At 55.7% G+C, this 45,682-nt stretch carries 40 protein-coding genes, 1 tRNA gene and 2 pseudogenes (1 of these 43 running past the window's edge); 23 read left to right on the top strand and 20 right to left on the bottom strand.

From position 1 onward, the window contains the following. The 3 genes from HV355_RS21040 to HV355_RS24040 all read right to left on the bottom strand — a co-directional run. Positions 1-231: the 5' portion of a hypothetical protein gene (locus tag HV355_RS21040; RefSeq protein ID WP_017383896.1), read on the bottom strand. 132 nt of this gene lie to the left of the window's left edge; the window shows 231 of its 363 coding nt (coding positions 1-231); the start codon lies at positions 229-231; the stop codon falls past the left edge of the window. Between the two features lie 278 nt (positions 232-509). Then, on the bottom strand, positions 510-1,514 hold the full coding sequence (gene argF, locus HV355_RS21045) for an ornithine carbamoyltransferase (protein WP_182403286.1): 1,005 nt from the start codon (positions 1,512-1,514) through the stop codon (positions 510-512). After that, positions 1,484-1,579 (bottom strand): hypothetical protein, encoded by a 96-nt coding sequence (locus HV355_RS24040; protein WP_220470778.1) that lies wholly within the window; start codon positions 1,577-1,579, stop codon positions 1,484-1,486. Before HV355_RS24040 ends, argF begins: the two co-directional genes overlap by 31 nt. A 99-nt stretch (positions 1,580-1,678) precedes the next feature. Between HV355_RS24040 and rraB the strand changes: the two genes are divergently transcribed. The 5 genes and pseudogenes from rraB to HV355_RS21070 form a co-directional block, all read left to right on the top strand. Then, the gene (rraB, locus tag HV355_RS21050) at positions 1,679-2,104 is read left to right on the top strand and encodes a ribonuclease E inhibitor RraB (protein ID WP_029739283.1); all 426 of its coding nucleotides are present in this window, start codon (positions 1,679-1,681) and stop codon (positions 2,102-2,104) included. Positions 2,105-2,150: 46 nt separating this feature from the next. Further along, the gene (gene miaE, locus HV355_RS21055; RefSeq protein ID WP_182403288.1) at positions 2,151-2,909 is read left to right on the top strand and encodes a tRNA isopentenyl-2-thiomethyl-A-37 hydroxylase MiaE; all 759 of its coding nucleotides are present in this window, start codon (positions 2,151-2,153) and stop codon (positions 2,907-2,909) included. A 30-nt stretch (positions 2,910-2,939) separates the two neighbouring features. After that, positions 2,940-3,662 carry a topoisomerase II gene (locus tag HV355_RS21060; RefSeq protein ID WP_182403290.1) on the top strand — a complete coding sequence of 241 codons (723 nt, stop codon included), beginning with the start codon at positions 2,940-2,942 and terminating at the stop codon, positions 3,660-3,662. Between the two features lie 106 nt (positions 3,663-3,768). Then, a tRNA-Leu gene (locus tag HV355_RS21065) sits at positions 3,769-3,853 on the top strand. A 188-nt stretch (positions 3,854-4,041) separates the two neighbouring features. Further along, a pseudogene (locus HV355_RS21070) lies at positions 4,042-4,116 on the top strand (DUF4102 domain-containing protein); the annotation flags it as partial. A 306-nt stretch (positions 4,117-4,422) separates the two neighbouring features. Here the strand turns inward: HV355_RS21070 and dcm are convergent. The 7 genes from dcm to HV355_RS21105 all read right to left on the bottom strand — a co-directional run bounded on the left by dcm (position 4,423) and on the right by HV355_RS21105 (position 14,865). Next, the gene (gene dcm, locus HV355_RS21075; protein ID WP_182403292.1) at positions 4,423-5,739 is read right to left on the bottom strand and encodes a DNA (cytosine-5-)-methyltransferase; all 1,317 of its coding nucleotides are present in this window, start codon (positions 5,737-5,739) and stop codon (positions 4,423-4,425) included. A 112-nt stretch (positions 5,740-5,851) separates the two neighbouring features. After that, entirely contained in the window at positions 5,852-7,126 is a 1,275-nt protein-coding gene (locus tag HV355_RS21080; protein ID WP_182403295.1) for an LlaJI family restriction endonuclease, read from the bottom strand. Next, the gene (locus HV355_RS21085; RefSeq protein ID WP_182403297.1) at positions 7,113-9,053 is read right to left on the bottom strand and encodes an AAA family ATPase; all 1,941 of its coding nucleotides are present in this window, start codon (positions 9,051-9,053) and stop codon (positions 7,113-7,115) included. Before HV355_RS21085 ends, HV355_RS21080 begins: the two co-directional genes overlap by 14 nt. A 27-nt stretch (positions 9,054-9,080) precedes the next feature. Next, positions 9,081-10,004, bottom strand: coding sequence for a hypothetical protein (locus HV355_RS21090; RefSeq protein WP_182403299.1), 924 nt, complete (start codon positions 10,002-10,004; stop codon positions 9,081-9,083). Further along, on the bottom strand, positions 10,001-11,599 hold the full coding sequence (locus HV355_RS21095) for an ATP-binding protein (protein WP_182403302.1): 1,599 nt from the start codon (positions 11,597-11,599) through the stop codon (positions 10,001-10,003). The genes HV355_RS21090 and HV355_RS21095 overlap by 4 nt, the downstream gene beginning before the upstream one ends. Beyond that, a complete protein-coding gene (locus tag HV355_RS21100) occupies positions 11,596-13,446 on the bottom strand; it encodes a DEAD/DEAH box helicase (RefSeq protein WP_182403303.1) in 1,851 nt (616 codons plus the stop codon). Before HV355_RS21100 ends, HV355_RS21095 begins: the two co-directional genes overlap by 4 nt. A 549-nt stretch (positions 13,447-13,995) precedes the next feature. Continuing rightward, positions 13,996-14,865, bottom strand: coding sequence for a phosphorothioated DNA-binding restriction endonuclease (locus tag HV355_RS21105; protein ID WP_182403306.1), 870 nt, complete (start codon positions 14,863-14,865; stop codon positions 13,996-13,998). A gap of 301 nt (positions 14,866-15,166) precedes the next feature. On the opposite strand from HV355_RS21105, the gene HV355_RS21110 reads away from it, so the two are divergent. Then, entirely contained in the window at positions 15,167-15,634 is a 468-nt protein-coding gene (locus HV355_RS21110) for a SymE family type I addiction module toxin (protein ID WP_182403308.1), read from the top strand. A 58-nt stretch (positions 15,635-15,692) separates the two neighbouring features. Here HV355_RS21110 and HV355_RS21115 read toward each other — a convergent pair whose 3' ends face one another. Both HV355_RS21115 and trpS read right to left on the bottom strand, forming a co-directional pair. Next, on the bottom strand, positions 15,693-16,064 hold the full coding sequence (locus HV355_RS21115; protein WP_182403311.1) for a hypothetical protein: 372 nt from the start codon (positions 16,062-16,064) through the stop codon (positions 15,693-15,695). A 574-nt stretch (positions 16,065-16,638) separates the two neighbouring features. Then, positions 16,639-17,643, bottom strand: a complete 1,005-nt coding sequence (trpS, locus tag HV355_RS21120; protein ID WP_182403313.1) for a tryptophan--tRNA ligase — start codon at positions 17,641-17,643, stop codon at positions 16,639-16,641. Between the two features lie 198 nt (positions 17,644-17,841). Between trpS and fosA the strand changes: the two genes are divergently transcribed. Then, positions 17,842-18,267, top strand: a complete 426-nt coding sequence (gene fosA, locus HV355_RS21125) for a FosA/FosA2 family fosfomycin resistance glutathione transferase (protein ID WP_182403315.1) — start codon at positions 17,842-17,844, stop codon at positions 18,265-18,267. On the opposite strand, the gene HV355_RS21130 is transcribed toward fosA, so the two are convergent. Then, positions 18,253-19,260 (bottom strand): LacI family DNA-binding transcriptional regulator, encoded by a 1,008-nt coding sequence (locus HV355_RS21130; RefSeq protein ID WP_182403317.1) that lies wholly within the window; start codon positions 19,258-19,260, stop codon positions 18,253-18,255. The genes fosA and HV355_RS21130 overlap by 15 nt on opposite strands. Before the next feature lie 185 nt (positions 19,261-19,445). Between HV355_RS21130 and HV355_RS21135 the strand changes: the two genes are divergently transcribed. Further along, positions 19,446-20,534 (top strand): cellulase family glycosylhydrolase, encoded by a 1,089-nt coding sequence (locus tag HV355_RS21135; RefSeq protein ID WP_182403319.1) that lies wholly within the window; start codon positions 19,446-19,448, stop codon positions 20,532-20,534. Between the two features lie 50 nt (positions 20,535-20,584). After that, entirely contained in the window at positions 20,585-21,979 is a 1,395-nt protein-coding gene (locus HV355_RS21140; RefSeq protein WP_182403321.1) for an MFS transporter, read from the top strand. Between the two features lie 41 nt (positions 21,980-22,020). Here HV355_RS21140 and HV355_RS21145 read toward each other — a convergent pair whose 3' ends face one another. The 4 genes from HV355_RS21145 to HV355_RS21160 are packed head-to-tail and all read right to left on the bottom strand — an operon-like array spanning position 22,021 to position 26,767. Further along, positions 22,021-22,842: an alpha/beta hydrolase gene (locus HV355_RS21145; RefSeq protein WP_023293378.1), complete on the bottom strand. Its 822-nt coding sequence runs from the start codon at positions 22,840-22,842 to the stop codon at positions 22,021-22,023. Positions 22,843-22,872: 30 nt separating this feature from the next. Further along, positions 22,873-24,492: an MFS transporter gene (locus tag HV355_RS21150; RefSeq protein ID WP_182403323.1), complete on the bottom strand. Its 1,620-nt coding sequence runs from the start codon at positions 24,490-24,492 to the stop codon at positions 22,873-22,875. Further along, on the bottom strand, positions 24,489-24,896 hold the full coding sequence (locus HV355_RS21155) for a DoxX family protein (RefSeq protein WP_059312690.1): 408 nt from the start codon (positions 24,894-24,896) through the stop codon (positions 24,489-24,491). Before HV355_RS21155 ends, HV355_RS21150 begins: the two co-directional genes overlap by 4 nt. Then, positions 24,896-26,767, bottom strand: a complete 1,872-nt coding sequence (locus HV355_RS21160; protein WP_108417198.1) for an amidohydrolase — start codon at positions 26,765-26,767, stop codon at positions 24,896-24,898. The genes HV355_RS21155 and HV355_RS21160 overlap by 1 nt, the downstream gene beginning before the upstream one ends. A gap of 218 nt (positions 26,768-26,985) precedes the next feature. Between HV355_RS21160 and HV355_RS21165 the strand changes: the two genes are divergently transcribed. The 5 genes from HV355_RS21165 to HV355_RS21185 all read left to right on the top strand — a co-directional run bounded on the left by HV355_RS21165 (position 26,986) and on the right by HV355_RS21185 (position 34,205). Then, on the top strand, positions 26,986-27,672 hold the full coding sequence (locus HV355_RS21165; protein ID WP_008501349.1) for a hydrolase: 687 nt from the start codon (positions 26,986-26,988) through the stop codon (positions 27,670-27,672). Between the two features lie 61 nt (positions 27,673-27,733). Then, on the top strand, positions 27,734-27,952 hold the full coding sequence (locus HV355_RS21170; protein ID WP_023334357.1) for a DUF1427 family protein: 219 nt from the start codon (positions 27,734-27,736) through the stop codon (positions 27,950-27,952). Continuing rightward, a complete protein-coding gene (locus HV355_RS21175; protein ID WP_023334358.1) occupies positions 27,949-28,209 on the top strand; it encodes a XapX domain-containing protein in 261 nt (86 codons plus the stop codon). The genes HV355_RS21170 and HV355_RS21175 overlap by 4 nt, the downstream gene beginning before the upstream one ends. 23 nt (positions 28,210-28,232) lie before the next feature. Further along, the gene (locus HV355_RS21180; protein WP_108417197.1) at positions 28,233-28,613 is read left to right on the top strand and encodes a response regulator; all 381 of its coding nucleotides are present in this window, start codon (positions 28,233-28,235) and stop codon (positions 28,611-28,613) included. Positions 28,614-28,622: 9 nt separating this feature from the next. After that, positions 28,623-34,205, top strand: coding sequence for an ATP-binding protein (locus HV355_RS21185; protein WP_182403325.1), 5,583 nt, complete (start codon positions 28,623-28,625; stop codon positions 34,203-34,205). 3 nt (positions 34,206-34,208) lie between these two features. Here HV355_RS21185 and HV355_RS21190 read toward each other — a convergent pair whose 3' ends face one another. Together HV355_RS21190 and HV355_RS21195 are read right to left on the bottom strand one after the other, a co-directional pair. After that, entirely contained in the window at positions 34,209-34,826 is a 618-nt protein-coding gene (locus HV355_RS21190) for a response regulator (protein WP_108417195.1), read from the bottom strand. Between the two features lie 179 nt (positions 34,827-35,005). Beyond that, positions 35,006-35,392, bottom strand: coding sequence for a VOC family protein (locus tag HV355_RS21195; RefSeq protein WP_108417194.1), 387 nt, complete (start codon positions 35,390-35,392; stop codon positions 35,006-35,008). Between the two features lie 82 nt (positions 35,393-35,474). Here HV355_RS21195 and HV355_RS21200 point away from each other — a divergent pair. The 8 genes and pseudogenes from HV355_RS21200 to HV355_RS21235 all read left to right on the top strand — a co-directional run. Continuing rightward, positions 35,475-36,083: pseudogene (locus tag HV355_RS21200) on the top strand (ATP-dependent Clp protease proteolytic subunit); the annotation flags it as partial. Between the two features lie 136 nt (positions 36,084-36,219). Then, positions 36,220-37,341 (top strand): cupin domain-containing protein, encoded by a 1,122-nt coding sequence (locus HV355_RS21205; protein WP_182403327.1) that lies wholly within the window; start codon positions 36,220-36,222, stop codon positions 37,339-37,341. A gap of 219 nt (positions 37,342-37,560) precedes the next feature. Beyond that, positions 37,561-38,298 (top strand): DUF3944 domain-containing protein, encoded by a 738-nt coding sequence (locus HV355_RS21210; RefSeq protein WP_108417192.1) that lies wholly within the window; start codon positions 37,561-37,563, stop codon positions 38,296-38,298. Further along, a complete protein-coding gene (locus HV355_RS21215; protein WP_182403329.1) occupies positions 38,298-39,182 on the top strand; it encodes a hypothetical protein in 885 nt (294 codons plus the stop codon). The genes HV355_RS21210 and HV355_RS21215 overlap by 1 nt, the downstream gene beginning before the upstream one ends. A gap of 230 nt (positions 39,183-39,412) precedes the next feature. After that, positions 39,413-40,342 (top strand): ATP-binding protein, encoded by a 930-nt coding sequence (locus tag HV355_RS21220; RefSeq protein WP_182403331.1) that lies wholly within the window; start codon positions 39,413-39,415, stop codon positions 40,340-40,342. 10 nt (positions 40,343-40,352) lie between these two features. Next, the gene (locus tag HV355_RS21225) at positions 40,353-41,606 is read left to right on the top strand and encodes a hypothetical protein (RefSeq protein WP_182403333.1); all 1,254 of its coding nucleotides are present in this window, start codon (positions 40,353-40,355) and stop codon (positions 41,604-41,606) included. Then, positions 41,603-43,141 (top strand): hypothetical protein, encoded by a 1,539-nt coding sequence (locus HV355_RS21230; protein WP_182403335.1) that lies wholly within the window; start codon positions 41,603-41,605, stop codon positions 43,139-43,141. Before HV355_RS21225 ends, HV355_RS21230 begins: the two co-directional genes overlap by 4 nt. A gap of 8 nt (positions 43,142-43,149) precedes the next feature. After that, the gene (locus tag HV355_RS21235) at positions 43,150-43,818 is read left to right on the top strand and encodes an OmpA family protein (protein ID WP_182403337.1); all 669 of its coding nucleotides are present in this window, start codon (positions 43,150-43,152) and stop codon (positions 43,816-43,818) included. 94 nt (positions 43,819-43,912) lie between these two features. Here HV355_RS21235 and HV355_RS21240 read toward each other — a convergent pair whose 3' ends face one another. Beyond that, positions 43,913-45,328, bottom strand: a complete 1,416-nt coding sequence (locus tag HV355_RS21240; protein ID WP_089598044.1) for a PLP-dependent aminotransferase family protein — start codon at positions 45,326-45,328, stop codon at positions 43,913-43,915. A gap of 176 nt (positions 45,329-45,504) precedes the next feature. Here HV355_RS21240 and HV355_RS21245 point away from each other — a divergent pair, with 176 nt between their 5' ends. Beyond that, complete coding sequence (locus HV355_RS21245; protein ID WP_097536293.1) at positions 45,505-45,666, top strand: DUF1127 domain-containing protein; 162 nt, start codon at positions 45,505-45,507, stop codon at positions 45,664-45,666. Positions 45,667-45,682: the final 16 nt, after the last annotated feature.

Below are 45,682 nucleotides of genomic sequence, written 5' to 3' on the forward strand. Positions count from 1 at the left end.
CGGGCCGGGCAAGGCATCAATCACCGCGATATCCCCCTCTATGGGGGTGCCATAGACTTTTGAGAACCCTGCTTTTTCAAGAGAACGCCAGAAATCCTTAGCGTTTGCCCCTTCGATTTTAAGCCCTCCGGCTCGAATGGCGGCGGCGATTGCTCGAGCGCAATAGTGTCCAGTATGGGTTAGTGCGTGGCTACGGGCGTATGACACAGCTTCATGCTTATTCCATGACATAAATAATCCTTATTAACGAAATGCAGCAATAAGGAAATATTACGCCGATAATATCCGGTGTTTTGTAATTGATAATGACCTGATATTAACCATTATCTACTCAATAAATAATGGTTAATAAAAACATAAATTCTTATTATGGTTAATGTCTATCTGAGAAAGCGTCAATAAAATGAATTTTTCTGCCTGACGATAACGCTGTTGTCGTTTTTTAGTGTTTGCTCCCTCTCCCTGTGGGAGAGGGCCGGGGTGAGGGCACCAGACCGCAGAGGAGTCAATCACTCCCCAAGCGTCGCCACCATCACCGCCTTAATCGTATGCATCCGGTTTTCCGCCTGGTCAAACACGATGCTCGCCGGCGACTCGAACACCTCGTCCGTCACCTCCATCCCGCCGTGCAGGTCGAACTCTTTCGCCATCTGCTTACCGAGCGTGGTCTGGTCGTCATGGAACGCCGGCAGACAGTGCAGGAACTTCACGTCCGGATTGCCGGTCAGGGCCATCATCTGCGCGTTCACCTGATACCCGCGCAGCAGCGCAATCCGCTCCGCCCACTTCTCTTTGGCTTCGCCCATCGACACCCACACGTCGGTATAGATAAAGTCCGCGCCCTTCACGCCCGCCGCCACGTCTTCCGTCAGGGTAATTTTCCCGCCGTGCTTCTCCGCCAGCGCGCTGCACTCCGCCACCAGGCTCTCTTCCGGCCAGCAGGCCTTCGGGGCCACCAGACGCAGATCCAGCCCGTTCAGCGCCGCCGCTTCCAGCATCGAGTTGCCCATGTTGTTGCGTGCATCGCCCGCGTAAACCAGCGTCATCTCGTTAAACGCCTTGCCCGGCAGGTGCTCCTGCATGGTCAACAGGTCCGCCAGCAGCTGCGTCGGGTGGAACTCGTTGGTCAGCCCGTTCCACACCGGCACGCCCGCATACTGCGCCAGCGTTTCGACGACTTCCTGGCCGTGGCCGCGATACTGAATGCCGTCGTACATCCGCCCGAGCACCCGTGCGGTGTCCTTAATTGACTCTTTATGCCCAATCTGGCTGCCGCTCGGCCCTAAATACGTGACGCGCGCGCCCTGGTCAAATGCGGCAACTTCGAAAGAGCATCGTGTACGGGTTGAGTCTTTTTCGAAGATGAGCGCGATGTTTTTACCGGTAAGCTTTTGTACTTCCTTGCCATTTTTTTTATCGGCTTTGAGCTGTGCGGCAAGGGTCAGCAGAGAAGTGAACTGTGCAGGGGTAAAGTCGAGCAATTTCAGAAAGTGTTTCTTGTACAGATCAGACATTTTATCCTCACATGGCGAACGCTACTTATTGAATTAAAATTCACTTTATATGTGTAATTATTCATTTGCAACCCCGTTTCACAATTCTTTCCAACAAAGGTGGAGGCAAACCCGTCCGTGTGTGAAAATAGAAGTATCTGCCGCACTTTAAAGAGGATTGAGCCATGGCAAACCCGGAACACCTGGAAGAGCAACGCGAAGAGACGCGTCTGATTATTGAAGAACTGCTGGAAGACGGTAGCGATCCGGACGCGCTGTACACCATCGAGCACCATTTCTCTGCGGATGATTTCGACGCGCTGGAAAAACTGGCCGTGGAAGCCTTCAAGCTGGGTTACGAAGTGACCGAGCCGGAAGAGCTGGAAGTGGAAGAGGGCGACACCGTCATCTGCTGCGACATCCTGAGCGAAGGCGCGCTGAAGGCGGAGCTGATCGACGCGCAGGTAGAACAGCTGATGAACCTGGCCGAGAAGTTTGAAGTGGAATACGACGGCTGGGGAACCTATTTCGAAGATCCGAACGGTGAAGACGGCGAAGAAGGCGACGACGAAGATTACGTCGACGAAGACGACGACGGCGTGCGTCACTAAGCGTTTCAGGCGGTGGCGCGCGCCACCGCTTTTTCAAGGCAGAACCATGGATTACCCGCAGATACTCGCCCCCGTACTCAACTTCCTCCAGTGCCCGACCCCGCAAGCATGGATTGATAAAGCCCGCGACCCGGCGAACCTGCCGCTGCTGCTCACCGACCACATGGTGTGCGAGCTCAAGGCCGCCCAGACCGCGCTGCTGCTGGTGCGTAAATACGTCGCCGACGAAAGCGGTGCCGACGCGCTGCTCGACTGGCTCAAACCCTACGAACAGTTCACCTTCCGCGACGGCCCGGAACCGGACTTCATCGCCCTGCACAGGCAGATTGGCAAAAGCGTGATGCCCAAAACCGACGACCCGTGGGGCCAGGCGCTCATCGACAGCATGGTGCTGCTGATTAAAGAGGAGCTGCACCACTTCTGGCAGGTGCGCGAGGCGATGCAGGCCCGCGACATTCCGTACGTCAAAATCACCGCCAGCCGCTACGCCAAAGGGATGCTGAAGGAAGTGCGCACCCACGAACCGCTGACGCTGATCGACAAGCTCATCTGCGGCGCCTACATCGAAGCCCGCTCCTGCGAACGCTTCGCCGCGCTGGCCCCGTTCCTCGACGACGACCTGCAGAAGTTCTATCTCTCGCTGCTGCGCTCGGAAGCGCGCCACTATCAGGACTACCTGACGCTGGCCCAGCAGGTGAGCGACGACGATATCTCACCGCGCATACAGCTTTTTGGCGAAATTGAAGCCACACTTATCTCGACACCGGACCACGAGTTTCGCTTCCACAGCGGCGTGCCGGTGTAAACCGGCACAACTCAAGGATAAGGATGCGAGATGAATAAAACGTGGACCCGTACCGTGATGGTTGTTGTGGTGGCCGCCGCCGTGGCGTTCTGGGTGTTCTTTGACAGGCAACGCGCTCCGGAAGCGCAGATTGATACCACCCTTAACGCGATGCCCGCCTGGCAGGTGATTAAGGAGCAGGAGCCCGCGCTGCATCAGCGCATCCTCGACCAGATGGCCGCCCTGCAAAAAGCGGGCGAGCCGGAGCAGCAGATTATCGACACCATCCAGCCGCAGATCCTGCATCTGCAGATGTCGCGCCTGCAAAACGCCCCGGACGCCAACGTGGTGAACTACATGACCATCAACATGGAGCAGACCGCCGCCATCCAGAAGGTGAGCGACGACGCCTGCTTCCGCTTCCTCTACCCGACGGTGAAGGGTGGCGTGAACCCGATGCGCATGCTGGATAAAGACCTGATGGCGCGGCGCATGCAGGCCGACGCCGACATGATGCGCGCGGCCTATGGCAAAAACCGCCACACCGTGACCCCCGCCGAGCGCGAGGCGGCTGTCGAGGATGTGCGACCCATTATGAAGGCACTTGCCGATAAGTACGGCGAGGACATCCAGCTGCTGCAGATGCCGGAGAAGGCGGCGGGCAAAGAGAAGCTCTCCTGCGATATGGTGCAGGAGATGTGGGCCAAGGTGCTGGCGCTGCCGGAGCAGAAGGCGGCGAGGGTGATTCGACTGGCGGTGTCTGAGCTGGACTGACGAAGGGCGCTGGTTTTTTGGGCACTTAGCGCGGGTTTCGCGCGTCGTCGCTTGCATGGCGGCGCGCGACAGGTATAATCCACAACGTTTCCGCATCCCCTTCAGTGCCGAAGTGGCGAAATCGGTAGACGCAGTTGATTCAAAATCAACCGTAGAAATACGTGCCGGTTCGAGTCCGGCCTTCGGCACCAAAAGATGTGAATTAAAGTCGCTTAAGGGCGGCTTTTTTTGTGTCTGAAATCCAGTATTTACCCATCATTCCCGCTATATTAACTCTCTCAAGGTCAACCGACTTCAACGTACATCTACCAACAGATGTTGGTATAGATGATGGTATTTCCGGTTCGATAATGCTTGTAGCAACTGGGAGGAGATAAGCATGGCGTTAACAGATATTAAGGTCAGAACAGCCAAGCCAACGGATAAGCAATACAAACTGACCGGCAGCAGCGGCCATCGTTAATGTAAGCTACAAAAGCTGTCCGGAGATAGCGGGTCAAGATCAGTCGGAAGATCTCTAAAAGTGAATGGTTCATTTTGCTGGGATGCTTAGATTGGTAAAAAAGTGGTGAAGCAATCAGATCGGAAGTGGATGGCGCAGCATGCAGTCTAACACTGAGGAATATTGTGATAATGAAAAGGGTACATATGTAGTGATGTGATTTACTCCCATTGCAAACGCAAACCGTGGCAGTATTACATTGACTGCTTCAGGAAAGGGGGGCATCACATCACGACATTTTCTTCCACAGCAGGGTCATTAGCCTGTTGTTCGCTCCAGACTCTGGTTCTTACCAGCCAGTATTTCGGCTTTTTTCATAGTTTCGACCAACTGTTCCGAGACCGCACGAATGACATTCATGCAGACAGAGTTGCCAAATTGCTTGTAGATCTGGCCCTGTGAAACAGCATCGACGATGTAGTCGTCAGGGAATCCCTGTAGGCGTGCACATTCGCGCGGAGTCAGCTTGCGCGGGTTCCTACCCAAATGTGACTGGTCAATCAGGATTTCGGAGCCGTCTTTGTAATAACGGGCACTGATGGTATTAGTGTATTCGCTGTCCTTGTTGAAAAGAGAATAGCCGAAACCATTACCTTTCTTTTCGTGTTCCTGTTTCCGTTTCTGGTGACCTATCCACAGTCTATCCGAGATGGTATATCTGTCTTGTGACAGAGGCAGATGATCGAGGTCTTCCAGAATGTCACCAACACGGGTCGGAGTCATAGGAGGTACCGGCCATCTGAACACACTGTCGAAATCCACGCCCCTATAATAGTCACGGTCAAAACCAACGATGAAAATACGTTCACGGTTCTGGGGGGCACCGAAGTCACCTGCACGCAGTACACGGTAATCAACCCAGTAATTGAGTTTTTCGGACAGAGCATTGCGGGCATCCTCACTAATCGGGATATCATCCGGAACGGAATGGGTCCCGTTGCCCCGCAGGATATCGAGAATGGTTTTCAGGGTACGACCCTTATCATGTCCCTGCAGTTGCTTGACATTTTCCAACATGAATGCCTTTGGACGCTTGGCTGTCATGATTCGCTGGATTTCGAAGAACATGGTTCCACGGGTATCGCTGAAACCTTTTTTCAATCCGGCCTGTGAAAAAGCCTGGCATGGAAATCCACCAAGCAGTACATCATGATCAGGAATGTCGGATGCCGGAATTTTAGTGATGTCACCTTGGGGCATTTCGCCGAAATTCGTTAGATAGGTCTTCTGGGAGAACTTGTCCCATTCGGATGAGAATACACAGTGCCCTCCCTGCTGCTGATAAGGAAGACGAATACCGCCGATACCTGCAAACAGATCGATGAAGGTGAAATTGCATTCATTTTCAGGTTGCTGGCGGAAAGGTGCGTTTTCCAGATATTCAGTCATCTTCTTTTCCACATCGAGAATGGCCTGCCATTTGGCGGAAGACGGTTCATGTTCTTCTTCTTCCCATCCTCGGACCGTGCGTTCTCCGGTGGCACCGAGTCCAAGAAGATTGGCAAATTCGGTGCGACCTATGCCTAATTTTTTTCTCATATTTTTGATATATTGGAATTTATTCTTACTGTCCATCCCATGCTCACCTTATCCGGTTTTATTCCCGGCGATACTATCACTGTACGTATGATCAATCAATGAGGGGATCTCATGTCTATCGACATTTCTGGGCACAGTCCGAATCTTTTCAGACTGTAAAAATTTCGCGGGTCAGTTCTACCAGCTTTTCTCCTGTTGAATACAGACGAAGTAGTTCTAGGGGATCCTGGTAATGGCAATGAATCGGCGGATATTCGGATAGACAGTCAGCTTCCGTAACCAGAACCTTTCCCCTTTCCGCAACATGGACAGCACTGAGCGGCTTTTCTGTTCCAGGAAAAATGAAATGGTTTGTGATGTGGGTACCGTCCGGCACCAGGTAAGAAAGCGCCTTCTGGTAGAAAAACTGTTTTACCAGATCCGGCCAACCAGGAGCACTATCCGGTGTCTTCGCATCATAGTATTTGGCATCTATGATCGCGACGTGTGTTTTTTCTGCATTGTAGAGAACCGTATCTGTTCTCTGGCTCTTGTTGGCAACGGGAACAAACCTGTCACTGCCGGCCCGATACACGGGAATAGGCAATTTATTGTTAACTCGGTATTTACCCACCAAGCATTCATCAAGCATAGCTTCCCACAGGCTGTGAAACTTCCTGACACCGATAAGAACCCCGCTATTCCCCGTTCCTCTCCCTGTTTCAAGATACATGATCAGTCGGCGCAAAAGGAAAATATCCCTTTCGGAATAGCTGAACTGCAGTTCTCTTCTTAGGTGTACAACCCATGAGAAAACATTTCCCTCAGGACGCGGAATATTCTGCAGTCGTTCAGGAGTGCCCTTACTGCCTGTCCAGAGCATTCCGTATACCGGATAGAGCTCCCTCATTACAGAGGCATGAATCTTTGCTGTCTCGCTATCGGTGAGGTAGCGCGAACGTGTGGTTACAGGATCGATATATACAGGCCCAGATGGGCTAGGATAGGCAGTCCTTCGGGAAATAGTCTCCGGCCATACAACTTTTCCGGAGTTGGTTGTATCGACTCTCATCCGGCGGACATAGAGACCATTCGTCTGATAGTCGTCAATCAGTGCAGTTGCCAACGATAGGGATTCACCACCGATAAGTCTGGTTCCTGCATCCCCATCAAAAACACCGGTGTCTCTATCTCGGTAGAATTTCAGGAGTGAGCGGAGCAGATAATGTGCTGAAAGAGCCTGCGATTCACGAGAAGAACTGTTATTTCGTGGCAGAAATACAGCCAGGCCTCTATTGAAAGACATGACTCCACAGAAATGGATTTTCTGCATGTCGGGGGCTAGCAGCCCCCTGTTTCTCAGCTCATCGAGAACGGTTGTAGGAATACTGCGATCGGTGACAGGTGTTCTGTCTGAAAGATACAGAATATCAGCTGGCAACATCTTGCGGATCCCTGTTCATGTCAACAGGAGTGCCCACCCCTTCAAGTCTGTTCTCTACGGCAGTGGAGAAAACAGCCATGCCATTGCGAAATGCTGAAGATAGGTTGCCGAAAGTCCTGAAGGTTGACGCAAATATTTTCTGGTGTCCGACATGTCTCAGCACATCATCCCACAGATAGATGAACAGTTTGCCGCCAAGGGCAGCTTTCGCTGCTTCCCCATTTTCCAATTCTTTAGAATCTAGGAAAAACGGGCCGATTAGACGATCCTCTGCTATCTCACATTCGACAAGGGTGTCATTAATAATTTGAGCAAAATCGCTCCAGAGTACCGAATATTTTCCTGAATTAGTGGAGAAAACGATTTCGGTTTGTGGGAGCTCCGGTTTTGAAAAATCGATTGGGAGATATTCGAAATTCCAGCGCCGTTTGAATGCAGTATCCAGCGGCATAACTGCCTGATCACTGCTGTTCATGGTAGCCAGTAGAGACATGTTGGACGGGATCCGTAGGCTATCGACAGGAGTACATCCCATAGTATCTAGTTCCGTATTTATATACTCGATCATATCCGGATCAGCGGCATTGATACTGTAGGTACTCGTTCCATCAGGCTCCCTATCTAGAAGCTGGAAAAGCTCGCCGAAGACAGCTGCAGCAGAAGCACGGTTGATTTCTTCGATAATGAGACAGACCTTTTTGTCTGGACGAGCAATGGCCAGTATGAGTGCGCAGGTAAAGGGGCCAGGTCTGAAACTGTAGGTTATGCTGCTTTCGCCCTGTTCATCCTTTTCCATTTTAGGCTTCAGGGCACCGACAAAATCGTTATGCTGAGTATCAGGATGGAAAACTGTAACAATCTTTTCTGCACCGTCACTCATTTCACCATGGACCCTGTAACTTTTTCCCGTGCCGGGTGCCCCATAGAAGATTCTGTTCGTTCCACCGGTCACTCTGGGTCCGGATACGGAGGCTCTGGCCGATGACTCGAAAAAGAACTTGCCCTCTCTGTTCCGGATAGTCATCCTCGGCCATAAACCGGAAACCAGAACCGATATTTTTTCAAGTGAATCGGGAGTATCCAAGAGCCCCTTTCTGATGAAAATATATTTCTCAAGCGGAACAGAAAAATGGACGGGATTTTGGACATACAGCGCATTGCCGGGTTCCCTAGATGGGCGAAGAAGAAATGCCCTGTCTATATCATTCCATGAAACGAATTCGGCATCGGGGTCAGTCCCCAGTAAAGGATCAAACTGACCGGACCAGCCAATGGTTGTCATTATTCTGAACAGCAGTTCATCCCCATCATGAACACAGAACATATAAGGAAGACTGGGCATATATCTCCTTTGAAGGTAATCATATTTTTCTTGTGAACGCACCAGATCAAGAATTAGGGTACCGAGTGTTTCCGAGCTTACATTCGGGACCGGCAATGATGCCAGCAAGACCGATTTGACAAAATCATCGGATTGCCTATAACTCTTTTTCCCAGTTTTTGAGCTCGTGTTTATTAGATTTTTTGCCTCAAGTCTTGTTCTGGGATCTTTGAAAGCCCAGAAAAAGTTACTGCGGCTGTATATGTCCAGCGAAACGAGCGCTTGCTCGTTTGACGTTCCGCTTTCGATCATTGCTTCGAATTCTGCCGGAAGCATATTTTTCTTGATTTCTTCGAATACAGAGATGTAGTTGTCCAGTAGTCTTACAAATGGCCCAATCTTTAGCATATACATCAGATACTGGCATGGTATATAACAGTGATACCCGCTTCCAGTTTCCATCCGTGCTGTATGGTCCAGCAATGTCAGTCCGGTTGTAGATAGAACCGTTCTTGTTTCATCATCGAATTCGATCTCATCGAATTGCCATGCCGATTCTGGTTCATTTTTGAACCAGTTCATCACCATATCCAGTTCTGAAAGCATACTTGTCCCGTCCTTGCATGAGAAAAACTAGTCATACTTGATCCAGAGATTTCTGGATATTGTCTGTCGCATGTTTTCAATAAATTTCTTGTTCTGGTCCGAAAACTGAGAGTTTTCATACTGCCCCATAAAAAACAGCAATTCGGCCAGTGCACAGCCTTGGTCTTTTGCCTGATTTTTCATCACGGGATGTTCAGTATTAATTGTTATGAAATGATCGTCCCCGTAACCTGGTTCCCACAATGAACCGTCGGCTGTTTTACCGAAACGAATATCGATGTCGTCAGGAGCAGTTATCATTACCCTAAATCTAGGCAGATTGCCGCTTTTTCCAGAAAACAGGAGCCTAAATTCGAGTAGGGCATTGAATATGATAGCCAAGGCATCACTGAAACCTGAACGGTAAATGTTATAACGGTCGGCAATGATATTACCGAACATGTCAGTATTGTCCTGCCCGATGGTGTCACATCCCTGAATGTTGTTCACTAGATCCTTTACCGGACTCGGCATGAATAGACGGGCATACTTTTTCCCTTGGTGAGCAAGCGATTTTGCGATCCTATCACCGGAAAACCTGAACTCTGAAAGGCCCAGAAGCTCCGCGATTTCATATATCATACGGACAATTCTGCAATTTTCAGGCAGATGTTCATCCACCCACGTGGACAGTGCTGGTATTTCCGCTTTAAGCTTGTCGGTTGGAAGATTTGTTACTTCCAGCCCGAAGGTACTCTCGAATGACTCTTTTTTGCTGAAAACGGCAGCGCTTGCTGCTACCTGATAGACAAAATCTGCAATTATCAGATCTGATTCATCGAATATTCGATTGAACAGGTCAATCGGCAGCGGAATCCTGTTCTGCCAGAAAATCAGTCCATCTACCCTGTAACTGTGGTTTTTGTCGTAAAGGTAACGTTTGAAATCGGCCAGATCGTATTCATAACTCATTCTGAATCCTCTTCCGGATCCGGCAGTTCAAGGCTGAGATAACGAAGACTCTCACTGACCTTCTGACGGAATCCTTTCATGGTGTGTTTGTTCGCTTCTGAGTATTCACCATGCTCGGCATTTGCAAGGCTCCAAAGAAGCATGTCGAGTGCTTTCATAGCTTCTACATTGCCCTTGCAGACATCATACATTTTCAGGAAATATGGATGCGACTTCCCAAGTGTTACGCAGGTATTTCCATCAATGTCACATGACGGTTCCCAGAGATTGTCACCCATCAGGGAGTTTTCTTCGTGAACCCTGACAGTCTTGTCTTCATAGACGCGTATATCGTTGATTACTGCAGGTTTGGGCTGGTTCTGGTTTCTGATGGTAACTGTTTCGCCATCAACCTTTATATCGGAGTTTTTTGTACGGTTTTTCTGCTTATCTATTGCATTATCAGCAGGACCATGTGCACGTGTCGAACCGGACTGTTCAGATTGGTTTTTTGACGAAACGGAAAGTAGTGCTTGACGCCATGGAGCAATCAGCGACTGTAGTTTCCTACGGATTTCAACAGGGATTATCACTCGGCTTTTGCGGAAATCGATACTGAATACATCATCAAGTTCATGGGAGAAAACAAGCTCGACACGCAGACGGGTGATCTTACCTTCCTTTTTATACATTCGGTGAGGCCAGCCGTCATTCCATATCAACCGGTCTTCTCGATAAATATAGAACCCTTGATTATCCAATCCGTATCTCACAGCCCCCTGCTCTTCCGCAGTCAGCTCATTCTGCGATGGAATCAGGCTTCCTCTGATTGTGAAAGAATAGCTGTTTCCGTTGAACTCGACGTGGATTTTCTTTTCTTTCAAGAGCTGGGGACGGGCCCCGCCACTGGTAACAAGTTCAGTAGACAGGGGATCCCATCCTTGGAGAAAAATTTCGGGTTCATCCGCAATTTTGAGTGAAATTTCTACGTTTCCGGAGGCAAGATATTTGAAAAAGACGGCACTCAGTTCGTCAACAAGTTCCTTGCCGAGGGTCCGGATCTGATCAAGCATCTGTCTATCGCTGCCTGGCTTGATCAGACGATCAATTTTTTCCCACACAATCATGGTGCCTGAATTTCCGGAGAAATCCTCAAGAACTTCGAAATCGTCGTAATAGTCGTTTTCATCTGGGGTCTCGAGTTCCCAGCGATCTTTTTCACTTATGGTATCGAGATCCCAGATACGGCCTACTGCAGTTCCTTCTTTTTGTGAAAGTACCACCAGTCTACGGCAGAATGCCGTAGACGCAGTTTTCAGCCCCATTCCAAATTTGCCCAGTGACTTCGGATTCGGCCGTTTTTCGGAACCGTACCGCATCGCATTCTTCAGCTCGGACTCAGTCATTCCATCACCGTTATCAGTAATGACTACTCGGAACTCTCCCATCAGATATTGGAGCTCGATGGCAATTTTCGTAGCATTAGCTGCTATTGAATTGTCTACAATGTCAGCAAATGCCGCTTTTTCACTGTAACCCGTATCACGGAGGCTTTCGACCAGCCTCGCAGCAGAAGGTCGGAAATCATTTTCCTGTAATTCAATTTTATCTGTCATTTTTTTATCGATTCCAAATATTCCAGCATCAGCTGTTTGTCTGTTTCTTTATAGTCGGCCACTGCAACAACCTGCTCGCTAAGCTTCTGTTTCATTCGTATCCGTTCATCGATCATTTCTTCGACAGTATCCGCGTAATACATGTAATAAACACTAACCACAGATTTCTGTCCATTTCTCCATGCTCTTGCCGTAGCCTGTGCCTCAAGGGCCGGATTCCACTGTCGGCAATAGTGGATTACATTGGTGGCAGCGGTGATATTTAGCCCCATGCCGGCTGTTTTAGGGTGCAAAAGCAGCAGATCGAATCCGGACGATTTGGAAAATCTGTCAATCAGAGGCTGCCGTTGTTCATTTGGAGTCCGTCCGTCAATCACTCCTGGGGTGATGCCATAACGTTCTCTAACTGCAGCACCTAGCAGATCGATTGCCTTCTGGAATGTGGCAAAGATGATGACTTTTTCTCCGGATTGTTCTATGCCGTCCAGTTCCATCATCAGTAGTTCGAATTTGGCGCTGTGGAGGCATAGGGATTTGACATCATGGGGTATGCTCGGATCTAGAAGAGCTGGATGTGCCGTAAACTGCTGTAGTTTGTTGATCAGGGGTAGCATACCTCCTCCTCCGTTTGCCGCATCCAGCTGCATCTCCTCAATGATGGATTCATAGGTATTTCGTTCCTTCTCTCCTGCGGTAACAGCTCTGTGAATATCCATTTTTTCAGGCAGCTGTGTCAGGACATCTTTTTTCATCCGTCGCAGGGTTATCTGCCGGAGACTGTTTTCAAGCCCGTGAAGGTCCATATTGAGCGTTTTGGACAGTTCGCGATGAACATAACGAGATCTAAAATCCTGCTCGTTTCCGAGAAAACCGGGGAAAACCAGGTCACAGAGAGCCCAGACGTCAAGAAGGCAGTTCTCGACAGGAGTGCCCGACATTGCAACGGAAGCAACAGAATCAAGACGTCTTGCTGCAAGAGATCTTCCCGACCGAGGATTTTTCAGCATACTGGCTTCATCATAAAGTACAAGGTCAAACGAGATTTCTTCCAGCATCGAAATATCGGAACTCAATATGGTATAGGGAGTAACGATTATATTGTGCTGGGAAAGATCTGAACTGAGACCGCTCCTGTTCTGCCCATAATGGAGAAAAGGTCTGAGTGTAGGAGCAAAAAAAGAAAATTCTCTGATCCAGTTGGCCAGCAGAGGATTGGGAACAACAATAAGGATCCTACCTTCAGGATTATGTTCGAGAACATCGCAGCACAGGGCAATCACTTGAGCAGTCTTACCAAGACCCATATCATCGGCAAGGATGGTACCCACACCGTTGGCTGCACAGAAGGTCAGCCATGCCACTCCTTCATTCTGGTAGGGGTAGAGTTCCCTGACAAAGAGTTTATCGTGGAGTGATATTTTCTGCTGCTGTGCCCTGAGCTTCTCTACAAGGGATGATGGAAGATCGTCAATAAGTCCATCATTGTATAGTTTGCGAAGTAGTTTGAGCAATCCGGGAAGTGACAGCTTGTTGCAGGCAGATACAGAGAAATCCTTAAGTCTGTCACTGACAAAATACACCCGTTTGCCATCAGCAATAAAATAACCGTATTCCACCAAAGAATTTACCTGATCAGGAGTAAGCTCTGCCTTCCTGAAAAACAAACTGAATGAAGGTGATGGTTCATGGCTGAACCGGAATTTCAGTTCAGCTGGGCGTTTTGATATGACCAAAGTAGTTTCGCTGTCTCTATCCTCAGCTACAAATTTGCCAAGTCTAAAAAGCAATTCGGGAGCGATTGGACACCCGTCCTGTTCGACAATGCCGTGTTTTATCGAATAAACCATTCCATTTCCTGTAGTCAGCTCAGGTTCTAAACTGGTCTACCTTTTTCAGAACCAACTTTCAATTTTGCAATCTAGTTTACGAAATCAGATATATTTGTAAATGCACTAAATATAGAGAAATTTTTGCTCAGATAATCGGAGTTTGGGATTGAAGAAAGACCTGATGCCCTCAGGGTCAGGATTGTTACTGATGTGGCCCCCTGAAACACCAGACAGTAGCTGTATCTTCAGATAAGAGATAGGCTTGAATATATGTCTAACACTAACGCCAATTTTGAGATGACTGGGATCCAGTTAGGGCAAGAAGTCCGTAAGTTGCTTTTATCGGTATTGGTTCTATTGCTATGGTCCGAATAGCTAAAGTATGTCGAGGAAAATGATGAGTAGCAGGGGTCGGCATCTGAACCCAGTCAACCATGTTTGTTCGGGTTCGATGCCGAAAATCAATGAAATTATGTGTTGGTGTCTGCGTTGGTACAAAAGTATTTGCTTTTTTTAATTATTTAAAATCATGAACTTAAGTTATATATGGGAGTCCGGCCTTCGCACTCATCCTCTAAACACCTCCCTACGATGCCACTCCACAAACCCCTCCTCTGGATAATTCCCCTTCACCATAGGCAATGCAATCTGCTTCCCAGCAAAATCCCAGAACAGCCGCCCGACAATCCCGCTCCCGTTCACCGCCTCGGACACCAGCATCCGCATACTCTCATCTAGTCCAATCGATCCCTTATCAAACGCCTTATGATGAATTGCGCACAGCGCCAATCCGTTCGGGATCTCACACGGCCCGCCAAACTGCTTCCATTTAATATGCGCGGCTTCAAGTCCTACAGAGGCGTTATCATGTCGCATGTTAAACCCGCAGATTGCGCACTCATAGTTATAAGCACGTAGCACCTGCTGGCGGAACAGCGGATCTCGAACCTTACGGATCTGCTGGATATCAAAACCCATCTCATCCGCGATCTCTTCCTGAATGCTTTCAGGAAAGTGCGCTTCAAGGATCTGCTGCGCCAGCGAGCCGATCAGGTTTTTGTTCCTACTCAGCAGCGCAAAGTGTTCTTCATCAAACCCGCCTGCGACGTTATTTTCTACAAGTTCTTTAACAGGCGGTTGCTTACTGCCAGTGGTCGAACAGAACTCAGTATTTTTCAGATCCCAAAATCCATCCCCTTTGAGCCGCCAGAAAGGCATATTCGGATAATGCATCTTCCTCTGTGGGCCAAAGCGTTCTAGCAGGCTAAGCAACTGTTCGTGGACTTCGGTTCCATAATCAAACAGTCGCGCATGCCCCTGCTGATACTTCGCCAGCACGTACAGAAGCAATAAAGGCTTATGCGGCGCACGCTGTTCGCCTTTGCGCCAGATGGTGATGTCGGCAATTGCCTGTTCGAGAGTTTTGCTGGAAGCCATCGCGTTACGGAAGAAGGTAAATAATTGCGATGATGCTCGCAAAACCCAGACCAATCAACCCGCAACTAACAAAAACATGACCTTACCGTGCATAACATTATTTCCTGAATCCCCCTCGCAAATTCCAAATTTACCCCACCCAAAACCGCTGTATTTATATTCAGCCCTGTATAATGGTCACCAGAAATTACGCCAACCGGCGAAAGGAAGTATCAAAGAATATTTAAAGAAGAATTCGCGATATGAAGGTGCTGCAACACCCCCATACCGCTAACCACAACCAACTAATATGGAGTTGTATATGGCTGCGACGAATTTTAAGCCAGAGTTTACTGTTTGCAAAACAGAATCAGACGCTTTCACCGGCATGATTGAAAACCGCGAGCTGGTACGCAAAAACAGCGCCCGCCGTCTTCACGGCAACCAGCCCAACGCGGCACCCATTCATCCCCGCGCGGAAACGCCGCAGGACAGCGCCGCCTGCTGCGAACTGTATGCACGCATAGACATGAAATACCTTCTCCTGGGTGGCGACTGGTTAACCCGTGCGGGCTTTATCAACGGTATGCCTGTAAAAATCCGCGCCATGAAAGACTGCATTGTGATTACGCCGCAGCATACAAGAGAATTATGGGGATGTCTGGAAGGTATGAGCGTGGTGAATATAAATAAACAGAAAGTCGCGCAGTGGCTGAAGACCTTTCCGGGAGCGCTGAATGATACAGGTGATGTTCCGGTGATTAAGCGTGGGAGTGGGCAGGCTGTTTAAACTTCAAGCCAGTATGCGCGGGCATGTGAGCACATGCCCGCACTACGCTAAAAGTAATTCAATCATGATGTATTTGCTCTTTCACAGCCTTAACCAGCACAGCATGGAGTTCGCCAACGGTTAAATCGCGTATCACAGGTTCGGGAATGCCTCGTAGCCTGCGAATCAAACGGCAGATACCAAAGTAATCTATGCACTCGGTACTAAAAAGAAACTCGTTGTCAGTGAGAGAAAAACTTTTCTCATAGCCATCTTCTTCAGTGACGAGCGTAACGCCAAACGCTTCCTCGCAGTCTTCAATCAGGGCATCGCCATCCATGCCGCATATATCGAGGTCGGCTTCGATTAGGGTGTTCTCATCAATGCGCTTGCGATGATGTCCCGAGGACTGACGTACAACCTCAATGACCTGCGAAAGAGTGGGGCACATTATGTTGGATTCCGTGGGTGAAGAAATGACGTAGACATTGATTAATAGACCGAGTTAACGCCTGGGACTTATTATTGAAGGTACAAAGAAAATCAAAACAATCCAAGCAAACATCCCAATGATTTTTAGCGGCCAGGGTTCGAATACATCAAAGCACACAATTGCGCCTATAACCAATAGCGGTCCTCCTACTAATTCTACTATCCCATCGAAAATATTTAACTTATGAGGCAATACACGATTCAGTAAAACGGCCATGAAATGTGCGCATCCTAAAGTGATGATTATAGCTATAGTGCATTCTTTCCAGTTATCAGTGACGCCCACGCATATGAGGCATAACACAATCACAAAAACACAAAGTAACGTATTCAGCATGGAAATAATAAACTTACTCATAATAGTTGCCGCGACGTTTAAAATATTAAGAGTCTATGAATATAGCGCTCTCAACAGAATGACAAACGACATTGGCTAATAATGCATTTCAGAATTTATCGCGCCTCGCTGATTTCCGTAATAATCAAGTTAGCGGTTTCATGCCTATCCCACGCACTCCACCGCTAAACCTACTTTAACTAAACACCGGCACCCCCAACCCAACCTTCACCTCCCTCAGCGTCGCCTGCGTCACCCCCTGTGCCCGTTCGGTCCCGCGCTTCAGCATCGCCATCAGCTCCCCTTTATCCCGCATATACATCGCCCTCCGCTCCCGCATCGGCGCAATCAGCTCCTGCAAACACCCCTCCAGCTCGTTCTTGCACACCCGGTCACCCAGCCCACCCGCCTGATAGTGCGACTTCATCGCCGCCACTTTGGCTTTGTCCTGATGAAACGCGTCGAGATACGTAAACACCACGTTCCCCTCAATCTGCCCCGGGTCGCTCACCTTCAGGTGGTTCGGGTCGGTGTACATGGCGCTGACCGCACGGTGAATGGTCTCTTCGCTGGCAGAAAGGTGCAGCGTGTTGCCCAGCGATTTCGACATCTTGGCGCCGCCGTCGATGCCGGGCAGGCGGCTGGTGTCACTCAGCATCGCCGTGCAGTGGCGCAGCACCGGGGCGGGCAGCAGGCTGTTCATCTTGTGCACAATCTCGTTGGTCTGCTCAATCATCGGCAGCTGGTCGTCGCCGACGGGCACGCACTCGGCCTTAAACGCGGTGATGTCCGCCGCCTGGCTGATGGGGTAGGCCATAAACCCGACCGGCAGCGAGCGGGCGAAACCCTTCTGTGCAATCTCGTTTTTCACCGTCGGGTTACGCTCCACGCGGGCGACGGTGACGATATTCATATACAGCATCGTCAGCTCGGCGAGGGCGGGCAGGGCGGACTGCAGGCAGATCGTGGTCAGGTTCGGGTCGATGCCGGCGGCGAGGTAGTCGGCCAGCACTTCGGGGATGTTGTCGCGGATCTTCTGCGGGTTGCTGCCGTTGTCGGTCAGCCCCTGAAGGTCAGCAATCAGCACAAACTGGTTGTGGGTGTGCTGGAGCGCCACGCGCTGGCGCAGCGATCCGACGAAATGACCGAGGTGCAGCGGGCCGGTTGGGCGATCGCCGGTGAGGATGGTTGGTGCGTTCATAAAGACTCCTTAATGTGCAGTAGCCGAAAGGGTCTTAGAAAAGTGAAAGCCGCCTTTCGGCGGCTATCTGAAAATGAGGAAAACTACTCCGTGCCGCCTTTAAGAAGGCAGCCACCAGCGGTTTACGGTGAGGACGGCGTGGTTTATGTTCATCTCTTTACCGTACCATGTCCGGCGCGAAAAACAAAAGGGCACGTCATGCTGCAATCACTCAACCATCTGACCCTCGCGGTCAGCGACCTGCAAAAAAGCATCACCTTCTGGCACGAGCTGCTGGGGCTGACGCTGCACGCCCGCTGGAATACCGGGGCCTATCTCACCTGCGGCGAACTGTGGGTCTGCCTGTCGTACGACGAGGCGCGCCAGTACGTGCCGCCGCAGGAGAGCGACTACACCCACTATGCGTTTACCGTGGCTGAGGCGGATTTTGAACCGTTTTCGCACAGGCTGGAGCAGGCGGGCGTCACCGTCTGGAAGCAGAACAAAAGCGAGGGGGCATCGTTCTATTTTCTCGACCCGGACGGGCACAAGCTGGAGCTGCACGTGGGCAGCCTCGCCGCGCGGCTGGCGGCGTGTCGCGGGAAGCCCTATGCGGGCATGGTGTTTACCTCAGACGAGGCTTGAGGCGCGCACCTTCAGCCTGCCCGCCAGCGTCACGTGCGTGGCGGCATCTTCCTGATTGCACAGGTACTCCACCGCCAGCCGTCCCAGCTCGCTGTAGGGCAGCTGGATACTGGTCAGCGGCGGGGTGAGCTGCTCGGAGATCTTCTGGTCGTCGTAGCCCGCCAGCAGGATATCCTGCGGGATGCGCACGCCGTTCACCGCCAGCGCCTGATAGCAGCCAATCGCCAGCCAGTCGCTGGCGCAGAAGATGGCGTCCGGGCGCTCGGCCAGTGCCAGCAGGGACGCTGTCGCGGTAAAGGACTCGCTGAACTGCCAGTTGGTCTGGCGCACCAGGCCGTCGTCGCACGCGAGTCCGGCCTGCTGCAGCGCGGCCTGGTAGCCCGCCAGGCGCTGACGGGAGGCCTCCATCCAGCTCTCCCCGGTGATGTGGGCGATGCGCGTGGCCCCGCAGGCGATGAGGTGTTTAGTCACCTGGAAGGCGTTGGCGTAGTCGTCCGGGATAAACGACGGCAGCAGCGGCGAGCCGGGGTCGCGCTGGTTGAGCAGCACCAGCGGGGTGCGGGTGCAGTCCTGGAAGGCCGTCATGTCCACCAGCGTGGTGACCGGGGACGCGAGGACAATCCCGATGCAGTTGCGCTTCTCCAGCTGGCGGATGATGTTCAGCGCCAGCTCGATGTCGTCGCCGTAGTCGTAGACGGTGAGCAGGGTCTCGTTGCGCCACGCCGCTTCCCGCGCCTGGCTGATGGCATCGATAAACGGGTCGAAGCTCTGCATGGAGCTGACCAGCAGGGCGATCTCCTCCTGGTTGCGCGGGGCGTGAACGGCGGGGAGGCGGTCGTAGCCGAGCTCGGTGGCGACGCTAATCACCCGCTGGCGGGTGTCATCGCTGAGCTTGATGTTGCGGGACTGGTTAAGCACCAGCGATACCGTCGCCTGCGACACGCCCGCCGCCCGCGCAATATCGTTCATCGTCACTTTCGTTTTTCGCTTCATCCGTCCTCTCCCTTTCGCGACTTCGCATCATACCCTAACCGCGCGCTTTAGCGCCGTCGATCACGTTTCTCATTCATCGAAGCGTGAACTTTGTGAGGGGCATCGCTTTTCTAAACGCCGTGATTTGCGCATTTATCCTGCAACTAATATTTATTAGCTAAATATTATCAGTAAGAGGATGCGTAATGAAAGAGCAGTGGAGCAGGGAGCAGGCCCAGGCGTGGTATGAGCAGAAAGGCTGGCTGTGCGGGTTTAACTATCTGCCGTCAACGGCGGTGAACTGGACCGATATCTGGCAGGAGGAGACCTTCGATGCCGAAACTATCGAGCGCGAGCTGGGCTGGGCGGCGGACGCGGGCTATAACACCCTGCGCATCAACCTGCCGTTTATCGTCTGGGAGCACGATCGCGACGGGCTGATGGCGCGCATCGACCGCTTTTTGACGATTGCCGACGGCCACGGATTCAGCACCATGCTGACCCTGATGGACGACTGCGGCTTCTCCGGCGACGAGCCGTACCTCGGCCCGCAAAAGCCGCCCGTGCCGGGCAAGCACAACAGCCAGGCGGCGGCGAGCCCGGGGCGCGAAAAGGTGTGCGATCCCGAAAGCTGGCCGCACATTGAACGCTATATCCGCGACGTTGTCCGCCAGTTCCGCGAGGATAAGCGTGTCCTGCTGTGGGATCTCTATAACGAGCCGGGCAACCGCGGCATTTTCGCGACCGGCACGCAGGAGGTGCAGTACGACGCGAAGCTGGAGACCTGCGCCCACGAATTGATGAAGCTGGCGTTCCAGTGGGTGCGTGAAGAAGACCCTACCCAGCCGCTCACCGTCTGCGCGTGGCGTCTGCCGCCGGAAGAGGAGGGCGAGACGTTCTTCCGGCATCCGCTGGATCAGACCGCGCTGGCGCTCTCGGACGTGGTGAGCTTCCACGCCTACACCCACACGGGGCGCATGACGGCGATTATCCAGCAGCTGCAACAGCTCGGCCGCCCGCTGTTCTGCACCGAATGGCTGGCGCGCCACGTGGGCAGCACCATTGAAGAGCAGCTCCCGCTGATGTACGCGGCGAAGGTCGCGCCGTACCAGTGGGGGCTGGTGCGCGGCAAAACCCAGACGTGGCTGCCGTGGCCGGTGGTGATGAAGGAGTCCACGGACTACTGCCGCCTCTGGTTCCACGACGTGTTCGAGGAGAACGGCATTCCGTTCTCGCGCCGTGAAATCGCATTAATGCAGCAGCTGCGCAAGATCGCCCCGAAAGTTCAGGGCTAATAATATCGACCCGGCGGACCACCGCCGGGCAACCAGGCAGGCATATAACAATGGCAACGACAATGAAAATACCGTCTCGCGAGCTGTGGTCTTATTTTGGCTATGGTTTAGGTCAGTGTTTTAGCTTTGGTTTAGTGGGTTCGTTTATTAACTATTTTTACACCGACGTGCTGGGGATCTCGGCGCTGGCGGCGAGCACCATCTTCCTGATTGCCCGCGCGTGGGACGCGGTTCACGATCCGCTGTTTGCCAGCATTATGGACACCATTAACAGCCGGTTCGGCAAGTTTCGCCACTTTTTGCTGATCGCCCCGCTGCTGATCACCGGCGTCACGCTGCTGTCGTTTTATAAAATCGAAGCGGACATGACTACCAAAATCCTCTACGCCGGGGTGACATATATCCTGTGGGGGACGCTGTACGCCATCTCCGATATCCCGTTCTGGTCGATGTCGTCGGTGATGACTAACGACTCCGCCCAGCGTACCCGCGCGGTCACGGCGGCGATGCTCGGGGTGAACGCCGGGATTGCCTGCGCCAACATCTTCTTCCCGAAGCTGGCGGCGTTCTTCGCCCAGTACAGCAACGATAAAGGCTACTTTATGGCGGCGCTGGTGATGATGCTGGTGGGCCTGCCGCTGATGCTCAACGGCTTTATGCAGATCAAAGAGCGCGTGCCGCCGAGCCCGGAAAAGGTGACGATGCGCGATACCTTCCACAACCTGCGCCAGAACAAGCCGCTGTTTATCGTCCTGCTGTCGTTCTTTTTCTGCGTGTTCCACAACGTGGCGGGCGGGCTGTATATCTACTTCTTTATCAATAACCTGGGCGACGGCAGCCTGCAGATGGCGATTGGCGTAATGGGGATTGTGGCGGCGGTGCTGTGCCTGGTCGCGCCGATGCTGACGCGGCGGATGCAGAAGCGGAAGCTGTTTATGATCCTCTGCGGGCTGGACGTGGCGGTGCGCGTGGTGATGTGGTTTGTCGGGTATCAGCAGGTGACGATGCTGTTTATTCTACTCGGCCTGAGCACGCTGTTCGTGATGATGACCAACATCCTCACCTCGTCGATGATTGCCGACACCATCGAGTACGCGGAGTATCACACCCACAAGCGCTGCGCGGCGATCACCTTCTCCGGGCAGACCTTTACCGGCAAGATGTCGGTGGCGGTGGGCGGCGGGTTAATCGGCGTGTTCCTGACGATGATCGGCTACGTGCCGCAGGCGCAAGTTCAGAGCGAAGGCGTGCTGTCGGGGCTGTTCTTCGGGATCTGCCTGCTGCCGGCGATTGGGTCGCTGATCCGCATCGTGTTTATGTCGCGCTTTACCTTTACCGAGGAGAAGCACGCGGAGATTTGTCGGCTGCTGGCGGAGCGGAACGCGTCTGCGAAAGCGCCGGGTGGCGGCTGCGCCTTACCCGGCCTACAGGACCAGCCCTTGTAGGCCTGATAAGCGAAGCGCCATCAGGCTTCGTATTTAAAGAGTTACAGCGACTTCACAAACGCCAGCAGATCTTCGTTGAGCTGGTCCTGGTGGGTCAGCGCGAAGCCGTGCGGCGCGTTGTCGTACACCTTCAGCGTAGCGTTTTTGATCATCTCTGCCGCCAGCTTGCCGGTGCTTTCAAACGGCACGATCTGGTCGTTGCTGCCGTGGATCACCAGCGTCGGCACGTCGATTTTCGCCATATCCGGGCGGAAGTCGGTTTCGCCGAACGCGGTCACGCAGTCGATGGTGCCTTTTAGCGACGCCAGCAGGGCGATGTTCAGGGTCTGGGTCAGGGCACCGGCAGAGACGGTCTGCCCGGCGTTGATGCCGTAGAACGGCGTCGCGAAGTCGCTGATGAACTGGGCGCGATCTTTACGCAGCCCGTCGCGAATACCGTCAAACACGCTCTGATCCACACCCTGCGGGAAGGAGTCGGATTTGCCGAAGATCGGCGTCACCGCGCCCAGCAGCGCCAGACCGGCCACGCGCGCGCTGCCGTAGTTGTTAATGTAGCGCGTCACGTCGCCGCCGCCCATGGAGAAGCCCACCAGCGTCACGTCCTGCAGGTCCAGGGTAGTAATCAGGTCGTTAATGTCGGACGCGAAGGTGTCGTAGTCGTAGCCGTTCCACGGCTGATCCGAGCGGCCAAAGCCGCGGCGGTCAAAGGCGATGGCGCGGAAGCCGCGCTCCGCCAGGTAGTTCAGCTGGCTGTCCCACATGTCGCCGTCCAGCGGCCAGCCGTGGCTGAAGAGAACCGGTTTGCCCGCGCCGCAATCTTTGTAGTAAATCTGCGTGCCGTCTTTTGCCTTAAACGTTGCCATAGTGTGTTCCTGTGCAGGTGATGATGATGGTTATACCGGCGCGACCAGGTAGCGAATTGCCGGTGATGTTGTGCCCTGATGAAAAGCCAGAACGCGGCTCTGCAGCAGGAGGTCATTCATGGTGTGGCGCTCCTGCTGGCGCAGATGCTCAATCCACGAGCCCATCAGGAAGGTCTCGATAAACAGGCCGGGACGCTCGATATCTTCGTATACCGCCCAGCTCATCGCCCCGGCGCGGCGGCGCACCCGGCGCAGCTCGTGGACCGCCTCGAGGAAGGCCCTGGTGTTATTCGGGTCGATGATGTACTCGTGCGACACCAGCACCGGACCGCGCTCGTTCGGCAGGTCAATCTCCACGCCGTCCAGCGGCTGGCCGCTCAGGTCGAGGTTCAGGTCCGGATCTTTGCCCAGCTTCCAGCGGAACACGGTGGCGCTTGCCAGAACCATCCCCAGCGTGGCGACCACCAGCGAGGTCGGGGTGCCGAACCGGGAGGCGATCTGCCCCCAGATGGCGCTGCCCGTGGTCATCGAGCCGAAGAACACCGTCAGGTAAACCGCCAGCGCGCGGGCCTTCACCCAGCGGGCGGCGCTGCGCTGCGCGCCGAGGTTCAGCGTTGAAAGCACCGCAATCCACGCGAAGCCGGTGAAAAACTCAAACAGATTCAGCAGCCAGAAGTGGCGCACGAACGCCAGCGCCAGCATGGTGAGAGCAAACGTCAGGCTGGCGGCCACCATCAGGCGGTCGGCGTTCAGCCGCTGGCGCAGACGCGGCAGCAGGATGGCCCCGGCAATCGCCCCCAGGCCAATGCAGGCCAGCATCACGCCGTAGCCCGCCGGGCCTAAGCCCAGCTCGCGGCGCGCCACCAGCGGCAGCAGGGCCCAGCCCGCGCTGCCGAAAACGAAGAAGGCCACGGTGCGCACCAGCACGTTGCGCAGCACCGGCGCGGCGTGCACGTAGCGAATCCCGGAGCGCACCGCAGAGAAGAAGTGCTCCGGCGGCAGGCGCTGTATGGACGGGGCCGGACGCCAGCGCCACAGCACCCACGCCACGCCGACCACGGAGAGCGCGTTCAGGGCAAACACCATCCACGGCCCGGCGAGCGAGAGCAGAAAACCGCCCAGCGCCGGGCCAATCGCCCGGCTGATGTTCACCCCGAGCGAGTTTAGCGCCACGGCGGCCCCCAGCTCCGGCTTGCTCACCAGATCGGGCACCACGGCCTGGAACGGCGGCGAGCTCATCGCCGCGCCCACGCTCAGCAGGAACGTCGCCACCAGCAGAACGGTGGGGGTGACGTGTCCGGTGAAGGAGAGCACCGTCAGCCCGGCGGCGGCAATGAACACCCACAGCTGGGAGAAGAGCAGGTATTTACGTCGGTCGACGATGTCCGCCATCACCCCGGACGGCAGGGCGAAGAGGAACATCGGCAGGCTGCTGGCCGCCTGTACCAGCGCGATATCCAGCGGGTCGGCGCTCAGGGTCAGCATGCTCCAGTTGATGCCGACGTCGCTCATCCATGAGCCGACGTTAGAGACCACCGTGGCGATCCACAGCATGCGGAACACCGGCTGGCTCAGCGGCTGCCAGGGCGAAACCGTCGGTGCGGGCGTCGTCTCGACGTGGGCGTCGCGAACGTCGTTAACCTGGGTCATGCAAACCTCTCCGTTGCCTTACGCTGCAGCCGCCACTGGCCCGGCCCGGTGAGGGCAAGGGTGGTGAAGATAATCAGCAGCAGCCAGCCAAACTGCCCTTCGGCAATCGACCAGTTCGGGTGGACCGCCAGCATCGCCACCAGCAGCACGGCGATAATCGGCAGGCACGCCAGGCGGGTGTAAACCCCCGCAATGATAAACAGCGGGCAGATCACCTCGGCGACAATCGCCGGGATCAGGCTGGCGTAAGGCCCGAAGCCGAACGGATCTTCAATGCGCGTCAGCTCTTCGCTGAAGTGCAGCACCTTCGGCAGACCGTGCACGTACAGCAGCAGCAGGCTGCCGGTCAGGCGCAGGAAGAACAGCCCCAGGTCGACCCGGGGCGGAGCAAAGGTGTTTTTCATCAGAATGCAAAGCAGCTGCAGCCCAGCGCCCCCCAGAAAGCGTTATCGTCGGACACCGGCATCTCTGACGTGCGGGCGAAATCATGCTGGTGGCTGTGAACCCCGCATGGCCCGCTGCAGTGGTGGACGGCGCTCAAGCCGACGCGTGCGGCCTGCGGTGGCGCGCTGCGGTAGTGGCCCGGCACCTTCACCACCGGGGACCACTCGGGCAGGACCGGAATGGCCGGCGGCGCGAGCGGGCCAAAGCTGCCTGCGGCGTAAACGATGTCGCCGTTCACCACCGTCAGGACGGACTCGATGCCCTTGATCTCCTCTTCCGGCACGCGGAAGTAGTCTTTGCTGAGCACGGCCAGATCGGCAAGCTGGCCGACCTTGATCTGCCCCTTCTGGTTCTGCTCGCTGGAGAACCACGCGCTGCCCTGGGTCCAGAGCATCAGGGCGGTATCGCGATCCAGACGGGCGCTGTGGTCGTACATCTGCATCCCGCCGACGGTGCGGCCGGAGACCAGCCAGTAGAGCGCGGTCCACGGGTTGTAGCTCGCCACGCGGGTGGCGTCCGTCCCTAAGCCCACCGGCACGCCGGTCTCGAGCATTTTTGCCACCGGCGGCGTGTGGCGGGTAGCTTCGATGCCGTAGCGCTCGGCAAAGTATTCGCCCTGGAAGGCCATGCGGTGCTGCACGGCAATGCCGCCGCCCAGTTCTTTGATGCGGTCGATGTTGGCCTGGGTAACGGTTTCCGCATGGTCGAAGAACCAGTGCAGGCCGTTGAACGGAATGTCGCGGTTCACCTTCTCGAAGACGTCCAGCATGCGGCTGATGGATTCGTTATAGGTGGCGTGCAGGCGGAACGGCCAGCGGTGCTCCACCAGATGGCGCACCACGCGCTCCAGCTCGTCCTCCATGCCCGGCGCGAGGTCCGGGCGCGGCTCGAGGAAGTCTTCAAAGTCGGCGGCCGAGAAGACCAGCATCTCGCCCGCGCCGTTGTGGCGGAAGAAGTCGCTGCCCTGGCCCGGCGTGAGCATGTCGGTCCATTTTTCAAAGTCTTCCAGCTCGTGGCCCGGACGCTGGGTAAACAGGTTGTAGGCGATGCGGATGGTCATCTGCTTTTTCTCGTGCAGCTCGGCAATCACCTCGTAATCTTCCGGGTAGTTCTGGAAGCCGCCGCCCGCGTCGATGGCGCTGGTCAGCCCCAGGCGGTTGAGCTCGCGCATGAACTGGCGCGTGGAGTTGACCTGCTGCTCCAGCGGCAGCTTCGGCCCTTTTGCGAGCGTGGCGTAGAGGATCATGGCGTTCGGACGGGCAATCAGCATCCCGGTCGGGTTACCGTTGGCGTCGCGCTGGATCTCGCCGCCCGGCGGGTTTGGCGTGTCTTTGGTGTAGCCGACCACCTTCAGCGCGGCGCGGTTGAGCAGGGCGCGGTCGTACAGGTGCAGGATAAAGACCGGGGTGTCCGGCGCGGCGTCGTTAATTTCGTCCAGGGTCGGCATGCGGCGCTCGGCGAACTGGAACTCGGTCCAGCCGCCCACCACGCGCACCCACTGGGGCGACGGCGTGCGCAGGGCCTGCTCTTTCAGCATCCGCAGGGCGTCGGCCAGGGACGGCACGCCTTCCCAGCGCAGCTCAAGGTTGTAGTTCAGCCCGCCGCGGATCAGGTGCAGGTGTGAGTCGTTCAGGCCGGGGATGGCGGTGTGGCCTTTTAAGTCCACCACCTTAGTGCCGTCGCAGTGGTGTTGCATCACCTCGGCGACGGTACCCACTTCCAGAAATTTTCCGTCGCGCACGGCAACGGCTTCCGCGACGGGGTTCTCGCGATCGACGGTGTGAAACTGGCCGTTAACCAGAATGAGATCGGCTTTACCGAGGGTAACCATAAACTGCTCCTGACTGAGAGGGGAATGGTCAGGATTATGGGAACCGGTTTCGGCAAAGATCCAGTTATACAATAGGATAGGTATACCAAAGTATAACTATACCTAAGGTTAACTATACGAAGAGATAATTACGCGCAGGGACGGAAAACCGCAGGATGAGGGTGACTTTATCGTCGCGGCGCTCGCGGCGATTTCACCCTTAACCACTGGAAAATGCTATGACCTCTTCAAAGCTCGAAGTGTTAACCCCTGCGAACTGTCAGATCATCTTTATCGATCACCAGCCTCAGATGGCGTTTGGCGTGCAGTCTATTGACCGCCAGGTGCTGAAAAACAACACCGTGGCGCTGGCGAAAGCGGCCAAAGTGTTCAACATCCCGACCATCATCACCACCGTTGAGACCGAAAGCTTCTCCGGTAACACCTATCCTGAGCTGCTGGACGTGTTCCCGGGCCAGGACATCCTGGAGCGTACCTCCATGAACTCCTGGGACGACCAGAAGGTGCGCGACGCGCTGAAGGCTAACGGCAAGAAGAAGGTGGTGGTGGCCGGCCTGTGGACCGAAGTGTGCAACAACAGCTTTGCCCTGTGCGCGATGCTGGAAGGCGACTACGAAATTTATATGGTGGCGGACGCGTCCGGCGGCACCTCCAAAGAAGCCCACGACTACGCGATGCAGCGCATGATCCAGGCGGGCGTGATCCCGGTGACCTGGCAGCAGGTGATGCTGGAGTGGCAGCGCGACTGGGCGCGTAAAGAGACCTACACCGCGGTGATGGATATCGTGCGCGAGCACTCCGGCGCGTACGGCATGGGCGTGGATTACGCCTACACCATGGTGCACAAAGCGCCGTCTCGCCAGAAGAGCGAGCACCGCACCTTAGCGCCGGTTCCGGCTCGCTAAGCCCCGCTGGCGGGCTGGTCCCTCATCCGGCTCGCCGTTGCCTCTTTCTCTGGAGTTCACAATGAGTACTGGGCTGATATCCCTTGCGGCAGGCGTGTTGATTGGCCTGATGTATGCCGTGCTGAAGGTGCGCTCCCCCGCGCCGCCCGCGCTGGCGCTGATTGGCCTGCTGGGGATGCTGGCGGGTGAACAGGCGACGCGCCATCTGTTATCCCGCGACGCCGCGCCGCCTCAGGTGACCGTTCCGCAGGCGACATCGCAGACGGGAGCGTCATCATGAAAGCGTGGATAATTTCGCTGGTGTGCGGCGTGGCTGCTGGGGTAATTTACGCCCTGCTCGACGTGCATTCCCCGGCACCGCCAGTTGTCGCCCTGCTTGGCCTGTTTGGCATGCTGGTGGGCGAACAGCTCATCCCGGTGGGACGGCGTTTACTGAGTCGCGAACCGCTTACCCTCGCCTGGTTTCGTCACGAATGCGTGCCGAAAATCAGCGGCACGGCGCCCCCTGCGCCCGCGAAGGACGATCGCGACGTTTAATGATTTGTGAGAGGAAAGAGAGCATGACGCTGCCGTGGCGCATTGCCATCATTGATGACGAACGTTCCGTCCGCAGCGGGCTGAGTAATCTCCTGGAGTCGGAAGGGTATTCGACCGATACGTTTGATTCGGCAGAAGTATTTCTGAGCCATCCGTTCGCCCTGTCCGGCGCGGCGCTGGTCATCACCGATATCAAGCTGCGGGGCATGAGCGGCCTGGAGCTGTTTGACAAGCTGCGGCTGTTGGCCGTACCGCCGCCGCCCGTGCTCTTTATCTCCGGTCATGCTGATGAAAATATGCAGCGGTACGCTCTTGATCTGGGCGCCGCTGCATTTTTGCGTAAGCCTATTAACATCGATATTCTGCTGGATCATATTCAGCGGGAGCTGGCCCGCCGACAATAAGGATCGCGGATGAACGAACACGAGCAGCCTGCATTCTGGCCCGCCCAGGGGAATCTTCACCAGGGGCGGGTTTTTGTCCTTAAAGAGGATGTGATTTTTACCGTGCTGGCGCAGGAGGGCGGTATCGCCTGGATGCACGCGCGGCATCCTCATTCCGGCGGCTCGTTCATTATCGCCACCGCGGTGAGCGACGAAGAGGAAGAGCGGGCCACGCGGCTGCTGAAAAACGAGTTTGCGCTGCGCGACGCGCTGCAGGACAGCTGGGCCATCCGCGCCGTCGCGTCCACCCAGTACCGGGGGCGCTTCGCGCTGGTGTATGCCCCGTTTGCGTTTGAGCTGCTGGCGCGGCGCGCGGGCAGGGCGATCTCGGGCATCACGCGCTTTATCGAGATAGCGATCCAGATCTGCGCTCCCCTGCGCCAGATGCATTTGCAAAACCTGATCCACGGCGACATCAAACCCGGCAGTATTTTTGTTCATCACGATGCCACCTGCCGTCTGGGGAGCTTTGGCCTTTCCAGCAGCCTCTCCGATGCCATCACCCAGACCCGGCTTCCCGTTTCAGGCGGTACGCCCGCCTATATGTCGCCGGAGCACACCACCCGCACCCAGCGCCCGGTCGATGGCCGCAGCGATCTCTACAGCCTCGGCATGGTGCTGTATGAGCTCCTGACCGGACGCCTGCCGTTTGAGCTGGGGGAGGACGATCGGGACAACTGGGCGCACTACCATATTGCCTCGGCGCCGCTGGCCCCGGACGCGATCCGCCCGGACGTGCCGGAAATGCTGTCGACCATCATCCTGAAGCTGCTGGAAAAGAATCCTGATAATCGCTACCAGACGGTCGACGGGCTGATTGCCGACCTCCGCCGCTGCCAGGCGACGCTGACCTGCGAGGGCGAGATCGTCGCCTTTACGCCCGGCCAGCAGGACCGCACCCCGGCGATCCACCTAGCGGACTCCCTGTTCGCGACGCATCCGCAGGCGAACGACGTCATTGCCGCGTTTGAGCGGGTGGGGCAGAACCTGGTGCCGGAGCTGGTGACGATCGGCGGGCCGTCGGGGATCGGCAAATCCTCGATCATCGCGACGGCGCTCAAAACGCTGCAGCAGCGTACGGTGCTGCTGGCGGTGGGCAAAGTCGATCAGTTTTCGCCGTCGCTGCCCTACGGCGTATTAAGCTCCGCGTTCCGCACCCTGACGCTGCACCTGCTGGGGCTGCCCGCAGACGACGTGGCGAAGTGGAAAATCCGCCTGTCTCGCGCCCTGGAGGGGCACGAGGCGCTGGCCGTCAGCCTGGTGCCCGAGCTGGGCCTGCTGCTGGAGAGCCAGCCGCGCTTCTCGGCAGATACGTTTTCCATTGATGCCCGAGCGCGCTTCAGCCATATGGTGCTGGCGCTGGTAAAAACCTTTGCCTCGCAGGGCTGCCCGCTGGTGCTGGTGCTCGACGATCTCCAGTGGAGCGACGCCGCCAGCCTGCAGACGCTCAAATATCTGCTGATGAACTGCGGCGCTGTTCCGCTGCTGGTGGTCGCGGCCCACCGGGATATCAGTTCCGTGTCCGACGACTCCCTGCAGGCGCTGCTGGCGAGCCTGCCGGAAGCGGCGCAAAACGTGAGCGAGATTGTCCCGCAGGCGCTGTCCGTGAAAGCGGTGGCGCGCTGGCTGGCGACGGTATTTCGTACCCGCAGTGCGGCGACGACCGACCTCGCCACGCTGATCCACGAGAAGACGGGCGGCAACCCGCTCTTTGTGCACGAGTTTTTCCGCCGCATCGTTGATGACGGCCTAGTGGTGCACAACAAATATCAGGACAAGTGGCACTACGATCTGCAGGCGATCCGCGCCAGGCATTACACCGAAAACCTCGTCACCCTGGTGCTGGAGCAGCTTGAAGATCTGCCCGACGAGATGCGCCGCCTGCTGGGCAGCATCGCCTGCCTCGGCGGCACGGGCGAGATGGAGATGATCTGCCGCGTGGTCGGCATGTCGATGGCGGAAATGCGCTATGCGCTGCACCCGGCGGTAATGGCCCAGCTCATCGTGCTGACGGAAAAAAAATACGCCTTCACCCACGACCGGGTGCAGGAGGCGGCCTTTGCGCTGCTGGAACGGCATGAGAAAAGCCATATTCACCTGACGACCGCCAGCCTGCTGGCCGACGCCGCGCGTCAGGCAGCGGGGAACGAGCTGCTGTTCCGCGCCGTTCACCACGTCACGGCCGCGCTGGACAGCATCCAGCCCGCGCCGCAGCGCCAGATGTTCCGCGAGCTGAGTCTGCTGGCCGCGCGACGCGCGAAGCGTTCGGGAGATTACCTTTCGGCGCTCGGCTATATCCAGACCGCCAGAGCGCTGGGCAACGCCGGGACGGTATCGGACTTCATGCTCGATATCGAAGAGGCGGGCTGCGAGTTTGCGCTGGGGCATCTGGAGCGGACCCGCGAGCTGTGTGACGCCATTCTCGGCTGCCCCGGCGGGCTGACCGAAAAGGCGCTGGCGGCCAACCTGCTGGTGGAGGTGTACATTCGCCAGTCGGACAGCCGTCTGGCGCTGGAGGCGGCGCTCTGCTGGCTGGGGATTTTTGGGATCCAGATTAGCCGCTATCCGGAAGATGCCGACTGCGACGAGGCCTGGGCGCTGTTTTGCAACTGCACGGCCGACGCGCCGCAAAACCTGTTTGCCCAGCTGTCGCGGATGGATAACCCGGAAACTGAAGCGGTGATGAACCTGCTGTACAGCGCCAGCATTTGCGCCAGCTTCATCTGCCCGCGCCTGCACTTTTTGCTGCTCTGCCGCATGATGCACCTGACCCTCGATCACGGCATTACCGGCGCGTCCACCACGGCGATGGCCTGGTTTGGCGTGCTGATTGGCCACCGCTACGCCGAGTACCGCCTCGGGTTCCAGTACGGCACCCTGGCCCGCGAGCTGGTCAATCGCCACGGCTACGACGCGTTTGAAGCCAAAACCCTGCTGCCGCTCGACCAGCTCAGCGTCTGGACCCAGCCTTTATCGTTTACCATCGAGTGCGCGAAGGCCTGCTTCACCTCGGCGGTGACCCACGGGGATATGACCATGGCCTGCTTTGCGGCCTGCCATCAGGTGATTAACTTCCTCTCGCGGGGCGATCACCTGGACGGGGTGCTGACCAGCATCGATCGGGGCCTGGCGTTCGTGCGTAAAACCCACTTCCAGGACGTGGAAACCATTCTGATGGTTCAGCGCGGCTACGTTGAGTTTCTGCGCACGCCGGTCATCGGCACCTGGACCGCGTCGCAGGTGCTGCCGGAGGCGCTGCTTCCCGCGTCGCCGGAGCAGGCGCCGGAGAAGAACGCCACCATGCTGTTCTGGTACTGGCTGTATCGCGGCATGGCGCACTTTACCTGCGGCGAATATGCCGACGCCCAGGCGGATCTCGAGATGGCGGGCTGGTACGCGTGGTCTGCGCCGGGGCACATCCATCTGCTGGATTACCATCTCTACAGCGCGCTGGCGCTCTCCCGTCAGCTGACGCCGGAGACCTTCTCGGCAAATCACCGCCGCAGCATTCACGCCCACTACGACAAAATTGCCCTCTGGGCGCGCATTAATCTGGGCACCTTTGCGGATAAAGAGGCGCTGATCTACGCCGAAATCGTGCGTCTGGACGGGATGAACAGCATTGCGCTCGAGCAGTATGAGAAGGCGGTCCGGCTCTCCCGCGAGGGCGGCTTTAACCCGATCAACGCCCTGGCCCACGAACTGGCGGGGCGCTTTTCGCTGGCCTGCGGCTACCCGACCGCCTCGGACGCGCACTTCCGCGGCTCGATTGCCGCCTGGGGACGCGCGGGCGCGCAGGCCAAGGTACGCCAGCTGGAGCAGGATTTCCCGCACCTGCTGGCCTCCGGGCAGGCCAGCGCCTACGACACGGTGGCCTTCGCCCAGAACGAGACGATCCGCGATCTGCAAAGCGTCATCAAAGCCTCCCGCGCGCTGTCGGAAGAGATTAACCTTGAGCGCTTAATCGAAAACCTGATGACCATTCTGCTCGAACGCGCCGGGGCGCAGCGCGGCCTGCTGCTGCGCGTGAGCGAGAGCCTCATCCCGGAGATCGAGGCCAGCGCCTGGACCAGCACCGAGGGCGTGCGGGTGCGGATCCTGAAAGACGTGCCGACGGCGACCGACCTGCCGCTGTCGGTGCTGGCGGCGGTGATCCGCACCGGGCAGGAGATCCGCACCGGCAGGCCGGAGGAGTTTCATCCTTTCAGCCAGGATCCCTATCTGGTGACCTCGGGGGCGGCGGTCATGTGCGTCCCGATGTTCAAACAGGCGCGGCTGGTGGGCGTGCTGTACCTGGAAAACCGCCTGATGCCGGAGGTCTTCACCGCCGAGCACTCGCGCGTGGTGAGCCTGCTAGGGGCGCAGGCCGCGGTATCCCTGGAGACGGCGCGGCTGTACGCCGAGCTGCTGGCGGAGAACATCCAGCGCCGACGGGTGGAGAAAGAGCTGCGATCCAGCCAGACCTCGCTGATGCTCGGCGAGCAGATCAGCCACACCGGCAGCTGGCGCTGGGAGCTGGAGCAGGATCTGATGTTTGTCTCGGAAGAGTACGCCCGCATTCTCGGCCTGCCCGAGCAGCAAAAGATGATCTCCATGGCGGAGTTTTTGACCTTCGTTCATGAGGACGATTACGCCCGCATCAGCGCCATCGTCACCGAGAGCGTGCGCGACGGGCTCTCCATGCGGGCGGAGTTTCGCGTTAAGCGTACCGACGGCTCAACCCGCTACATCCTCGGGATTGGCGATCCGGTGGGCGTGGGCAGCGAGGTGAACGAGTATTACGGCATCATCACCGATATCACCAGCCAGCGCGCCGCGGAGGATGCCATGCGGGTCGCGCAGGCGGATCTGGCACGGGTGTCCCGGGCCACCACCGTCGGGCAGCTGACCTCCTCCATCGCCCACGAGATCAACCAGCCGCTGATGTCGATCGTCTCGAACGCCGGGGCGAGCCTGCGATGGCTCAACCGCGAGCCCGCCCGGCTGGATAAAGTCCGCGAAGGGCTGGAGGAGATCGCCGCGGAAGGCGCGCGGGCGGGGGAGATCATTCGCAGCATCCAGTCCCTCACGCGCAAGCAGGATCCCACCTTCTCTCGCATCGACATGCACTACCTGATCCACCATATCATCACGCTTTCGCGCAGCGAGCTGGAGCAGAGACACATTAGCGTTGATTATCTGTTAAAGGCGCAGGACAGCTTTATCACTGGCGATAGCGTGCAGATCCAGCAGGTGCTGCTCAATCTGGTGATGAATGCGGTAGAGGCGATGGCCGATGTGAAGGATCGCGCCAGCACCATTACCCTCAGCACCGCCAACGCGGACGGGAAAGTGATCGTCGAGATCGCCGATACCGGGAGCGGTATTGAGCCCGAGCGGCTGGAGCAGATTTTTGACTCGTTCTATTCCACCAAAGCGCAGGGGATGGGGATGGGGCTGACCATCAGCGCCAGCATCATCGAGCGTCACTGCGGGAAGCTGAGCGCGCGCCGCCGGGAGCCGTACGGCACGGTGTTTGCGTTTGCGCTGCCGCTGGCGGCGCAGGAAGGGTAAAGGTTACTCCGCAGGCTGGCTATTGGTCAGGCGCTCAACGGCCCTGACCAGCTCCGCCACGGAGCGCACCTGCATTTTCTCCATCACGCGGCGACGGTGCACCTTCACCGTGATTTCGCTGACGCCCAGCTCGGCGGCAATCTGCTTGTTCAGCATGCCGCTTATCGCCAGCGTCAGAACCTCATGTTCGCGGGGGGTGAGGGACATGTGGCGCTGCTTCAGAGCGTAGTGCTCTTTATTGCGCGCGGCGTTGTGTTCCGCCAGCTGAAGCGCGGACTCGATGGCGTCGATAAGCGCGGTGGATTCGACGGGCTTGGTGAGAAATTCGTACGCGCCGCCCTTAATGGCGCGCACCGACATCGGGATGGTGCCGTGGCCGGTGAGGAAAATAATCGGGATCTCGCGCCCGCAGTCCTTGAGGGCGTCAGCCACCTCAAAGCCCGAGATGGCGGGCATTTGCATATCAAGGACCACGCACGACGGTAGCTCTTCAAACCGGTGCTGAAGAAACGCTTCTGCCGATGAAAAGCCGACGGCGTTCAGGTCTGCCGAGTCCAGCAGCCCGATTACGGACTGTCTGACTGCGTCATCGTCATCTACCACATACACAATGTGTTCCATTCACCGCCCCGGTGCTGATTGACATGTCGAGGATGCAAACAGTCCCGACGCTTACGTAAGGGACTGTTTATGCTGACTTTCATCTTAACACATTAACTATCATTATCATTTCACAATATGATAACCGTATGAAGTATAGCGAGCCGGGGCGGAGGCGGTGAAGGAACGAAACGCCGTTTTTATGCACCGACAAGCTCGATGCGGTTGCCGTCCGGGTCTGCAATCACCGCTTCATAGAAGCCGTCTCCGGTCATGCGCGGGGCACTGAGCAGCGTGCCGGTGGCCTGCGCCCGCTCGGCCATGCTGTCGACCTGCGCTTTGCTGCCGACGTTGATGGCGATATGCGCCCAGCCGATAAACTCCGGGTGCGACGGGGCGTCGGGCAGCTCCGGCAGCGTCATCAGCTCGATGGTCGGCCCGTTATCGAGCGTAATAAAGTGTGATTCGAAGCCGGGACGGTTTTTACTGACGTAGCGTTCGTTACTGCGGCCATTAAAAACCGTTTCCCAGAACTGAACCTGGGCGTTCAGGCTGCGGGTCCAGAGTGCGACATGGGCAATATGCATAAGCTCCCTCGTTATTTGTCGGTGAGGACTTTCACCGGTAAAACAGGCTACACTCTGGTTTTGAGCGCGACAAGCTGAGGAAAAGACAATGCACTACACACTGAAAGAAAGCGACAAGGATAAAGCGGAAGGGTCAAACGGCGCGGGCGCTCTGCAGCAAAAACTGCTGGAGTCCCGTTCGATTGTGATCTCCGGTGAGATCAACCAGGAGCTGGCGCAGAAAGTCATCACCCAGATGATCCTGCTGCAAAGCGTCAGCAACGATCCGATCAAGCTGTACATCAACAGCCAGGGCGGCCACGTGGAAGCGGGCGATACCATCCACGACTTCATCAAATTTATCCGCCCGGAAGTGCACGTTATCGGCACCGGCTGGGTGGCAAGCGCCGGGATTACCATCTTCCTGGCGGCGAAAAAAGAGCACCGCTACTCGCTGCCGAATACCCGCTTTATGATCCACCAGCCGCTGGGCGGCGTGCGCGGTCAGGCAACGGATATTGAGATCGAAGCGCGCGAGATCATCCGCATGCTGGATCGCGTGAACAAGCTGATCGCCGACGCCACCGGCCAGCCGCTGGAAAAAGTGAAAAAAGACACCGACCGCAACTTCTGGATGTCTCCGGCAGAAGCGCTGGACTACGGCATCGTGGGTAAACTGATTACTCATTATGACGAGCTGAAGCTGGATTAAGATTTTATCGCCGTGTACGTGTCGGGTGGCGGCTTCGCCTTACCCGACCTACACGCCCTCGTTTGACCCATGACAAGTTCCCCCTCTGCCTTCTTGCCTATAATCGCGCCTGTTTCCCCTCTCACTGGTGCTACCCATGGCGTATCAACTGAACCTGAACTGGCCGGAGTTTCTTGAGAAATACTGGCAAAAAAAACCCGTTGTGCTGAAAAATGCCTTCCCGAATTTTGTCGACCCGATTACCCCGGACGAGCTGGCAGGGCTGGCGATGGAGCCGGAAGTCGATAGCCGTCTGGTGAGCCATTTCAACGGCAAATGGCAGGCCAGCAATGGTCCGTTTGAGCACTTTGACGATCTGGGAGAAACCGGCTGGTCGCTGCTGGCGCAGGCGGTGAACCACTGGCATATGCCCGCGGCGGAGCTGGTGCGTCCGTTCCGCGTCCTGCCGGACTGGCGTCTGGATGACCTGATGATCTCCTTCTCCGTGCCGGGCGGCGGCGTGGGTCCGCATATCGATCAGTATGATGTGTTCATCATTCAGGGAATGGGCAGCCGCCGCTGGCGCGTGGGTGACAAGCTGCCGATGCGTCAGTTCTGCCCGCATCCGGCGCTGCTGCATGTCGATCCGTTTGAGCCGATCATCGACGAAGATCTGGCCCCGGGCGATATCCTCTACATCCCGCCTGGATTCCCGCACGACGGCTTTACCCATGAGACGGCGCTCAACTACTCCGTCGGCTTCCGCGGGCCGAACGGTCGCGATCTGATCAGCAGCTTCGCCGATTACGCGCTGGAAAACGATCTGGGTGGCGAGCACTACAGCGATCCGGATCTGACCTGTCGTGAACACCCGGGGCGCGTGGAGCAGTACGAGCTCGATCGCATTCGTCAGATGATGATCGACATGATCGGCAAGCCTGAAGATTTCACAAAATGGTTCGGCAGCTTTGTCTCCACGCCGCGCCACGAGCTGGATATCGCCACCGCCGAGCCGCCGTACGCGCCGGAAGAGGTGCTGGACGCGCTGCAGGGCGGTGAAACGCTGTCTCGCCTGAGCGGCCTGCGCGTGCTGAACGTCAACGGCAGCTTCTTCATCAACAGCGAGCAGCTTGAGACGGTAGACGCGAAAGCGGCGGATGCGCTGTGCCGCTACACCGAACTCGGTCAGGCCGAGCTGGGCGATGCGCTGAATAACCCGGCGTTTGTTGAAGAGCTCACCGGGCTGATTAACCAGGGGTACTGGTACTTCGACGAGTAGTGACGTTTACCGTCAATACGGCCTTAGCTTTCGGGTTAAGGCCGTTTTTTTTCTGCTTTCCGCTGACATGTTCTGTCATTACCTGCAGTTATTCTTGTACTACCTAAAAAGAGAAGGGTTTTCATTGCAGTTTTTTCTGCAAATGCCGTTAACACCTATCAGGCACCCTTAAAAATTACGCAATTAAAACTGAAAATAGCCTTCGGCTGGTAAGAGATAATGGGAAAATACAGAACAGATCAAGACCTGGAGCTACTTCGCTACTCGGACAACGAGATGCTGGAAGTATTGGTTAACTATCTCACCACGGATAAAGACGGGTCGACGCGTTACACTGAGTCCTTAACGGGTGAGAAAGCATTTCAGGATGCAGGTAAAAACTATAAGCAGGTCTGGCAACTCATCGGGGCGGAGCTACAACATTTCGGTGGCGATACCTTTGTTAACCTCTTCCGTGGTAACGGCGTGCTTTATAAAGAAATCCTGACGGACGTATGCAAGAAACTCTCCGTTAAAGCCGATTTCTCTGCGGATACTGTCGATATTGAGCAGGCCCTTCTCGCAAAATTGTTCACTGACTCCTGGGATAAAATGAATGAGGAAGAGCGCCGCAACATCCGCCGCGAACTCAAAATTGACGGGAATCTTGCTAGTGGTGCAGCACTGACGGCAATCATCACCGCAATCCGTATGGGCGGATTTATGTCCTATCAGGTGGCGATGATCGTGGCGAATGCCGTTGCGAAAGCGGTGCTGGGCAGGGGACTGGCGCTGGCCGCCAATGCGGGACTGGTACGCGCGATTGGGATTTTTGCCGGTCCGATCGGCATGGCCATTACGGCGTTACTGACTATCCCGGCCATCAGCGGCCCGGCGTTTCGCGTTACGCTGCCTGCCGTGGTGCAAATTGCTGCCATGCGCCAGCAAATGCTAAACAAAGGTGGAGATTTCTTTTGATGAAGGAAACGTTGCTTACTATCGACTGGGTGAATGTGTACAAAGAGGTTAAAAGCGCGCTGGAAACCGGGCACGTCATTATTCGTGATGGCGTCGCGTACTGGCACGCCATGTCCGGTAAAAGCGGGATCGCTCAACACCTTCCGCTAAAAGAGGTGGTGCTGGAAACGGCCTCCATTGGCGACATCAAACAACTTACACAAATGGCACAGACCGTTCAGTTAGCTGCAGTCGGCGTCTCCACGGGGATTATCGTGGGGGCAATGGTGGTGCAAACCATGTATTTGTCGAAAAAAATTGATCAACTGCAGCAGAGCATGGATCTGATCTCCGAAGATGTGCACGCGCAGAATGTTATTTTCTACATGGATAAACTGTCTCGCTACTTTGGCGTCGTGGAGTCTGCTCGCGTTATGTTGCTGGATCGCACGCTGGTGGATGAGACGCATGACGTTGCGGCACACCTCATTGTCCGAATGGGCAATGAACGCAACGAGGTTCTCTCGTTTATTGATAACTTGCTCTCCTTTGCCGATAAACTCAGCGACAGGCATTTAGAACAGGTTCTGGATTTCATTACTCTCATGCTCGATCTGGTGCCAAAAGCGGTCTATATCGAGAGTCAACTTTGCGATCGCTACGGGAAATTCAGGCTGGCAGAGCACCTGATGCGCGAAAACTCACGCCGCTATGCTGCCACGCTGGAACATTACCGCCAGTGGTGTAATAGCAAAGTTAAGGAGAGCATCAGCGGTCGCGTTGAGCCACAGTCACTTGCCTTTACCCGTAAGCAGGAAGATTTGCGTCTGTTATTTAAATCGGAAGATAACGCGCTACTGCTCCAGGAGCTGGTTTCCATCGCCCCCCTTCCTCTTAAAGCGTAATCATGATGATGCCTGGAACCTTTTCCAGGTATTCTTCATATTTCTTGAACCATATTTTTTTCTGACACATTTTGTCAGTACCATCCTCTATTTTCTTTTCACTGACCAATATTGGTAGGTCTGCTCGAAACGGTAGGAAATATCATTGGAGTTTTCGATGCTCCTGCCGTTAACCAATATTGCCCCAGCAACTTAATTCAAATTTCCCACAGCCCATAATGAGGTAATACATGTCTTTGGGACGAATTCGACCGCAATTTACGCAGGGCCTGGAGAAAGCAGCCGGTGAAGAAAATAAGGCGTTTGCATCAGCGGTTATTCCCCGTTTTACGCTAGAAAACGATGTGGCGCTGACGACGCAGGTCATTGCCCAGCTTGATGAAGCCAGAGCCAAAATTGACCACTTCCATAAAATTTACGTGGAGTGGGGATTCGCAGCGGTCGACCCTATGGGGAACGGGATCGTGCTGAATTTTTTTGGTCCACCAGGAACCGGCAAAACCCTGACGGCAGAGGCGCTGGCGGGTTCGCTTAAGCGCAAGATTATGGTTGTCAGTATTGCCGATCTCGAAAGCAAATTTATGGGGGAAACCGCGAAAAATATCGCTGCTCTTTTCCGTCAGGCCATGGGGGAAGAGGCCGTGTTGTTCTTTGATGAAGCAGACACCCTTTTGGGTAAACGTCTCTCATCTGTTACTCAGGGCATTGATAATGAAGTAAACGCGATGCGTTCCACCTTACTGATTGAGCTGGAAAAGCATACCGGTATCGTCATCTTTGCTACCAACTTCGTCAAAAACTACGACAGCGCATTCCTCAGCCGTATCTCTCACCATGTTGGTTTTACGTTACCCGGCAGCCAGGAGCGTTTTCGCATCTGGGAAAAATTGCTCGTGCGCGCTATTCCGCTTGCCGATGCGCGGGAAACGATGCTGGAAAGCGCCGTGTCTCTCTCCGAAGGGCTCTCTGGCCGAGATATTCGCAATGCCATGCGCCTGGCGCTACCTAAAGCCGTACTGGAATCAGAACAAAAACTAACGCTTAAGCATCTTGAAAGTGCACTTGCGCAAATTCGTGATGCTTACGGCGCGATATCGAACGCGGCATCTTTCGTTCCACCACACATTAACACAGCAAAAAAAATGCTCGGTTTGAGCTAAGGGTTGAATCATGGGTTTATGGAGTCGTATTTGCTCTGCAGTCTCGTACGTACGTGATGTCGCTTCATCCGTCGTCAACAAAGCAAAAGAAATGGCCGGAAAAGCGATCGGTTTCATGGCAGAAAAAGCGGAAGGTTTTGTTGGTAAAGTCAACCAGATGTGGCAACGCATTAAGCCGCATATCAGCACGGGACGCAAAATACTTCAGATGCTAGGCGGTTTTATCACATTGCCATGGGTAAAGAGCGCGCTGGCGGGGCTGGATCGCGCGCTTGCATGGCTGGAAAAACTTGATAAACAGCCGCTGGTAAAAAAGCTGCAGAAAGCTCTGGAGTGGGTCATTAACTGGTGTAAAAACGCCCACCAGAAACAAATGGAAGAGCAGGAGCTTGAAGAGGCTCGCCATCATGCTCAGGCTATGGCTGAAGCGGAAGGTGAATTGACTGGTGAGGAGAAAGAGGCTGTGTCGGCTTTCGCACTGGTGAACAGCTATCTTATCGCAAAAGCAGAAGTGGATATCGCCGTGAAGCGAGATACGCTGCAGGACTTCGAGTATTTCCTGCGCCTGCGTGCAGTGCAAAAGCTGCTCGCCTTCTATGAAACCCGTATGCAGGCCGTGAAGTCCATCAGTGATGTCGATGCGGATATGCACTTTATGGTTTATGCCGCGAATGCGCTGATCCAGCAGGAGGCAGAGTTTAGCGATGCCGATACTCTGCGTCTGGATAGCCTCACTCAGAGACTATTCGGCAAGCCGATTATCCCGTTTGTCTTCGAAGAGATGATTATTGCATGGGAGAAAAGCCGTCAGCTGCTGGAAGAAGAGTGGGAGAAGAAAAACAGCGCGCTTTCGAAAGATCGTTTGCTGCATAACCGTTTGGTGCGCGCGCAAAAATACGAAGAGCTTGAACCGGCTGAAGTGGGCGTGCTGAACGATCTTAAAATCACCTTGCCGCGTGATACGGCCGATCTGGAACAATTAGGCGACGATCTACTGGCGCGCCAAAGCTACGTCAACGCGGCGGAAGGCTTTCTGCAGATGCTGGAAAAAGAAGAACAGCAACTGATTGCGGAAGGAAAAGCGTATCTGCTCGATCAGGGGGCGACTGTGGGTGCACTGCTGATCGACTGCTCGCAAAACGATCGCGCCTGGTCTTCTCTTTCCCGGCAGGAACAGAGCTTAATTACCGATTTCGCCAACATCTTTGCTGCCGATTGCCAGAAACGTACTGAAGCGGGTCTGCTCGTCGAGGTGGCTGCATGAATCTGCTGACTGAAATTGGCCACTTTTTGATCCCTGGCTTTGATGCGCTGCAGATGGGCTTTTTCGGCGCCATGCTGTTGGCAGTAATCTACACCTGGCTCTCCGTCAGGCGCAATGCACAGGAAGCGCGCTGGCAGCAGGCCTGGGAGAAAAGTGGGTTACAGGCTGCTCAGCCGGGGGTGAGTGCAGAAATGGGATCGGCCGCTGAGCTGAGCCAATCACTGGCGACCAAAGCTGAGAAAATAGCCGCCATTATGCCGGGTATGCTGTTGATCCTTGGTCTGTTGGGAACCTTTCTTGGGCTGGGGCTGGCGCTCGATAAAGCTTCCGGCATTTTGCATAACGCGGGAAACAGCATTGGTGCAATGGACTCCTCCATGCGCGACCTGATGGAGATGATGCAGGGGCTGGGCACGAAATTCAAAACCTCAACCTGGGGGATTATTGCCTTTATCGCCCTCAAAATCTGGGAGTCGAAAAACGGCTATGAAGAGCGCCGTCTCAACTGGTGTATGGCTAAACTGCAGCACTCCCTGACCGAAGAATATGCCCAGCGGGCGGAGGAAAACGCTTCCCGGCAGCAGCAGCGTGAAGCTGGACGTGACGCGGCTACCGAGCGTCTGGTGGAGGCGATGGCGCAGCAAACTGTCGCGTTGCGCGAGGAGTTCAGTCAGCAGGCAAAACGCAGTGAAGAGCAGGAAGCACAGCGTCATCAATACCATCTGGCGGCGTTAAAAGAGATCGCAGATATTAATAATCAGTCGCGCAATCTGCTGGAAACTTACACCCGTAAAAGTGAAGAGAACCTGGTGGCACTGCAGCAGGCGGCGACTACTATGAGTGATGCTTCGCAGCAAGTCTCTGGCTCGGCGATGAGCCTGGAAAAGGTGGTTACCGCGCTGGGTGCCGAACTTAGTAAGGTCATGACCGGCATTAAGCAAGAGCTGACGCAGGTAGTTAATGAGATGAATGCCGACTTCACTCGCAACGTGCAGCAGATGAGCGATAAGCTGGCGGAGTCTACTCATCAGCTCAGTACGACAATGGGCCAGATAGAAACCTCCTTAAACGGTGCTATCGCAAGCATGGATGCGTCTTTCCGCGGCAACATGACGCAGATGGCCAACCAGCTGGAATCCGCCACTTCGCAGATCAGCGAGTCGGTTAACAACATGTCTTCGCAGATCGACTTAACCATGACCACGGTGAAAGAGAGAACCGAAGCCGCGGCGAAAATTCAACGTCAGGCGATGAATGAATTCTCCGAAACCAGCATGACGCTGAATGAACAAGTCACCTCTATGACAAACTATATTCAGCGCGTCACGAAGGAGATCGCTCTCGGTCTGGCCGCCGTTTCCGAAGGCAACCGTAAGATGGAGCACTACATCACGCGCTTTAACGAGGCCTTCGATCTGCTGGGTACACTGCCGGAAACCGTTAAGCAGATCACCACTCAGGTGTCTGCATTGTGCACCCGCATCGATAAGTTGCTCCCGGCTCAACAGCTTGTCGCCGAACGTGTTGAGGTCTGATATTGCCGATGAAAGATAAACCGAATGAGTGGATTTCTATTTCCGATCTAATGGCAGGGGTCATGGCCGTGGTGATGCTGATGCTGGTGTTATCGGTACTGCAAAACAAAGTGGCTGACGTAAAACGCGAGCAGGAGAAAAACAGCGGCCAGGCAGCCGCTCAACAGAAACTGAATGCCATGATGCACAGCATGCAGCAGGAGATGGCGGATCAGGGGGATGCTGCGCTGGTGGGGTTTGATATAGCCAGCGGAAAAATTACGCTGCGCGATAAAATCTTCGCCCGCGGTAGTGCCTGTATCACCGATCAGGCAAGAGATGCACTTGCTCGTCTGGCACCACGGATTCAGGCGTTCGTGAGCGGTTCGACGAACACTCAGGTTTTTGTTGAGGGGCACACGGATAACATCAGCGTGAATAACCCTGTGGTCGATTACACCAGGTTCTGTACCGTGTATGACGATAACTACACGCTCTCGGCTGCCAGAGCCCGTGAAGCACGTAAATTGTTAATTGCGAACCTCAACGATCAGCAATCGCATCGTGTGATTGTGGCCGGTTTTGGCGACTCTCAGCCGCTAAAAGGGATTTCACCCAGCGATGAGCGTAATCGCCGCGTTGAGGTGCAGTTCCTGACGCACGCGCCGTCACGTCAGGAGCAGGGCAGCGCTCTGTAACTCAGCGGCTGGTTGAGTAATGGCATCTAAACCAGCCCGCTGTAGGGGCTTACTGAACCGTTGGAGAGGACTGGGGTGAGGGCATCAGGCTGCACTACTCCTCCATCGCAATCACAATCGCTTCACCCATCTTCTTCAACGCCTCGCGATTTTTGTCCGTCGGCGGCAGCGCCACGTTGATCCGCAGACAGTTGCGGTACTTCCCGGAGGCGGAAAACAGCGACCCGGCCGCGGCCTGGATCTTCAGCCGACACAGCTGCTTGCTGACGCACACCATGTCGACCTTTTCCGGCAGCTCAATCCACAGCAGGAAGCTTCCCTGCGGGCGCGTGACGCAAATCTCGGCCGGAAAATACTGCCGCACCCAGCAGGTGTAGGTTTCCATATTCTGCTGATAGATCTGACGCATACGGCGCACGTGGCGATGGTAATGCCCGTCGCGAATAAACGCCGCCACCGCCATCTGCGTCCCCGGCACGTTAAACCCGCCCGCGGCGTATTTCATGTGCATCACCCGGTCGTAATAGCGCCCCGGCACAATCCAGCCGACGCGCAGGCCCGGCGCCACGGTTTTGGTAAACGAGCTGCAGAGGATCACGCGGCCGTCGATATCCATCGAATGAATGGTGCGCGGGCGCGGGTACTCCGCCGCCAGCTCGCCGTAAATGTCATCCTCCACGATCACGATATCGTGCCGCTGGGCCAGGGCTAACACCTGCTTTTTCCGCGCTTCCGGCATGATAAACCCGAGCGGGTTATTGCAGTTGGGCACCAGGATCACCGCCTTGATCGGCCACTGCTCCAGCGCCAGTTCCAGCGCCTCGATGCTGATCCCGGTCTCGGGATCGGTAGGAATTTCAATCGCCTTGATGTCAAACCCGCGCAGCATCTGCATGGTGCCGTGAAACGACGGCGATTCTACCGCCACGATATCCCCCGGCTTGCACACCGAGAGCAGGGCGATCGACAGCGCGCCGTGGCAGCCGTTGGTGATGACAATTTCGTTCGCTGCCACGGTCGAGCCGCCGTCCAGCATCAGGCGGGCGATCTGCTCGCGCAGCTCCAGTCGGCCGTCGAGCACGTCATAGCTCAGCATTTCACCCGGATTATGCTGCGCGATGCGGCTCATCTCGCGCCACAGGGGCTTCAGGCTCGGCTGGTTAATATCCGGCGAGCCGCCGCCAAAGGAGATCATCTCTTTGTCGGCGCGGGCGTCCAGCAGCATCATCACCTCATCCCACTGGGTGACGTCCACGGGGCGCTGCACCGGGCGCGTCATGGCCGGGACGGGCGGCTGGGCTTTACGCTGCGAAACAAAATAGCCGGAGCGCGGCTGAGGGGTGATCAGCTGGAGATTTTCAAGGATCTGATAGGCCTGCTGTATGGTGCTGATACTCACGCCGTGCTCCTGGCTCAGCGTGCGTACCGACGGCAGACGTTCGCCGCTGCGATACAGCCCTTGTTCAATACGTTCTGCCAGAAGGTTGGCCAGATGTTGATAGCGCGTCATGCTGTATCCTTTGTTTTCACCATACAGTTAGTAAAACCAGTACAGATTGCCGTAAAAAATGGCATGCAGATACTGTTTTAGCGGATCTGTATGTTAAATAAAAGGTGTTTTTGAGTCTGTATTGCACAGGCCGATTTCCAGGATGATAACCCCACTGGTACAGTGAGGAGAGCATCATGGAATTCTACGAGAATCGTTCAAAACGTCCGTTTATCGCGTTTGTCTGGATCGGCAAAACGATCTGCAACTGGTATCGCATCAACCGCACCCGCCGCATTCTGAGCCAGATGAGCGACGAGCAGCTTAAGGACGTTGGGTTGTCGCGGTATGATGTGTGAGGCATTTATCGCCCGG

Origin of the sequence: Enterobacter sp. RHBSTW-01064 (assembly GCF_014103035.1) — a bacterium.
GTDB classification, from domain to species: domain Bacteria; phylum Pseudomonadota; class Gammaproteobacteria; order Enterobacterales; family Enterobacteriaceae; genus Enterobacter; species Enterobacter mori.

What these genes read in the sequence shown, in the direction of transcription:
- HV355_RS21150 (WP_182403323.1), bottom strand. Translation starts at nt 24,492, where the DNA reads ATGACCCAGGTTAACGACGTTCGCGACGCCCACGTCGAGACGACGCCC.
- HV355_RS21145 (WP_023293378.1), bottom strand. Translation starts at nt 22,842, where the DNA reads ATGGCAACGTTTAAGGCAAAAGACGGCACGCAGATTTACTACAAAGAT.
- HV355_RS24040 (WP_220470778.1), bottom strand. Translation starts at nt 1,579, where the DNA reads ATGAATAATTACACATATAAAGTGAATTTTAATTCAATAAGTAGCGTT.
- HV355_RS21085 (WP_182403297.1), bottom strand. Translation starts at nt 9,053, where the DNA reads ATGCTTTCAGAACTGGATATGGTGATGAACTGGTTCAAAAATGAACCA.
- HV355_RS21140 (WP_182403321.1), top strand. Translation starts at nt 20,585, where the DNA reads ATGGCAACGACAATGAAAATACCGTCTCGCGAGCTGTGGTCTTATTTT.
- HV355_RS21100 (WP_182403303.1), bottom strand. Translation starts at nt 13,446, where the DNA reads ATGGTTTATTCGATAAAACACGGCATTGTCGAACAGGACGGGTGTCCA.
- HV355_RS21230 (WP_182403335.1), top strand. Translation starts at nt 41,603, where the DNA reads ATGAATCTGCTGACTGAAATTGGCCACTTTTTGATCCCTGGCTTTGAT.
- HV355_RS21135 (WP_182403319.1), top strand. Translation starts at nt 19,446, where the DNA reads ATGAAAGAGCAGTGGAGCAGGGAGCAGGCCCAGGCGTGGTATGAGCAG.
- HV355_RS21210 (WP_108417192.1), top strand. Translation starts at nt 37,561, where the DNA reads ATGGGAAAATACAGAACAGATCAAGACCTGGAGCTACTTCGCTACTCG.
- HV355_RS21160 (WP_108417198.1), bottom strand. Translation starts at nt 26,767, where the DNA reads ATGGTTACCCTCGGTAAAGCCGATCTCATTCTGGTTAACGGCCAGTTT.
- HV355_RS21235 (WP_182403337.1), top strand. Translation starts at nt 43,150, where the DNA reads ATGAAAGATAAACCGAATGAGTGGATTTCTATTTCCGATCTAATGGCA.
- HV355_RS21130 (WP_182403317.1), bottom strand. Translation starts at nt 19,260, where the DNA reads ATGAAGCGAAAAACGAAAGTGACGATGAACGATATTGCGCGGGCGGCG.
- HV355_RS21105 (WP_182403306.1), bottom strand. Translation starts at nt 14,865, where the DNA reads ATGGCTTCCAGCAAAACTCTCGAACAGGCAATTGCCGACATCACCATC.
- HV355_RS21155 (WP_059312690.1), bottom strand. Translation starts at nt 24,896, where the DNA reads ATGAAAAACACCTTTGCTCCGCCCCGGGTCGACCTGGGGCTGTTCTTC.
- HV355_RS21080 (WP_182403295.1), bottom strand. Translation starts at nt 7,126, where the DNA reads ATGTTGCCAGCTGATATTCTGTATCTTTCAGACAGAACACCTGTCACC.
- HV355_RS21110 (WP_182403308.1), top strand. Translation starts at nt 15,167, where the DNA reads ATGGCTGCGACGAATTTTAAGCCAGAGTTTACTGTTTGCAAAACAGAA.
- HV355_RS21175 (WP_023334358.1), top strand. Translation starts at nt 27,949, where the DNA reads ATGAAAGCGTGGATAATTTCGCTGGTGTGCGGCGTGGCTGCTGGGGTA.
- HV355_RS21095 (WP_182403302.1), bottom strand. Translation starts at nt 11,599, where the DNA reads ATGACAGATAAAATTGAATTACAGGAAAATGATTTCCGACCTTCTGCT.
- HV355_RS21170 (WP_023334357.1), top strand. Translation starts at nt 27,734, where the DNA reads ATGAGTACTGGGCTGATATCCCTTGCGGCAGGCGTGTTGATTGGCCTG.
- miaE (WP_182403288.1), top strand. Translation starts at nt 2,151, where the DNA reads ATGGATTACCCGCAGATACTCGCCCCCGTACTCAACTTCCTCCAGTGC.
- argF (WP_182403286.1), bottom strand. Translation starts at nt 1,514, where the DNA reads ATGTCTGATCTGTACAAGAAACACTTTCTGAAATTGCTCGACTTTACC.
- HV355_RS21220 (WP_182403331.1), top strand. Translation starts at nt 39,413, where the DNA reads ATGTCTTTGGGACGAATTCGACCGCAATTTACGCAGGGCCTGGAGAAA.
- HV355_RS21225 (WP_182403333.1), top strand. Translation starts at nt 40,353, where the DNA reads ATGGGTTTATGGAGTCGTATTTGCTCTGCAGTCTCGTACGTACGTGAT.
- HV355_RS21185 (WP_182403325.1), top strand. Translation starts at nt 28,623, where the DNA reads ATGAACGAACACGAGCAGCCTGCATTCTGGCCCGCCCAGGGGAATCTT.
- dcm (WP_182403292.1), bottom strand. Translation starts at nt 5,739, where the DNA reads ATGGACAGTAAGAATAAATTCCAATATATCAAAAATATGAGAAAAAAA.
- HV355_RS21215 (WP_182403329.1), top strand. Translation starts at nt 38,298, where the DNA reads ATGAAGGAAACGTTGCTTACTATCGACTGGGTGAATGTGTACAAAGAG.
- HV355_RS21205 (WP_182403327.1), top strand. Translation starts at nt 36,220, where the DNA reads ATGGCGTATCAACTGAACCTGAACTGGCCGGAGTTTCTTGAGAAATAC.
- HV355_RS21090 (WP_182403299.1), bottom strand. Translation starts at nt 10,004, where the DNA reads ATGAGTTATGAATACGATCTGGCCGATTTCAAACGTTACCTTTACGAC.
- HV355_RS21115 (WP_182403311.1), bottom strand. Translation starts at nt 16,064, where the DNA reads ATGTGCCCCACTCTTTCGCAGGTCATTGAGGTTGTACGTCAGTCCTCG.
- HV355_RS21190 (WP_108417195.1), bottom strand. Translation starts at nt 34,826, where the DNA reads ATGGAACACATTGTGTATGTGGTAGATGACGATGACGCAGTCAGACAG.
- HV355_RS21165 (WP_008501349.1), top strand. Translation starts at nt 26,986, where the DNA reads ATGACCTCTTCAAAGCTCGAAGTGTTAACCCCTGCGAACTGTCAGATC.
- fosA (WP_182403315.1), top strand. Translation starts at nt 17,842, where the DNA reads ATGCTGCAATCACTCAACCATCTGACCCTCGCGGTCAGCGACCTGCAA.
- trpS (WP_182403313.1), bottom strand. Translation starts at nt 17,643, where the DNA reads ATGAACGCACCAACCATCCTCACCGGCGATCGCCCAACCGGCCCGCTG.
- HV355_RS21195 (WP_108417194.1), bottom strand. Translation starts at nt 35,392, where the DNA reads ATGCATATTGCCCATGTCGCACTCTGGACCCGCAGCCTGAACGCCCAG.
- HV355_RS21245 (WP_097536293.1), top strand. Translation starts at nt 45,505, where the DNA reads ATGGAATTCTACGAGAATCGTTCAAAACGTCCGTTTATCGCGTTTGTC.
- HV355_RS21240 (WP_089598044.1), bottom strand. Translation starts at nt 45,328, where the DNA reads ATGACGCGCTATCAACATCTGGCCAACCTTCTGGCAGAACGTATTGAA.
- rraB (WP_029739283.1), top strand. Translation starts at nt 1,679, where the DNA reads ATGGCAAACCCGGAACACCTGGAAGAGCAACGCGAAGAGACGCGTCTG.
- HV355_RS21060 (WP_182403290.1), top strand. Translation starts at nt 2,940, where the DNA reads ATGAATAAAACGTGGACCCGTACCGTGATGGTTGTTGTGGTGGCCGCC.
- HV355_RS21180 (WP_108417197.1), top strand. Translation starts at nt 28,233, where the DNA reads ATGACGCTGCCGTGGCGCATTGCCATCATTGATGACGAACGTTCCGTC.